The organism is Pseudomonas rhodesiae (assembly GCF_007858255.1).
GTDB lineage: Bacteria > Pseudomonadota > Gammaproteobacteria > Pseudomonadales > Pseudomonadaceae > Aquipseudomonas > Aquipseudomonas rhodesiae.
This window is the reverse complement of the sequence record NZ_VFEU01000002.1, coordinates 114,942-172,612: the sequence shown is the minus strand read 5'-3', so window position 1 is coordinate 172,612 and position 57,671 is coordinate 114,942. Positions and strand designations below refer to the sequence as shown.

The following is a 57,671-nucleotide window of genomic DNA, read 5'->3' as shown; positions in this document are numbered from 1 at the left end:
GTTGTAGTTGCTGATGGTCTCGGCCACCAGGGCCGCCGACTGGATCAGGTTGCCCGCCGCTTCTTCGCGCTGTTGAGCGATCAGCGATACGTTGCGTTTGAGTTCCTCGTTGACCAGGCCCAATTCGGCTTGCAGCTTGGGGTCGACGCTGGCGGCGATGATGCTGTCCAGGCGCTTGGTCGGGTCCTGAGCGTCGTCGATGGCGTCGGTCAACGAGGCCAGGCGACCTTCTTTCTGCCACTGCGCAAACAGCTCCTTGTAGCGCGAGCGCGGCGCCGACAGTGCGCCAATCGCCACGCGGAAACCGGTGGTCTCGTTGCTTTGCTCGGTGCCGTCGGCGGCGAACAATGGGTACTCACGGCGCATGCCGGTGAACAACGTGCCCTCGCCTTCCAGGTAATTACCGCCCTTGACCACAAACCCGCCATAGGTGCCCTGACGGCGGCCGGCGTGGACCAGCTGGAAGGATTCCTGGACCATTTCCGCAGCGTTGCCAATCACATCGAACATGCCGATCGGGTTGGGCAGTTTGGTGCCGATGGGCATCAACCGCGCGGCCTGGCCAGTACCGCCGGCCACTTGGTTGAAGACAGCGTAGTCGCCCAGCGGGCCGTCACTGTCGCTGCCTTCGGTGCGGCGCGGGAACAGCCGCCCTTCCAGGTCCTGACGGCTCACGGCCTGGGCGCCACGGGCGGCGAATTCCCACTCCACTTCGGTGGGTAGGCGTACAAAGCCCACACCGCCATCGTCCTCGGACGAGCCGCGACCACTGACCGGCAGCGCATCCCGGTGATATTTGAGCAGCCAGGCGCTGTACACCGCCGAGAACCGCTCGGCCTCAAACCGCGACAACTTCACCTTGGGCAAACGCGCGGCCATGCCGGTCGGCGCGTCACAGGCCGGGGCCGGCTCGCCGCTGGCCAGGGACTGCGCCTGGGCCATCACCTGGGCGTATTGGCGCGCGGTCACTTCGTACTTACCGATGAAATACAGCATCGGTTTGAGCGGCGTTTTGGCGTCGGTCTTGGGCATCACCGGCGTGATGACTTTGCTCCAGTCCTTGGGCAGGTCTTTGAGGGTGAACTGACCGTTGATGAAGTCGCGACGGTAGCCGGAGATAAACGACTGCTGGTAACCGGCTTCGCCTTCGCTGAAGGGGTAACCGAGGCTGATCTCACGGTCATCGAGAGTGCCCTGGGCCAACACGTAGGCGTAGCGGAACACCATGTTGCCTTCGCAGGGCAGCGGCAGGCTCACGTCATCCGGCAACGGTTTGGGGTTGTCCAGCTTGTCGCTGGCTTCATCGGCCCAGGCCAGGGAGGCCAGGCTCAGCGCCACACAGGCGCCCAATAACTTATACATCTCTGATCCCTTCAGAAGCCTGGATACGCGCCACCCGCCAACCGCCACAGGCCGCCGCCACGGCGCTGACGCCGAGCACGGCCACCAGGGCCAAGCCATAGTGATGCGCCAACAGATGACTGGCGTGTTCGCCCGGCACCTGCACGAATAATTGATTCAACCCTGCCTCGGCCAGGCCGTATAACCCGGCGCTGAACACGGCGGCAAACCCCGCGCTGTACAGCGCCTGCAACACCACAAACAGCAACAGCGCACCGGTGGAAAACCCCAGCAGGCGCAGCACCGACAATTCTCGACGCTTGCGCGCCACCGCGGCCAGGGCACCGGCGAAAATCGCCGCGAACGCTCCGGCCAATGCCAACCCGGCGATGATCCAGAACACAATCGACAGGTTGCGACTCAAGGATTGCACCTGTGCAATGCTCAACGCCTGGGTCGACACCAGCATGTTCTGCCTCGCAAAAAACACTCGTAACGGCTCCACATCGTTGAGGCCGCGCGCATACAAACGAAACGCCGGGTAGACGCGCTGCTCACCCACGCCTGCCGCCTCACCGTCCCACCCCAGCGCCAGCACCGCACGGCCGTCGCGATAGTCTTCCGCCGCTTCGAGCAAGCCCAGCCCGGCGAACAAGCCGTCCCGGGCGAACGCTTCCAGGGGCAATACCGCCAGCACCTGCAACCGCGTATCACGGGCCTCGACACGCCCGGCCACTTGCCGCGCGAAACGGGTCTCCAGCCAGTCACCGGGCCGGGCCGCGAGTTTCTCGGCGGCGGTGTGGCTCAGGACGATCTGCTCCAGCCCCTGAGGCACCGGCAAACCGCCAAGCAGCGGATCGCCCGGCGCGGTCGGCAGCATCTCCAGCACCAACGTGCCCACCTGCGCCGTGGCCGCAATCTGCCGCGTACGCGGGATAGCGAACGCCACGTCCGGCCGTTGACCCAGTTGCTCGATAAACGCGCTGCTGAATCGACCACCGCCCAGCGGAATAATTTCACGGGTGGCGGGGTCCGTCTCCAAACGTTCGGTCAAACTGCTGACCAGTCCAAATTTCAGGCCGAATAACACCAGCAACGGTGCGATCACCGCCACCAACGCCAGCACCGAGCAGGCCGACAGCCACGCGTCGTTGCGGTAGTCCTGCCAGGCGAGCGACGCCACCAGAGGGATGCGCATCAACCGGCCTCCCCCAGCGTCGCCGTGACGCCACCGTCGCTATCGCGTCGGCAATGAATGCGTCGAACCTGCAAGCCACTGGCGCGAGCCAACGGCTCATCGTGGGTGGCGATCACACAGGCGGCCCGATGTTCACGGGCCTGAGCCAGCAAGGCGTGCATGACCCGCTCGGCATTCAACGGATCGAGGGACGCCGTGGGTTCGTCCGCCAATACCAGTTGCGGCGCATGGGCCAAGGCACGGGCACAGCTGACGCGCTGGCGCTGGCCCACCGACAACGCCGAAGGCTTCTTGCCCAACTGATCGCTGATCTCCAATTGGTCGGCCAGGCGCGCCACGCTGCCGTCATCCTTCAGGCCAAGTAGCTGGCGAGACAACGCGATATTGCCGCGCACATCCAGAAACCCCAGTAGCCCGCCGGTTTGCAACACGTAACCCAGGTGCTGACTGCGCAACCGGGCCAAGGTCGATTGCTGATCGGCGCGCCACAGCCCGGCAATGTCCTGTTGATTGAACTCAAAGCGGCCTACCTGATCCGGCGCCAGCACCAGTGCGAGCAGGTCCAGCAAGGTGCTTTTGCCACAGCCGCTGGGCCCGACTATCGCCACTTGCTCGCCCGCACGCAGGTGCAGCGCCGGGATCACCAGGCTGTAGCGCTGGCTACCGGCGCCCCGGCTCTTGTGCACGGCGCTCAGGTTCAGCATCACGGCAGCGTCGACAAGGGCACGCGGTACAACGCGTCGCCCGGCTCGGCATCGCCGAAACGGACCCAGTTGGCCACGTCGTTGTGGAAGGTTTCGTAGAGGCGGATTTTCGAATCCAACTCGTCGATAAAGTCTTCCTGCTCGGCCACGCTCAGCGACAACCACAAATCCTGGGTCATGTTCAGCGACTTGCTGCGGTACGGCAGGCCCTCCAGGTATTCGCCGAGGATGCCGCCGTCGGCCAGGTTGCCGCCCTTGCGCAGGGCCTGCGGGTCGCGGCTCATGTAGGCCGAGGCGCTGGCGATTTCCTGGAAGAAGTCTTTGGGTGAGGTCTGGGTTTTGCGCGCGGCGTCGACGATCAGCTTGAGCGATTGCTGCAAATCGTTGAGCTGCAGCTTGGTCAGCATCACGCACACTTGGAACGCCGGCAGCGCCGGGTTGGTCAGGTCGCGGTCGGCGGTCCAGGCGCTGACCAGTTGCGGCGCCTGGCTCGCAGTTTTGCGACCGAGGAAGTCCATGTGCATCGCATAACCGACCGCTGCGGATTTATCCGCCAGGCTTGGTGCCGAGCTGAGCGTCGGCACCGCTTGCGGTGTGTTGCTGCGCACTTGGTGAACAAGGTTGGCGAACACCGTGCCGATCTCATCCACTCGCTCGCCCAGTTTGCGTACGTCGCCGCCCGGCACCGGCGTGTAGAGGTCGCCGATCTGTGGGTTGGCGTCGGCGGTAAGAATGCGGTATTGGCTTTCGGCGCCGGCGTGGGTTTTCTTGCCGGCGTCGGTGCGCAGGTGCAAGGCGTAGATTTTGATCTGCTTGCCCAACGCAGCCTGGCGCACTTCGGCTTCGTTCATCTGGGTGGCGGCGAACGGGTCGTTCTTGCGCAGCGCGCCGGCATCGGTCACCAACAGGATGATGCGCCCGCCGTAGCCGGACCAGTCCATGCCTTCGACGGCCTGCATTACCCCGGCAAACGCATCTTCGTTGAACGAGTGGCTGGAGACCGTCGAGGCTTTGACCTGGCGCGCCATGTCGAGAAAGCGTTGTGGGTCGCGGCCCTGATCGAGGGTGATCAAGGTTTTGGCCACGTATTCCAGGCCAGGGGTTTTCTTGATGCTGTTACGAAAGCCCACCAACCCGAAGCTCACGCTGTCCAGCTCGCCACGTTCGGCGATGCGGGTTTGCAGTTCGTGTACCACGTCGCGGACCTGGTCGATATACGGCTGCATCGACACAGTGGTGTCCACCACCAACACCACGGCCGTGCGAAACGCATCGGCGTTGGCGTTGAGTACCGGCGTTGCGGGCTTGGCCACGGGGCTGCTGCCGGGGTCGATGGAGGCCACGTTAAGCAACTGCACCGGCTGGCCGTTTTCGTCGAAGCTTTCTTTGGAATCGAAGATCGGCAGCAGATAAAACTGGTTCTGCGGCACCGCGCTGGCGGCCGGTTCCAAGGCCAGCACCTGGCCGTTGTCTTCACTATTTTTCTGCGCCTTGGCCAGCACGTTTTTGGCGGCGGCGGGGTCGGCGAGCAATTTCTCCACTTCGCCGGATTGACGCAGGAACATCACCGGCGCGCGGCCCGAGCGTTCGGTGAACTTGAGCACCAGGCTCTGCTTCCAGTCGCTGACCTGAGTGGCCGGTAACCAACCGTCGCTGCGACCATCGGTGGCGGCGCCGACGCGAACCCACGGTTGGCCACCCACGTCTTTACGCTGGTACACGTACAGCACGGAGAACGCCGGCAGCGCCTTGCCCGGCGCACTGCCGGCGTCGCTGGAGAGTTTCGCGCCGGGCTTGCTCAGCACGCGCTGGAACAAGGTTTTCTTGCCCGCCATCAGCAACGGGCGGCCGCCGCCGTCCGCTTCGGCCACTGCCGGTTTGACCTCTGGCGGCGCAGTCGGCGTTTGTGGTGGTTTCGGCTGGCTGGCGGTAGGCGGCGGCACTGGCGTATCGCTGCGACTCATCCACCAATAACTGGCTCCACCGATGGCCAATGCCACCGCGACCGCCACGGCCGCCAATGCCAATACCGGTCCGCGCCGTTGCTCGCCGTGCTGGGTCGGGGTGACCACCGGCTGACGCGCTGGCGGCGGCGTGGGCTGTGGCTCTGGTTTGCCGGTAGGAATCTCGATGGATTCCGGCGTCATCCCCGCCAGGTCGAAACTGAGCGGCAGAGCCACCGGCCGCACCAGCGTGGCTTCCGGCGAATCCGCCGGCAGTTGGTCCAGCGCCAGCAGCAACGCCGCCGCATCCGGGAAACGGTCGGCGGGATCTTTGGCCAGCAACTTGCGCAACACGCCTTGATAGCGGCCGTGATGCACCGGCAATTCCGGCAACGGTTCGGTCAGGTGGGCCAGGGCGGTGGAAAGCGCATCGGTGCCGTTGTACGGCAGCTCGCCCACCAGAATTTCATACAGCACCACGCCGAGGGCGTAGAGGTCGGCACGCCCGTCGATCTCCTGGCCGCGCGCCTGCTCCGGGCTCATGTAGCTCGGGGTGCCCACGGCGAAACCGGCCTGGGTGAATTGGGTGCGGTCGTCCAGGGACTTGGCGATGCCGAAGTCCGACAGCACCGCCGTGCCATCGGCGCGGAACAGGATGTTCGCCGGTTTGACGTCGCGGTGCACCAGGCCCTGGGCATGGGCGTAACCCAAGGCCGAAGCAATCTGGCGAATCAACGTCACGCCCTGCTCAGGCGTCATGCCAGCGGCGATGCGCTCCTTGAGCGTGCCGTTGGGCAGGTATTCCATGGCCATGTAGTACAGCTCACCGACATTGCCGATGTCATGGATGGTCACGGTGTGGGGGTGGGACAGGCGCGCCAGGGTCTTGCCCTCGCGCAGGAAGCGCTCGCAGAAGCTCGGGTCGGCCGCCAGGGCCGCTGCCATTACCTTCAAGGCCACCTTGCGCTCCAGCGAGCGCTGGGTCGCCAAGTACACGCTGGCCATGGCGCCTTCGCCGATCTCGCCTTCGATGTCATAACCCGGAATCAGGATGTTCATGCCGATACCTTCACGACGATGGCGGTGATGTTGTCCGGCGCGCCGCGGTTGAGGCCCAGGTGCACCAGGCTGCGCACGATTTCATCCGGCGTGTCATGGCCGAGCACTTCGCGGATCTCATGGTCTTCGACGGTCTTGTTCAGGCCATCGCTGCACAGCAGGTAGGTGTCCCCCGGGGCGATCAGCAGGTCGACTGTCGCCAGGTTCAGGTGCGCTTCCACGCCGATGGCGCGGGTGACGATGTTGGCGCGCGGATGCACACGGGCTTCGGCTTCGCTGAGCAGGCCGCTGTCTTGCAGGTCTTGCACGTAGCTGTGGTCGCGGGAGATGCCTTCGAGCACACCATCGCGCAGGCGATACAGGCGACTGTCGCCGGCCCACAGGCATACGCCACGCAGGCCACGAGCGGCGAGGAGCACCACGGTGCTGCCCATCATGGTCACGCCACGGTGGGCGGTCTCTTCGCGCACGGCGGCGTTGATGCGCACCAAATCATTGCGCAGCGCCGCCGTGTATTCATCCAGCGAGCGCCCCAGCGGCACATTGCGCAGGCTGTCGACAATCAGGCTGCTGACATAATCCCCCGCCGCATGCCCGCCCATGCCGTCGGCCACCACCCACAGGCGGTTCTCCGGCAGGTCCAGGCAGGCGTCTTCGTTGACCTGGCGCACCATGCCCACATGGCTTTTGCTCGCGGATTTGTACGTCGACCCCATCTACACCACACCTTCTTGTCCGAGCAAAAACTGCGCAAAATCGCTGGCGGCAGGCAGGCCCTGACACCGCAATAAACCAGGAGAAATCTGTTGCGAGCCTCGGCCCCACCACAGGCTGGCGCCCTCGCAGGCCTGTTCGGCCAGCGCGGCCAGTCGCCCTTGGGGCACGGTCGCGGCGACGCGTTGCAAGCCTGCAAAGCGGCTGTCGAGTGCACGCGGTTCAGTGGTTGGCACGCCCAAGCGGTCGAGGCCCTCGTTGAAGCCTTCGAAGGTTGCGCCGCTGTCCAGGGTGCCGAGCAGCAATTGCTCGGCCTGCTCGAACCAGGCGTCCGGCCCCCCCACCAGCGAGGCGGGGTTGGCGTCGTGATCCAGCAGCGCCACCACTGCCAGCGGGAAATACCGCCCGACCCTGTCAATGCTCGGCATCACCACACCTGCGGCGGCGTCCGGCCCGCACACACCCGGCGCCAGCACAAAGCGCCACAGCGGGCTGACCAGGTAAGCATTGAGCCAGTCACCGCCCAGGCTGTTCTGGCTGGCGAGCAACCCCGCCGCCAGCCAGCTGTCCCACGGGCCGATAAAACTCTGGGGCAAAGCGCGGCTGACGAAATCGCCACGGCTGGCCAATTTGCCGTAGAAACCCAACGTCGTCATAGCCGCTCCGGCAGGCTGAAGCCGCTGAGCACGCGACTCTTGAACGGGTTGAAAGCACTGTTGGCGCGCAGCTCGTACGCGATGCTCGCACCGTCGACCCGCAGGCGCAGGTTGAAACGGTCCGGCGAGTTGCCGGGGGTCAGGTCCGACTGTTCCAGCAGGCGGAACCACGCCCACGGGCCGTCGAGGGTCACGCCCGAACGGCCACTGGCCGATGGCGGCATGATGGAAATACGCACCACGCCAATGCTGCCCGGGTTCGGCCATTGCATCGCCACCGGGCGGCTCGGGCCATGGTCGTAGCTCAGTTGCTGTCCGTCGAGGTCGAGCAGGAACTGGGTGATGCTCGGGTCCATCGACACCGGTTTAAGCTCGAACCGCACAATCGGTTGGGTGCCGCCAGAGCGGAAGAACGCATCGCGAATCGTCGCGGCACGCTGGAAGGTTTGCAGCACGCCCGGCGCGATCCCCAGTTTCTGCGCCGCGCCCGGCTGCCAGCGCCAGGTCTGCGCGGAGGTGTCCACGTAGGGTTGCAGGTATTTGCGGAAGTAGTTGTCCATCACCCCGCCCACGCCGAAGAACTGGCCGAAGTCATCCAGGGTGGCGTCCCGTGCGCTGCCCGGCGACATCGGGTAACGCCCGGCCAGCGACTGGCGGTACACGTTGACCACTTCGCTGACCCACGCCGCGTTCAGTTGGTTACGCACCCCGCCCATCATGCTGTTGGTGGTGGAATTGACCACCGACTTGACCATGCCCTGCACCAGCGGCGGCTGGCGCTCGGCATTCAGGCTGACCCGTGTGGCCGCAGCCGCCGCCTGGTTCTTCGCCTCGCCGAGCAACGCATCGCCGCTGGCGCCGACCATGGCGCTGACCTGCACATACAGCGCATTCATGTCCGCCAGCAGGCCGTCGATGGCCGCCGGTTCGCCTTCATTCTTGCTGACGATGCTGTTGAGTTCGGCAAAGTGCGCAGTGACTGGATCGTCTGTCGCCGCCGGCGCGTTGGCCGTAGCTTGCTCCTGCCCCAGCAGACTGCCGAGGCGCTCCTTGAGCTTGTCGACGCCGCCTTCGACCGGCACGCCTTTGGCGGCCAGTTGGCGTTCTTCGGCTTGCAGATCGGTTTCCTTGGCCACCGCCACCAGCAGTTTTTTCAGTGGCGACGTCGGGCCGGAGATCACCCGCAGCACGTCGGCGGCCTGGGCCACGCTGGTGATCGGCACAAAGTCGATGTCCGCCAGCAAGGCGTCCCATTGGCGCTGGTAGTCCTGGAAATACAGGCGCCGCACATCGGCGGCCAGGCTCACCACGTTCTGTTGATCGGCCTGTTCGTGGCCCAGCACCCACTGTTCTTCGGCGAGGGTGCCGGTCTGGTTCAGGCTGCTCAGCAGGAAGGCCTGACGATAACCCTTGGCGGTAAAGAACCCACTCAACGGCTCGCCCAGAGGCTTGCCGCTCTTGCGGCTGAACACCAGCGCGGCATCACGCCCGGCGGCTTCGTTGATGCGAAAGTCCGGGATACCGTCGGGCAGTTTCTGGCGCTTGACCCGGTCATATACGCGCTGTGCTACCGGCAGTTGTTGCAGTTGCCGACGCAGGTCGTCGATCAGGCGCGGGTCCAGGCGTGCGTTCGGCGGATGGCGTTCGAACAGGGCCTGCAAGTGCCCGGTCAGCGCCTGGCGCTGATCGGCCGGCAGGTCCCGTGGCAGGTTGCGGTCCCAGTCCAGGGCGATCCACGCCTTGATGAAGTCCGGGTCGTAGTGCTCGCTGTCGGCGAGCATCAGGTAGGCCTTGAGGCCTTCGTAGAGGTAGTCGGAATTGCCGCCGCCGTGCAGTTGTTCCTCGATGCGCGTCACCAGTCGCGGGGCGAATACGGCAATCAACAATTTGCGGTAGACGCTGGCGGACTCGGCTTCGAGCATGTCGCCCTGATACAGCCCCAGGCCCTCGGACCAACTCGGCGAATCCCCCGCCAGGTTCTTCACCGCATTGAGCAGCGGCAGCACCGCAAGCACGTCGCGCTGTGCCGGGCTGAGGTTTTGCACGGTCTGGCCCAGGGGCGCGACCTTCTGGTCGACCTGAGCGATATAAGCCTGGTTGGCGCGATAACTGACCCACCACAGGCCGCTGACCACCACCACCAGGGCCACGGTGGCCGCGAGGACACCGCGCGCGATCCACTTGCGACGCCGCTCGACCTTGGGATTGACGCCCACCAGGCCACGTTCGGCAAAGGCGACGGCGGTGAACAGTTTTTCGATGAAGTAGCTGCGCCCGGTGCCACTCTGGCGCGCCAAGTGCTGGCGGTCCAGGTTCATGCTCTGGGCCATGGCGCCGATCAGGCGGTCGATAGGGCTGCCTTCCTGGGTGCCGCTGGTGAAATACACGCCGCGCAGCAACACACGCTCTTCAAACGCGTTGGGTTTGAACACGCCTTCGAGGAAGCTTTGCAGGCAATCCTTCAAGGCCCCGAATTGCTGCGGGAAGCCGTAGATCAGGTCGCGCCGCGACGGGTCGCGCTCCTGTTGCAGGCGTTCCACCAAGCGTTCGTTGAGGCGCTGTTCCAGGCCGGCGAACTCGCTTTGCAGATGCGCCAGCGGGCTGTCGGTGCTTTTGCCGTCGTCCAGGGCAAAGGTCATGCCCCACACCTGGGCGCGCTCTTCCTTGCTCAGGTTGTCGAAAAACTCCATGAAGCCGGGGACCAAATCGAGTTTGGTCAACATCAGGTAGATCGGGAACCGCACGCCCAATTGCGTGTACAGCTCCTGGATCCGCAGGCGAATCGCCGCCGCGTGGGCGGCGCGCTCGGCGTCGGTGCCGAGCAGCAAATCCGAAAGGCTGATCGCAATGAATGCGCCGTCAATGGGGCGGCGCGAGCGTTGTTTTTTCAGCAGGTCGAGAAAGCCCAGCCACGCGGCTTTATCCACCGCCGAGTTGCTGTCCTGGGTGGTGTAGCGGCCGGCGGTGTCGAGCAATACGGCCTGGTCGGTGAACCACCAGTCGCAGTTACGCGTACCGCCGACGCCACGCACCGCCCCGGCGCCCAACTGCGCGGCCAGCGGGAAGTGCAGGCCGGAGTTGACCAGTGCGGTGGTCTTGCCCGAACCCGGCGGGCCGATGATCACGTACCACGGCAGTTCGTAGAGGTTGCGCCGCTCGTCGCCGCCAAGTTTGGCTTTCTTGAGCAGCGCCAGGGCCTCGTCCATGCGCTGGCGCAGGGTGGCGAGTTCTTCGGCGGTGGCCACGCTGTTGGGGTCCACCGGGGCGTCCGCCGCCAGGCTGCGCATCACTTCGGCGGCCTGGCGGCGCGCCTGGATAATGCGGAACACGCGATAGGCGATCCACACCGCGAACATCAGGACGATCAACGCCCAGCGGCGCCCTTGCGGCACCAGCACGTCGAGCAACGGCCCGACAAACCAGATGATCAGGCTCAAGGCGATCAGGCCCAGTACCGGGATCACCCAGCGAATCATAAAACTGAAAAACGCCTTCACTCGACGCCCTCCGCCAATACGGTGATTTCAACCCGACGATTGCGGGCACGGCCTTCGGCGGTGGCGTTGGTGGCCACCGGCTCAGTGTCGCTGCGGCCCTCGGCGCTGAAGCGCTCGCCCTGGCCGGTCTTGGCGGCGAGGATCTCCAGTACCGACTTGGCCCGCGCTTCAGACAGCGCCCAGTTGGATGGGAAGCGCAGCGTGGCAATCGGGCGGTTATCGCTGTGCCCGGTCACGCGCACCTGGCCCTTGACCTTGCGGATGGCGTCGGCGATGCGCAGCATCAACGGCTGGTAGTCATCGACGATGCTGGAGCTGGCGGACGCAAAGAGTTCGTCGCCACGGATCGTCACCACCGAGCGGTCAACGGCATCTTCCACCGCCACCCGGCCAGCCTTGATGTCGTCCACCAGGAAGCCGGCCAGGCGCGGGCGTTCGATGACCTTCGGCTGCGCCACAGGGCGGTCGATGCTCTGCACCGGGATCTCGCCCAGGGCATGGATATTCTTGAACACCGGTTCGGCCTGCCCCGCCAGTAGCATGCGCAAGACGAACAGCAGCGCCAGCAGCAGCGCCAGGCCGATGGCCACGGCGATCCACGGCGGCATAAATTGCGCCAGGCGATCTCGCGCCACGGTCACGCCGCGCCAATGCGGCGACAACTCGCGCTCGTGCTCGCCACGGGCGCTGCGAATCGCCGCAGCGGTGCGCTCGCGCAAGGCTTCCAACTGGCTGCGGCCGTCGTTCATCACGCGGTAGCGACCTTCGAAACCCAGGCACATGCACAGGTACAACAGCTCCAACAGGTACAAGCGCTCCCGTGGGCTTTGCAGGCAATGGTCGAGCAACTGGAAGACTTTTTCGCCGCCCCAGGCTTCGTTATGCACGGTGATCAATAGGCTCTGCTTGCCCCACTCGCTGGTGCTGCCCCACGGCGTGCTCAGCACCGCCTCATCCAGGGCGGTACACAGCGCATAGCGCGCCAGCAGCACTTCGTTGCGCGCCACGCCGGCGGCCTCGGCACGCTCTTCGAACTGGCGCAGGTAGGCCAACAGTTGCGCGCGCAGACTGGCCGGCGCCGGGTGGGCGATGGTGTTGCGCAGCCGCGTCAGCAATGCCAGCAGCGGGCCGGCGGCGCTTTCCAGCGGGTTGAGGCCCTGGCTCTTGCCGGTGAGCATCGGCGCGGCGGGCACTGACAAAGGCGCGGGCTCTGCACGCGCGGGTTCCGGCGCACGGCCACCCGGGCGCGGCATGAACTGGGTGCGGTCGTCATCATTGGGATGCATCGCGGATTATCCTCGGATCGCCCAGAAGGCCAGGTTCAAGCCCGGGAATTGCCCGGCGATATGGAAAGCAAAACCACCGGAATTGCTCAGTTGCTGCCAGTGCTCGCTGCCCCGGTCCAGTTCGTAATAGGTCGAGCCCGCGTGGTACGGCAGTTGGCGCGGCGCCACCGGCAACGGCACCAGGCCGATGCCCGGCAGTTGCAGGTTGACCATGTCGCGGATGTGCTCCACCGAACCCACTTTGCTCTGCTGGCCGAAGCGCGCGCGCAGGGTTTCGCCAGGCACATCGGCACGTACCACCAGGATGAAACTGGCGTTGTCGAGCAGGGTCTTGTCGGCCAGCATCGCCACGTGGATGCCGTAGGCTTTTTCCACAATCGGGATCGGCGTGGCTTTGCTGTCGATCAGCATCGACAACGCCTCGCGCAACGCCGCCATCACCGGGGCGAAGCTCACGGCCAGGTCGTCGTGCTGGTACTGCGGGTATTCCTGAGGACGCCGGCCCGAGGTGGAGAACGTGGAAAACTCCCCAGCCAGGCTTACCAGTTCACTGAAGAAACGCTCCGGGTGCAGCGGGCTCAACTGGCTGAAATGCTGGATCAGCGGCTGGGCGCGGTTGACCAGTTGCAGCAGCATGAAGTCGGCGATTTCCGACGCGCCGCCAGCGCCCGAGGCCACCACGCGGCCGGCCAGAGCTTCGCCACGCTGGTGCAACAGGCCCAGCAGTTCGCTGCGAAATGCGGTCAGCGGTTTGCTTGCGGCCACGTCCAGCACGGGTGGGATGTAGCTGTCGTCGAGCACCAGCGCGCGGTCGGCACGTTTTTCCTTGATGCGTACCACGCCGATGGCCGCGTAATCGCTGATGCCATCCTGGGCGGTCAACAGGCGCAGAGCGCGAGAGCCTACGGCCACCGGCGCGCGGTTTTCGAACGGCGCGTTGTCGTCGCGCACTTCACGCACTTGGCTCACGTAACGTGCGGCTTCCAGGGCCTCGCCTTCGTCGACGGTGTCGCGCACGCCGGCACGCTTGAGCGGCAGGGCCAGGTACACCAGGCCGTCACGCAGGCTGTCATCGATGTTCAGCGGGCTCGGCGCCAGGTCGTCCTGAGGGATATTGAACGGCGTGCCGTCAGGCAACAGGCCCCGCGCCGTGACGATGGCCAGCTTGCCCTGGGCCAACAGGCCCTGGTCGATCAGCAACTCGGAAAAGCCCCAGGCACCGGCGGACAACGGGCGGCTGCGGGCGTCGATCAGGTTTTCCAGGTAACGGTCATGCTGCTGGAAGTGCTGCGTTCCGATGAACATGCCTTCCGACCAGACCACGCGATTGTTCCAGGACATGGGGGCTCCGATTGCTTATTGGGCAGGGCTGGATGGGGTAACCACGACGTCGGCGCGCACCGCACGCACATCGAGGCTGATCTGGTATTCGGTGTACTGACGCGCCGGCACGTTGATCACCGTGCGCCACTGCGCGCGGTCGAGTTCGCGGTAGCCCACCAGCAAACCGATCTGGCGCGTAGACGGGTCGAGGTCGCGCTGAATGCTCAATTGCTGGCCGGGCTGGACCGTCACTTCGTCCTGGTCCAGCAGGTCCAGGCCCAGGGTCGATTGCGCGCGGTCGGCCAGGGAGAAATAGTCGGAACGGGCAAAGGTGGCGGCGTTCTTCAGTTCGAAAATCCGCACCCGTACCGGCGCGGCCTGGCCATTGGCGCCGGGGTTGAGCCCGGCAATCGCATGGAAGTGCAGCTCGACCGCCGCGGTATCGGCGTCAGCCTCGGCGGCGGTGTCGGGTTTGGCGGCATCTTTGGCACACGCCGTCAGCAGCAGCGCGGTGGCGACTGCGAGTAAAAACCTGGGAATCATCCTGCGTCCTCAATGACGTACTTAGCTATCCGTTAATCCGTGTGTGGCGGTCAACGCCGCTGTCGGGCGCTGTGTTCTTCGTAGGCCCGGCTGAATTCGCGGCCGAACAGGTCCTGGAAATCCTCCTGGGCCTCACGGGAAATATTGCTGTAAAGCTCGGTGAACTGCTGCCAGTACTGGGCCTGGCGCGAACCGCTGAAAATACCCGAGAGCCCGCCGGGCTTGCCCATGCGCTCTTCGAGTTGCGCCGGTTCGAAGCGCTTGAGCAGGTGTTTGATCGCCGCTTCTACACCCGCCATCACCGCCAACTGGTGGGCGCGCAGGTCGTCGAAACTTTCCCGCACGGCGACATCCGGCGCCATAAACGCTTGGTTGCCGTGACGCAGCAACAGCAGTAACGCTTCATCGGCATTCGGTGCGAATTTCAACGGATTGTTTTCAGCCGGCTGGATCATGGTCTGCTGCATGCGGAACTCGCCCTTGAGGCTGGCCCGGGCGCGCAGGACATCGATCAGACCTTCGACCATCAGCCGGTAGCTGCGGCCGATGCTTTCCATCTGCGCGCAAGCGTCGGCCTTGTCCAGGCGCAGCTGGTCCAGGCCAGCGCCACGAAGGAAGGCTTGCAGCAAGTCCGGCTGCCCGGCGCTGGCCACCGGCGGTGCTACGTCGGGCGCAGGGGCGGACGGAGTCAGCGGCGGTGACGGCGGTGGCGGTGATGGCATCGGTGCCGGTGCCGGCGCGCTGATAATCGGCGGCGGCGCGTCGCTGAGCAGGTCCCAGTCTTCGGGGATCACCGAAGCGGACACCAGCGGCGGTTCTGCCATCGGCACACTGACCGGCGTCGGCGGGCGGAAATCGTGTTGTTCGCTGGGGACGTGGTCGGCCACGGTGGGCGGCGGCACGGCGGTGGGGCTGAGGAAGTCAAACAGGTCCGGCAGCGTGTCCATCGACGAGGCGCCCTGGAACTGCGGCGCGATCACCGGCGTCGGCATGGGCGCGGGCACCGAGGGGCTGGCAACGGCCCCCATCAGCGCTTCGAAGCTGTTCGGCGACTCACCGGCAAAGGGTTGGCTTTCAACCGCTTGCACGCTGAAATCAATGCGTGCCTGGATTTCGTAGTCGCCGATGCGGATCAGCTCGCCGTCCTGCAGAGGTTCGCTATTGCCACGGCGCATACGAATACCGGCGTTAACCAACTCCACACCGTTTGTACTGTTATCGGTTAAATAATAACGGCCGTCTTTGTATTGAATAACGCAATGTTGGGAAGACACGAGGCGCTCGGGATCAGGCAATACCCAGTCATTATCCGAGCTGCGGCCGATCGCCATCGAGCCCTGATTCATGGACTTTTCGGGACATTGCCCGGGGGTAATCTTGTGATAACTAGTGATAGTCAAACACAGCGACATCTTGCCTCCTTGCTGATACTTCGCGCGCGGTCGATTCCCGGGCCGAACATTGCCGGGAAATCCCCATCAGGTCGTGCAATCGACCCTTCACAACCCGCAGTTGCCAGCATGATCGCTGATCTTAACTGGGCCGCATGACAAAAATCCTGCCTCGGTACGTGCTTCGACCCATCAGTCGTACAGGTTGTTAAGCACCGCACATCTGTCACAGAGGGCGAATAGCTTACCTTGACAAGGCATAAGTACTACACCAAAAATGCACAACTTCTTGAACACCAGTGATGGCACATTAATAGCAGTGTGCTTATATGACCAAGAAAACATGCAAAGTTCCTCGCGCAACTAATGCATGAATTGCCCGGCATTTAACGGGCCGATAGGGAGATCGATTTCAGTGGATGTGCCTTTGCTGCTCGCCGCCGTTTCCGCGAACTCGCCATGTGGCGAAGACATGGAATATGACGCGGATTTTCTCCAGCTAGAGCGTGATGCCAAGGGCCAACCCGAGCGCAGCATGGGCGATGCCATCCTGCCCGCCGAACCGCCGGAATGGCGCAGCATCCAGCAGCAGAGCCTCGACTTGCTGCAGCGCAGCAAAGACCTGCGCATCACCCATTTTCTATTGCAAAGTTCCCTGGCCCTGCAGGGCGTGGCCGGTCTGGCCGAAGTCCTCACGCTGATCGACGCACTGCTGCGCGAATACTGGGCCGACTTGCACCCGCGCCTGGACGCCGACGACGATAACGACCCCACCGTGCGCATCAATGCACTGGCCGGCCTGACCAGCGACGCGACCATTCGCTTGCTGCGCGAAAGCATCCTCACGCGCTCGCGCACCTTCGGCCCCGTGAGCCTGCGCGCCGCGCTCAATGCCAGCGGCCTGATGCACTTTCCGGATGAACAACTGGGCGCCCAGCAGCTCAACGCGGCGTTCCTCGACAGCGAACCCGACCACCTGCAAGCCACCCGCGACGCCTTGAGCACCGCACGAGCGGCCTGCGAAGCCATTGAACAACAGGTCAACGAACAAGTCGGTTCCGCCCAGGGCGTGGACCTGAGCGCATTGAAGCAGCCACTCAAGCAAGCGCTGCAAGTCCTCAATCAGGCGGTACCCGGTACCGACAGCAGCAGCGAACCCGAGGCCGTCAGTGAAGACAATGCCCCCTCGGTCGACTTCGCCCCTGCCCCAGCGGCGCCACGCCCGGTTGGCGATATCGCCAGCCGCGACGACGTGCTGCGCAGCCTCGACAAAATCCTTGCGTATTACACCCGGCACGAGCCTTCGAGCCCGCTGCCGGTGTTGTTGAACCGGGCCAAAAATCTGGTCCATGCCGATTTCGAAGCGATCGTGCGCAACCTGATCCCCGACGGCATGTCCCAATTTGAAAACCTGCGCGGCCCGGACGGCGAGTAAGCCGCCCGGCTGTGCAGTAACAACACCGTCGCTCAAGCGACCAGGAGCAGCAACGTGGCGAAGCAAAGTTCTCAGAAATTCATCGCGCGCAACCGCGCGCCTCGAGTGCAGATCGAGTACGACGTCGAGCTCTACGGCGCCGAGAAAAAGGTCCAGCTGCCCTTCGTGATGGGTGTGATGGCCGACCTCGCCGGCAAGCCTGCCGAGCCGCTGGCGCCCGTGGCCGACCGCAAGTTCCTTGAAGTGGATGTCGACAACTTCGACTCGCGCCTCAAGGCCATGCAACCGCGCGTAGCATTCCATGTGCCGAACGAACTGACCGGCGAAGGCAACCTGAGCCTGGACATGACCTTCGAAAGCATGGACGACTTCAGCCCGGCCGCCGTGGCCCGCAAGGTCGACGCGCTGAACCAGTTGCTCGAAGCCCGCACCCAGCTGGCCAATCTGCTGACCTACATGGACGGCAAGACCGGCGCTGAAGAAATCATCATGAAGGCAATCAAGGACCCGGCACTGCTTCAGGCACTTGCCAGCGCGCCGAAGCCTGCAGGGGATCAGTAATCATGACCGACAACACCGCACGCGAAGGCGTCCAGAGCCTGGGCGCCACTGAAGAAACCAGCGAATTCGCATCCTTGCTGATGCAGGAATTCAAGCCCAAGACCGAACGTGCCCGCGAAGCCGTGGAAACCGCCGTGCGCACCTTGGCCGAACAAGCCCTGGCGCAGACCGATCTGGTGTCCAACGACGCGATCAAGTCGATCGAATCGATCATCGCTGCCATCGACGCCAAGTTGACCGCCCAGGTCAACCAGATCATCCACCACCCGGACTTCCAGCAGCTGGAAAGCGCCTGGCGTGGCCTGCACTACTTGGTCAACAACACCGAGACCGATGAGCAGCTCAAGATCCGTGTGCTCAATATCTCCAAGCCGGACCTGCACAAGACCCTGAAGAAATTCAAGGGCACCGCGTGGGACCAGAGCCCGATCTTCAAGAAGATGTACGAAGAAGAATACGGCCAGTTCGGCGGCGAGCCGTACGGCTGCCTGGTGGGCGACTACTACTTCGACCAGTCGCCACCGGACGTCGAGCTGCTGGGCGAGTTGTCGAAAGTCTGCGCCGCCATGCACTCGCCATTCATCGCTGCGGCATCGCCGACCGTGATGGGCATGGGCTCGTGGCAGGAACTGTCGAACCCGCGCGACCTGACCAAGATCTTCACCACCCCGGAATACGCCGGCTGGCGTTCGTTGCGTGAATCGGAAGACTCGCGCTACATCGGCCTGACCATGCCGCGCTTCCTGGCGCGCCTGCCGTATGGCGCCAAGACCGATCCGGTGGAAGCCTTCGCGTTCGAAGAAAACACCGACGGTGCCGACAGCTCCAAGTACACCTGGGCCAACGCCGCTTACGCGATGGCGGTGAACATCAACCGTTCGTTCAAACACTACGGCTGGTGCTCGCGCATCCGTGGCGTGGAGTCCGGCGGTGAAGTGGAAAACCTGCCGGCCCACACGTTCCCTACCGACGATGGTGGCGTGGACATGAAGTGCCCGACCGAGATCGCTATCAGCGACCGTCGCGAAGCGGAGCTGGCGAAGAACGGTTTCATGCCGCTGCTGCACAAGAAAAACACCGATTTCGCCGCCTTCATCGGCGCGCAATCGTTGCAGAAACCCGCCGAATACGACGATCCGGACGCCACCGCCAACGCCAACCTGGCCGCGCGTCTGCCGTACCTGTTCGCCACCTGCCGTTTCGCCCACTACTTGAAGTGCATCGTGCGCGACAAGATCGGTTCCTTCAAAGAGAAGGACGAGATGCAGCGCTGGTTGCAGGACTGGATCCTCAACTACGTGGACGGCGATCCGGCGCACTCCACCGAAACCACCAAAGCCCAGCACCCGTTGGCGGCCGCCGAGGTGATCGTGGAAGAAGTGGAAGGCAACCCGGGTTACTACAACTCCAAGTTCTACCTGCGCCCGCACTACCAGCTCGAAGGGCTGACCGTGTCGTTGCGTCTGGTGTCGAAGCTGCCTTCGGCGAAAAGCGCCTAACCCACAGATGAGCCGGCTCTTGTGTAGGAGGGGGTGTGCCCCCCTCCCACACAAAAGCACTGCCCATTTGGAGTGACTCAAATATCAGTGGCAAGCGCCACACAGGGAGAAAACATGGCTGTTGATATTTTCATCAAGATCGGCGACATCAAGGGCGAGTCCATGGACAAAGCCCACAAAGACGAAATCGACGTGCTGAACTGGAGCTGGGGCATGTCCCAGTCCGGCAACATGCACGTTGGCGGTGGCGGCGGTGCGGGTAAGGTGAACATCCAGGACCTGTCGCTGACCAAGTACGTCGACAAAGCGTCGCCTAACCTGATGATGCTGTGCGCCAGCGGCAAGCACATCGACAAGGTCAAGCTGACCGTGCGCAAAGCCGGTGGTGAAAGCCAGGTCGAGTACATGGTGATCAACCTGGAAGAAGTATTGGTGACGTCGCTGAGCACCGGCGGTTCGGGTACCGATGACCGTCTGACCGAGAACGTCACCCTGAACTTCGCCCAAGTGATGGTGGACTACCAGCCGCAGAAAGCCGACGGCACCAAAGACGGCGGCGCGGTCAAGTTTGGCTGGAACATCCGTTCCAACACCAAGCGCTGATAGCCCTGGTGCCGTGGCCCTGCGCCACGGCACTACGGTCTCAAGCGCAGCCTCTTGTTCCTCTCGCAATCCGTCCGTGGAGCTGCTTTGGTGGTAACTGAAATCGCTTCCCGCGACCGTCTGCAACCGTCCCTGTTGGACCGGTTGACCGACGAAGACCCAACCAATCCCAAGGAAAGCGCCGACAAACGCGTGCTGTCCCTGACCCAATTGAAAGCCTCGGTGCTGCGTGACCTGGCGTGGCTGCTCAATACCACGTCGTTGCTCGATGCCGATGCGACGCTGCACACCCCGGCCGGTACGTCGGTGATCAATTACGGCCTGCCGGCGCTGGCGGGCAACAGCGTGTCCAGCGTGGACATCAAAGCGCTGGAGGCCCTGATCTATCAGGCCATCGCCACCTTCGAGCCGCGCATCCTGCGCCACACCCTGCGCGTCAAAGCCCGGGTCGGCCACGGCGAGATGAACCACAACGCCTTGAGCTTCGAGATCGAAGGCGACCTGTGGGCACAGCCGGTGCCGTTGCGCCTGCTGCTGCAAACCGACCTGGACCTGGAATCCGGCCATGTGCGCGTGGTCAACGCTGACCAACGGAGGCGCTTATGAACCCGCGCCTGCTGGAGCTGTACAACCAGGAACTGCACCACGTGCGCGAAAGCGCCGCCGAGTTCGCCAAGGAATACCCGAAGATCGCCAGTCGGCTGACCCTGTCCGGTATGGACTGCGCCGACCCGTACGTCGAACGCCTGCTCGAAGGCTTTGCCTACCTGACCGCCCGCGTGCAGCTCAAGCTCGACGCCGAGTACCCGACCTTCACCCACAATTTGCTGGAAATCGCCTACCCGCATTACCTGGCGCCGACCCCGTCGATGACCGTGGTGCAATTGCAGACCGACCCCGACGAAGGTTCGCTGGTCGGCGGTTTCCCGTTGCCGCGCGACACCGTCCTGCGCGCCGCCCTCGGCCGCGAGACCCAAACCTGCTGCGAGTACCGCACCGCGCACCCGGTGACGCTGTGGCCGCTGCAGGTGAGCAATGCCGAGTACTTCGGCAACCCGGCCACCGTACTCGGGCGCCTGGCCGCCAGCGAACCGAAGGCCAAGGCCGGCCTGCGTCTGACCCTGCGCACCGGCGCCGAGCTGCCATTCAACAGCCTCGATCTTGACAGCCTGCCGCTGTACCTCAGCGGCGCCGACGAGCAACCGTTCCGCCTTTACGAGCAACTGCTGGGCAACGTCTGCGCGGTGTTCGCGCGCAAGCCCGGTGGCGATTGGGTCGAGCGCCTACCGCAAGACGCACTGCGTTCACGCGGGTTCGACGACGCGGACGCGGCCATGCCGGTAGTGGCGCGGGCGTTCCAGGGTTATCGGTTGTTGCAGGAGTACTTCGCCCTGCCCCAGCGGTTCCTGTTCGTGGAGTTCGCCGAGCTGAGCCGGGCGGTCAAGCGCTGCGACGGCCAGGAGCTGGAATTGATCGTGCTGTTCGACCGTCACGAGCCGAGCCTGGAAGGCAGTGTCGGCGCGGCGCAGTTCCTGCCGTTCTGCACCCCGGCGATCAACCTGTTCCCCAAACGCCTGGACCGTATTCACCTGTCCGACCGCGTCAATGAACACCATGTGATCGCCGACCGCACCCGGCCGATGGATTTCGAGGTGCATTCCCTCACCGGCCTGACCGGCCATGGCACCGGACCGGAGCAGCCGTTTCTGCCGTTCTACGCGGTGCGCGACCCGTCGCGCTACGGGCGGGACAAGGCCTACTACACGGTGCGCCGCGAGCCTCGCGTGCTGTCCAGCGACCAACGCCGCAACGGCCCGCGTTCCACCTACGTGGGCAGCGAAACCTTTGTGAGCCTGGTGGACAGCCAGCAAGCGCCGTACCGTCACGACCTGCGCCAACTCGGCGTAACCGCCCTGTGCACCAACCGCGATCTGCCGCTGTTCATGAGCGTGGGCAATGGCAAGACCGACTTCACCCTGGCCGACAGCGCCCCGGTGCTGGCCGTGCGCTGCGTAGCCGGCCCGAGCCGCCCGCGCGCCAGCCATGCCCATGACGCCAAGGCTTGGCGCCTGATCAGCCAGCTGTCGCTCAATTACCTGTCCCTGAGCGAACAGGGCCAGGGCGCCGGCGCTTTGCGCGAGCTGCTGCGGCTGTATGGCGACAGCAACGACGCCGCGCTGCAATTGCAGATCGAGGGTTTGCGCGAAGTCAGCAGTAAAGCCGTGACCCGGCGCCTGCCGATGCCCGGCCCGATCGTGTTTGGCCGGGGCCTGGAAATCACCCTGGAATTCGATGAAAACGCGTTTCGCGGCACCGGCGTGTTCCTGCTCGGTGCGGTGTTGGAACGCTTCCTGGCACGCTACGTGTCGATCAACAGCTTTACCGAGACGGTGATCCGTACCACCGAACGCGGCGAGATCATGCGATGGAAAGCCAAGCCCGGACGTCGTCCGACCCTGTGAGTACCCTGGAAGCGATGCACCAGGAGCCCTGGGAATACGATTTCTTCCAGGCCCTGCGGCGCATCGAATGCGAGTCGCCGCAGCTGCCGCGCCTGGGCCATTCCCTGCGCCTGGCGGACGACCCGTTGCGCCTCGGGCAACAGGCCGACTGCACGTTCGCCCCGGCCACCCTGGCGTCGCTGGAGCCTGGCGGTGACGGCCGGCCGGCGCGGCTGGAGCAGTTCTTCTTCGGCCTGGGCGGCCCCAACGGCCCGCTGCCGTTGCACATCACCGAATACGTGCGCGAGCGTCAACGCAACAACGCCGACAGCACCAGCAAACAGTTTCTGGACGTGTTCCACCACCGTCTGCTCAGCCTGTTCTACCGAGCCTGGGCCGAGGCGCGGCCGACGGTCAGCCACGACCGACCCGACGATGACTACTGGTCCGCGCGCCTCGCCGCGTTGAGCGGTCGCGGCATGCCGAGCCTGCTCAACCAGGGGCTGATTCCCGACACGGCCAAGCTGCATTACAGCGGCCACCTGTCGGCACAGACCCGCTATCCGGACGGTCTCAAAGCCATCCTCAGCGAGTACTTCGGCCTGCCGGTAGAGATCGAGGAATACGTCGGCCAATGGCTCGAACTGCCCGAACGCAGCCGCGTGGGCGTCAACGCCAACCGGCTGGGCGTGGACCTGTGCCTGGGCAGCCATGTGTGGGACCGCCAGCATAAATTCCGTATCCGCCTGGGCCCGCTCACGCTCGATGACTACATGGGCATGCTGCCCGGCCACCAGCCGTTCAACGAACTGGTGGCGTGGGTAGCCGAGTACCTGGGCCACGAATTGGACTGGGACTTGAACCTGGTCCTGCAACAACCCGAAGTACCGGCGCTGCGGCTTAACGGCCAGTTTCGCCTGGGCTTCAACACGTGGCTCGGCCAACCTGCGCACGACGCCAACGACCTAATCCTGGCCCGGCATTACGCCGATCAAGCCACCACCTCAAGGAATCCAGAGCATGGGTGAAATCAGTCGCGCCGCACTGTTCGGCAAACTCAACAGCGTGGCCTACAAAGCCATCGAAGCCGCCACCGTGTTCTGCAAGTTGCGGGGCAATCCTTACGTGGAACTGGCCCACTGGTTCCACCAGTTGCTGCAACTGCAGGACTCGGACCTGCACCGCATCATCCGCCAGTTCAACGTCGAGCCGGCGCGCCTGGCCCGCGACCTGACCGAAGCCTTGGACCGTCTGCCGCGCGGCTCGACTTCCATCACCGACCTGTCGTCCCACGTAGAAGAAGCAGTGGAACGTGGCTGGGTCTACGGCAGCCTGATGTTCGGCGAAAGCCAAGTGCGCACCGGTTACCTGGTGCTGGGCATTCTCAAGACCCCGAGCCTGCGCCATGCGTTGCTGGGCTTGTCCGGCGAGTTCGACAAGATCAAGGCCGAGGCCCTGAGCGAGCGTTTTGACGAATACGTCGGCGACTCGCCGGAAAACGCCCTGACCGCCAGCGACGGTTTCAACGCCGGCGCCGTTCCGGGCGAAGCCAGCGGCGCCATGGCGCCCAGCGCGATGGGCAAGCAGGAAGCCCTCAAGCGCTTCACTGTGGACCTGACCGAACAGGCGCGCAGCGGCAAGCTCGACCCGATCGTGGGGCGTGACGAAGAGATCCGCCAGTTGGTCGATATCCTCATGCGTCGGCGCCAGAACAACCCAATCCTCACCGGTGAAGCCGGGGTGGGTAAAACCGCTGTGGTCGAGGGGTTTGCCCTGCGCATCGTCGCCGGCGATGTGCCGCCGTCGCTCAAGGATGTGGAACTGCGCAGCCTGGATGTGGGCTTGCTGCAAGCCGGCGCCAGCATGAAAGGCGAGTTCGAACAGCGCCTGCGCCAGGTGATTGAAGACGTGCAGGCTTCGCCCAAGCCGATCATCCTGTTTATCGACGAAGCCCATACGCTGGTGGGCGCTGGTGGCGCCGCCGGCACCGGCGATGCGGCCAACCTGCTCAAGCCTGCGCTGGCCCGCGGCACCCTGCGCACCGTGGCCGCCACTACCTGGGCCGAGTACAAGAAGCACATCGAGAAAGACCCGGCCCTGACCCGCCGCTTCCAAGTGGTGCAAGTGGCCGAGCCCTCCGAAGACAAAGCCCTGCTGATGATGCGCGGCGTGGCCTCGACCATGGAACAGCACCACCAGGTGCAGATCCTTGACGAAGCCCTGGAAGCCTCAGTGAAGCTGTCGCACCGCTACATTCCGGCGCGTCAGTTGCCGGACAAATCCGTGAGTCTGCTGGACACCGCCTGCGCCCGCGTGGCCATCAGCCTGCACGCGGTGCCGGCCGAAGTGGACGACAGCCGCCGTCGCATCGAGGCCCTGGAAACCGAGCTGCAGATCATTGCCCGCGAGCATGCCATTGGCATCGACACCGGAGCGCGCCAGAGCAACAGCGAAGCCCTGTTGGCCGCCGAACGCGAGCGCCTGGCCACCCTCGAAAGCCGTTGGGCCGAAGAGAAAGCCCTGGTGGACGAGTTGCTCGCAACCCGTGCCACCCTGCGCGAAAAGGCCGGGGTGGTGGACAGTGGCAACGACGAATTGCGCGCTCAATTGGTCGACCTGCAACAACGCCTCACCGCGCTGCAAGGCGAAACCCCGCTGATCCTGCCGACCGTGGATTACCAGGCCGTGGCCTCGGTGGTCGCCGACTGGACCGGCATCCCGGTGGGCCGCATGGCCCGCAACGAATTGGAAACCGTGCTGAACCTGGATCAGCACCTGAAAAAACGCATCATCGGCCAGGACCATGCCTTGCAGATGATCGCCAAGCGCATCCAGACCTCTCGCGCCGGCCTCGACAACCCGAGCAAGCCGATCGGTGTATTCATGCTGGCCGGCACCTCCGGCGTGGGCAAGACCGAAACCGCCCTGGCCCTGGCCGAAGCCATGTATGGCGGTGAGCAGAACGTCATCACCATCAACATGAGCGAGTTCCAGGAAGCCCACACCGTGTCGACCCTCAAGGGCGCGCCACCAGGCTACATCGGCTACGGCGAGGGCGGTGTGCTGACCGAAGCGGTACGTCGCAAGCCCTACAGCGTGGTGTTGCTGGACGAGGTAGAAAAAGCCCACCCGGACGTGCACGAGATTTTCTTCCAAGTGTTCGACAAAGGCGTAATGGAAGACGGCGAAGGCCGGGTGATCGACTTCAAGAACACCTTGATCCTGCTGACCACCAACGCCGGCACCGAGCTGATTTCCCAGGTCTGCAAAGACCCGGCGAACATCCCCGAGCCCGAGGAGATTGCCAAGGCCCTGCGCCAGCCGCTGCTGGAGATCTTCCCACCGGCCCTGCTCGGCCGCTTGGTAACGATCCCTTACTACCCGCTGAGCGACGAGATGCTCAAGGCGATCACTCGCTTGCAGCTCAACCGCATCAAAAAACGTGTGGAGAACACCCACAAGGTCACCTTCGACTACGACGACGCGGTGGTCGACCTGATCGTCTCGCGCTGCACCGAAACCGAAAGCGGCGGACGCATGATCGACACCATCCTTACCAACAGCCTGCTGCCGGACATGAGCCGTGAATTCCTCACGCGCATGCTTGAGGGCAAGGCGCTGGCGGGTGTGCGGATCAGCAGTCGGGATAATGAGCTGCACTACGACTTCAACGACGCCGAATAACGACTGTTGAAATAAGGTTTAAATGTGGGAGGGGGCTTGCCCCCGATAGCGGTGAATCAGTCACTGCATGCATCAACTGACACACTGCTATCGGGGGCAAGCCCCCTCCCACATTTGGACTGGGTTCCTTCAGTTATTAGGGTACTTCGATGCTATTCAACCAAGCCTCACGCCTGGCCAAGATCACCAGCCCCCTCGGGCCGGATGTGCTGCTGCTCAATGAAATGGGCGGTGGTGAAGAGCTGGGGCGCCTGTTCAATTACGAGCTGCAACTGACGTCCCTGGACGCCAACATCGACCTCAACCAGTTGCTCGGCAAACCCATGAGCGTCGGCCTGCAATTGGCGGACGGCGGCGAGCGGCACTTCCACGGCATCGTCGCGCGGTGCAGCCAGAACATTGATCAAGGCCAGTTCGCCAGTTACCAAGTGACGCTGCGCCCGTGGTTCTGGCTGCTGACTCGGACCTCGGACTGCCGGATTTTCCAGAACCTGAGCATCCCGCAGATCATCAAGCAGGTGTTCCGCGACCTGGGCTTTTCCGACTTCGAAGACGCCCTGAGCCGGCCGTATCGCGAGTGGGAATACTGCGTGCAGTACCGCGAAACCAGCTTCGATTTCGTCAGCCGTTTGATGGAACAGGAAGGCATCTACTACTTCTTCCGCCATGAGCAGGACCGCCATGTGCTGGTACTGGCCGATGCCTATGGCGCCCACACCACCGTGCCGGGCTACGCGTCGGTGCCGTACTACCCCAAGGATGAGCAACAGCGCGAACGCGACCATATGCACAACTGGCATTTGGCGCAGGAGGTGCAGCCGGGCTCCCTGGAACTCAACGACTACGACTTCCAGCGCCCCAGCGCCAGCATCGACGTGCGCTCGGCCATGCCGCGCCCACATACCGCCGGCGACTACCCGCTCTACGACTACCCCGGCACCTATGTGCAAAGCGAAGACGGCGAGCACTACGCGCGTACCCGCATCGAAGCGCTGCAAACCCTGCACGAACAGATCGAGTTTGCCGGCAATGCACGCGGCCTGGGTTCGGGCCATCTGTTCAGCCTCACCGGCTTCAGCCGCCAGGACCAGAATCGCGAATACCTGATCGTTGGCATCCGCTACTACATCGTCCAGGAAAACCTCGAAAGCGGCGGCGGTTCGGCCTCGGCGCAGTTCGAAAGCAGCCTGACCTGCATCGACGCCCAGCAAAGCTTCCGCCCGTTGGCCACCACTCACCGGCCCATCGTCAAAGGCCCGCAGACCGCACTGGTGGTCGGCCCCAAAGGCGAGGAAATCTGGACCGACCAGTACGGCCGCGTAAAGGTGCATTTCTATTGGGACCGTCACGACCAATCCAACGAAAACAGCTCGTGCTGGATTCGTGTGTCGCAGTCCTGGGCCGGCAAGAACTGGGGCTCGATGCAGATTCCGCGGATCGGCCAGGAAGTGATTGTGAGCTTTTTGGAAGGCGACCCGGACCGACCGATCATCACCGGGCGGGTGTACAACGCCGAGCAGACCGTGCCCTACGACCTGCCCGAGAACGCAACCCAGAGCGGCATGAAAAGTCGCTCCAGCAAGGGCGGCACGCCGGCCAACTTCAATGAAATCCGCATGGAGGACAAGAAGGGCCTGGAGCAGTTGTATATCCATGCCGAGCGCAATCAGGACATCGTGGTGGAGGTGGATGAGAGCCACGCCGTCGGGCACGACCGCAACAAGAGCATTGGCCACAACGAGACGGTCACCATCGGCAACAACCGCCTGCGCATCGTCAAGCAGGAAGACATCCTCTCGGTGGGCCAGCGCAAGACCGACAGCATCAGCCAGAGCTATGTGATCGAGGTGGGCGAAAACCTGCGCCTGGTCTGCGGCGAAAGCATCCTGGAGTTGAATGCCAGCGGGCAGATCAACCTCACCGGCGTAAACATCAGCTTCTATGCCAGCGGCGATGCCGAGATCAATACCAAAGGCGTGCTGCACCTCAATAACGGCGGCGGCCCTGGCGCCACGCCCGATGGACAGGGCCAGAAAACCAGCATCGACGCCAATATCAAAGCCGCGTTCCCCGCGCCGAAAAGCTCCTGACGAGACCCGTTTGCCATGACGTACCGAATCAACGAATTCCAGTTCCAACTGCCGGCGAGCGAGCTGCAGGATGCGACGATCAACATCCTCAAATTCCCTGAGCTGGGCACATCCCTGATCGTCAGCCGCAGCCAGCTGGCCGACGGCGAAACCCTGCACAGCAACTTCAACGACCAGCTCCAGCGCCTGGAAAAACAGGTGCAGGAGCTGCGCTATCAACCGGGCGTGGACGTGCGCTTGGGCGCCGCGCAGGAAGTGGAAGGCATTGAGCTGCGCAGCCAGTTCAACAAGGGCAACGACAAGGTGTTCCAATACCAGCTGGCGCTGGTGATACCGGGCACGCGCAAGATGCTCGCCTTGAGTTATGTGAAGGCCGAGAAGCTTGGGGAGGCCGAAGCGGCGCATTGGGCGCTGATCAAGAACTCGCTGTCGTTCGACGCCATTTCCTGATGAGCTGCCTGCATGTCTGACGCGCTTTGGGCGGCCCGCATGGGCGATGCGCTCTCCCACACTTCGATGATGGCCGATATCCTCGGCGGTGTGCTGGAAGTGGCGGCCAACATCGCGATCACGGCGGTGGCGACGGCGGCGGTGGTTGCCGCCACCGGGATTACCGTGGCCACCGGCGGGCTGGGTTGTTTCCTGCTGGGCGCCGTGGTGGGCACGGTTGTCGGCCTGGCCATGAGCAAGACCGGCGCGGACAAAGGCTTATCGAATTTATGCGAGAGCTTCAGCAACGCCCTGTTTCCGCCCACGGTGCAGGCGAACATCCTCACCGGTTCCACCAACACCCTGACCAATAATATTCCGGCCGCTCGCGCCGCGGGGGCGATCACCTCTCACGTCGCACCCGCCGGCACTGAGCTGGAAGAGCCCGCACCCGAGCCAGAAGCCAGCTTCCTGGACATGGCCGAGAGTTTCTTCTCGCAGATGTGGCGCCCCACGGTGGCCACGCCTGCCCCAGGCGCCGAACCCAAGCCGCTGGATCAGGTGACGTGCACAAAACATCCGCCGATGCCGCCGCAGTTTCTGGCCGAGGGTTCGGAAAAAGTCACCATCAATGGCCAACCGGCAGTGCGCAGCGGTGACCGCAGCACCTGCGATGCAACGGTGGTGTCGTCGGGGCTGATCTCCTCCAATGTGACCATTGGCGGCGGCTCAGTGGTGGTCCGCGAGATCCGCAGCGGCAAGACACCGGGCGTCGGGCTGGCGGTGACGGCGTTGCTGATGCTCAAGGGCGGCAAGGGCAAGTTTTTCAGCAAGTTGCCCTGCATGTTGATCGGCGGCGCGGCCTCGATGGCCGTCAGCAGTGCGATGGGGGCGATGGCCAACGCGGCGATGGGCTCGTCGAACCCGGTGCACGCGGCCACCGGCGCCAAGGTGCTGGGCGGTGACGAAGAGCTGGATTTCGTCCTGCCCGGCATCCTGCCGATTGATTGGCAGCGGTTCTACAACAGCCGTGACGAACGCACGGGCAGCCTGTTCGGCCCAGGCTGGAGCGTGCCGTATGAAGTCTGCGTCGCCATCCAGCCTCACCCCGACGGCGGTGAAACGCTGATCTACACCGATGAACAGGGCCGGCCTATCGACATGGGCAGCATCCCCCTGGGCGGCGCGGTGTTCAGCGCCGGTGAAGGGCTGGCCGTGCGCCGACATCTTAACGGGCAGTTGCTGATCGAGAGCGATGACGGCCTGTATCGTTTGTTCGAACCCTCCGCCAATCCGGCATTGCTGCGCCTCAGCCAGCTCGGCGACCGTAACGAAAACCGCATCTATGTCGATTATGACGACGCTGGGCGCCTGGTCCGACTGCGCGATACCTTCGATCTGGTGCAAGTGGAGTTGATCCGTGATCAAGGTCACGTGGTGCGGCTCGAACGGCTGTACCCCGACCAACGCCGCGAAGTGCTGGTCAGCTATGGCTACGACGCTATCGGCAACCTGGCAGAGGTCCGCGATGCCACTGGCCAAGTGCAGCGGCGCTTCAGCTACGATGCTGGCCGGCGCATGGTGGAGCACCAGCTACCGACCGGGTTGCGCTGTTTCTATGAGTGGGCCTTGGTTGAAAACGCGGAATGGCGCGTGGTCCGGCACTGGACCGACGAAGGCGACGCCTACCAGTTCGACTATGACTTGCAGGCCGGTATCACGCGGATTACCGACGGCTTGCAACGCGTCAGTACCCGCCACTGGAACACCCAGCACCAGATCGTTCGGTACAGCGACAACCTCGGGCAAACCTGGCTGTTCGAGTGGAACGACGAACGCCAATTGCTCAGCGCCACCGATCCGCTGGGCGGGCGCTATACGTACAGCTACGACGATGCCGGCAACCTGATCGGCGAGACTGACCCGCTGGGCCGCAGCGACTCGACCTTGTGGCTTGAGCATTGGGCACTGCCGCTGGTGGAGACCGACGCCGCCGACAATAGCTGGGCGTATCGCTACGATCAGCGCGGCAATTGCATCGCCGAAACCGACCCGCTGGGCTATGTCACTCGCTATCGCTATGACGATCACGGCCAGCCCGTAGAAATTATCGACGCCACCGGCAAAAGCAAGAAGCTGCGCTGGAACCCGTTCGGGCAGTTGGTCGAGCACGTGGATTGCTCCGGCTACCCCACCCGCTTCAGCTACGACGAACGCGGCAATTTGCAGGTCATCACCGACGCCCTTGGCGAGCGCACCCTGTTCAGCTATGACGCCCAGGGGCGCCTGCTCAGCAGCCAATTGCCGGACGGGCGCACCGAGCAATACCAACGCAACACCAGCGGCCAACTGGTGGGTTACACCGACCCGGCCGGGCATACCACCCTGTACCAGCACAACCGTCGCGGCCAGGTGCGCCAGCGCATCGACGCCCATGGTCGGCAGGTGCAGTTCGGCTATGACAGCTATGGACGCCTGCAAGCGCTGATCAACGAAAACGGTGAGCGTTATCGGTTTGCCTGGGACGCCGGCGATCGGTTGACCGAGCAGCAGGACCTGGATGGCAGCGCCAAGCGCTACCGCTACGATCCGCTGGACAATGTGATTGCGGTGAGCGCTGTACCGGCCCCGTACGGCAGTGGTTTGGCGGTCGTCCCCGAGACAGCGCCCGCGCCCATCGTCCATCGATTGGAGCGCGACGCTGTTGGCCGCCTGATCGCCAAGACCACCGACGATGGCCGCACGGACTACAGCTACGACGCCGTGGATCAGCTTACGGCGGTGACGTTCACCGACTTGCACGGCAACACCCAGGCCCTGAGCTTCGCCTACGACGCCCTTGGCCAGTTACTCACCGAACAGAGCTCAGCGGGCAGCCTGCACCACCACTACGACGAACTCGGCAACCTGATCCAGACCCAACTGCCCGACGGCCGCTGGCTCAACCGCCTGTACTACGGCAGCGGCCACCTGCATCAGATCAACCTCGACGGTCAGGTAATCAGCGACTTCGAACGCGACCGCCTGCACCGCGAAGTGCTGCGCACCCAAGGCCAACTCAGCACCCGCAGCGAATACGACCGCAGCGGCCGTCTGCGCGCACGTCAACGTCGCCTGGCGAGCCAACCGTCGCTGCTACCGGCAGCCGCACAGAAACAATTCGAATACGACCCCGCCGACAACCTGATCGGCAAACTCGACCAGCAGCCCGCCACACAACACCGCCAACTGCTGCACTACGACGCCACCGGCCGCATCATCGCCAGCCAGGACAACCTGCACGGCCAACGCGAAACCTTCGCCTACGACGCCGCCGCCAACCTGCTGGACGGCCCGCAGGCGGGTGCCGGGCTGGTGGTGCACAACAAGCTGCTGACCTACCAAGACAAGCGTTATCGCTATGACGCCTTTGGCCGCACAATCGAAAAACGCAGCACCGCGCGCGGCCTGCAACGCTTTGCCTACGACGCCGAAAGCCGTCTGATCGAAGTACGCAATGAAAACGGCAGCGTGGTCAGAATGACCTACGACCCGCTGGGCCGACGCATCGCGAAAACCGAGCACGGCGGTGACGGGTATCCGCTGGGGGAAACCCGGTTTATGTGGGATGGCCTGCGGTTGTTGCAGGAGCATAGACACAGTCAGACCAGTCTTTACATCTACCAAGACGAAGGCTACGAGCCTATTGCCCGCATTGACGGCAGCGGGCCTCTGCAAAAAATCCGCTACTACCACAACGACCTGAACGGCTTGCCGGAACAACTCACCGAAGCGGATGGGCACACAGTTTGGCAGGCGACGTATCGGGTGTGGGGCAACACACTGGAAGAGGTGCGCGAGCCTTATTACATTGAAGAGCAGAACCTGAGGTTTCAGGGGCAGTATCTGGATCGGGAGACGGGGCTGCACTACAACACGTTCCGGTTTTATGATCCGGATGTGGGGCGGTTTACTACGCCGGATCCGATTGGGTTGCACGGCGGTTTGAATTTCTACGTCTACGCGAAAAACCCATTTGGGTGGGTCGACCCATTGGGGCTATCTTGCCGCCTGAATTCTGTGGGCAGAACACCAGGCAAAAACAGCCGCACGGGGAAAGCGGTAATCGCACGGATGAGAGCCGAGGGCAAAATCATCGGTACAGGCAAAAATATGAGATTCCAGAGCACCGATAAAAAATGGTACTCGATTAAAGACGCTGATATGGCCCATAAGACCGATGCCGTCAAATACTGGAACAGCAAGGGCGGTTTTCACGGCGCCAAATCAAAAGAGGTCAGAGGATGGATGCGCGACTCTGACAACTATGAGCTGGAATATTATTCTCACAACCGATCAAAAGGCGCTTTACTTACGGATCGATATAAAGATCCCGCCGACTTTATCGGGCCGGCTGAGCAGCCTAAATATTAGTAAGGATTATTGTATGAAAGACTTGGCAGATGAGAATCCCGACCTCGCAGAAAAGATCATGAACATTATGGCGTCAGGTAATGATCTCGATGACCAGAACAAAAAATCTGAAGCCGAGGCTATGTATCAGCAGGCATGGAATTTACTTCCTGAGCCAAAGCTTGAGTGGACCCCTCTGTCATCATGGGTCACAGGTTCTTTTTTCAATCTTTACTTTGACAGCGGTGATTTCACGGCAGCTGAACAGTGGGCGCAGAAAACGTTGGATGGGCGCGAGTCCGATATTGATACGGGTCCATTGATCAATTTGGGAATGGCATTTCTAGAGTTAGAAAGAAAGGCCGATGCATTTAAGTGCTTTGATGAAGCTTATAGCTTTGGTAAAGCACGAGCTTTTCAAGACCGCCCCAAAAAATATCTGAATTTCTATTTGGATGAGAAAAAGAAGGGCCATTGATTTAACCCCACAAAAAATGGGCACCCAACCCCGTCGGCGTGCCCACTTTTCCTATCACCCCGCCTCCCTTCGGACGGTACTGCGCTTACGGGTTGACGCTGTCTTTGAGCGACTTGCCCGGCTTGAACGCAACGGTATTGCTGGCCTTGATCTTCACAGGCTCGCCGGTTTGCGGGTTTTTGCCGGTGCGGGCGCCGCGGTGGCGTTGCAGGAAGGTGCCGAAACCCACCAGGGTGACGCTGTCCTTGCGGTGCAGGGCGCCGGTGATTTCTTCGAGAATGGCGTTGAGGACGCGGTTGGCCTGCTCTTTGGTGAGATCCGCTTTTTCAGCGATGGCGGCTGCGAGTTCGGGTTTACGCATAAGTGAAGCCTCTTTGACGGTTTTTTGTTGTTATGTCCGTGCCGCTCTCTGACGGAGCGGCGCCCAAAGCGCCGCAGGCTCTACTCTGCGGCAGACGGGAGTGAGGATGGCATGCCCTCGCACGCTCCGCCAGTCTCGCGGCGACCTTTCTAGAGGGAAAAATGTGCTTATTCCGACAGAACGACCGGTATTTACGCCAGCAACGGCGGAAGTTCTTTGTTGAGCGCGAGTTTTTCCATCACGGCGGTGCCCGTCAACGCATAGCCCAGCAGGAGGCCACTGGCGTCGCGGCACAGCGCCTTGATATCGCCACCCTGCCCTTCGACATTCCACACCCCTTCGGTGCCGCGTGGCGGTGGGGAGACCACCAACGGGCACACCGGTGTTTTTACGGTGACCGGCATCGGGCCATAGCTGACGGCGGTGGCGTTGCCGGCCAGCGTCTGGGCCAGGGCGCGCGCGCAGGTCATCAGAGGCATGACGTACAACAGATTGAGGCCGTCCACCTCGGCGCAGTCGCCCAGGGCGTAGATGTTGGCGTGGGAGGTCTTGAGGTGGCGGTCCACCATGATTCCACGGTTGACCTGCAGGCCCGCCGCGGCTGCCAGGTCGATGCGCGGGCGCAGACCGATGGCCGAGACCACCAGGTCGCAACGGATCACTTCACCGTCCGACAGATGCGCTTCCAGGCCGTCGGCCGTGCGTTGCAGGCGGTTGAGCACCGGCCCCAGGTGGAAGCGTGCGCCAAGGCTTTCCAGGCCGGCTTGCACCGCCGCAGCCGCAGCCGGGTGCAGCAGAGTGGGCATGACTTGCTCGCACGGTGCGACCAGATCGATCTCATAACCACCCAGGATCAGGTCATTGGCGAATTCGCAGCCGATCAGGCCGGCGCCGAGCAGCAGTACGCGACGCTTGCCGGCGGCGGCAGCGCGAAAACGTGCATAGTCTTCCAGGTCATTGATCGGGAAGATCAGCTCGGCAGCGTCGCCCTCGACCGGTACGCGCACGGTTTCGGCGCCCCAGGCCAGGATCAGGTCACGGTAAGCCACCGCTTCCTCGCCGATCCACAGGCGCTTGTGGCCAGGGTCGATGCCGCTGACGCGGGTGTGGGTGCGCACCTCGGCCTTGAGTTGCTCGGCCATGGCGCCCGGTTCAGCCATGCTCAGGCCATCGGCTTCCTTGTTCTTGCCAAAGCCGGTGGAGAGCATGGGCTTGGAGTAGGAGCGCCCGTCATCTGCGGTGATCAGCAGCAATGGGGTTTCGCTGTCGAGCTTGCGAAACTCCCGGGCCACGTTGTAGCCGGCCAATCCTGTGCCGATGATCACGACAGGTGCGTTCATTCCTTTCTCCTTGTAGTACGTTTCTTAAATTTCAGATCAGCCGATTTGGATCATTTCGAAATCCGATTTACCCACGCCGCAATCCGGGCACAACCAGTCTTGCGGGACGTCCTCCCAACGCGTGCCCGGCGCGATGCCATCATCAGGCCAGCCGTCTGCTTCGTTGTAGATAAGGCCGCAGACGATACATTGCCACTTCTTCATTACTTACTTCCTCAGGGTCCAGGCAAATTGGCCGGCGGTCGATGGATCCAGCTTTGCCACTCGGCTCAGGGCGTTTTGTACTGACCGGGGCGTGCAGATGCAAGCGTCATCGACTCAACGGGCCGGTTGAGCCCGGCAAAAGACCGGGACGCCATGGTAAGCTCGCCGCCTCTTTTACTGCCCATACCGACTCGCCGTGCCGCACTCACTCGCCCGCCCCGCTGCTTGCCAATGGCTGCCCCAGAGCCTTCTGAACCCGGCGCCCGCGCCGTTGACCCTCGACTGGTTGTTCGACGAAGGCTCACTGACGCGGCGACTGACCGAGCTGTCCAACGAGGGCTTTAGCGTCACGCCGCTGTTCGAAGGCTGGCAGCCGCTACGCGAGGATGAGTGTGTTGCGCTGCAGCTGGCGCCGGCCAGTATCGGCTGGGTACGCGAGGTGTATTTGCGCGGGCACGGCCAACCCTGGGTGTTTGCCCGCAGCGTGGCGGCGCGCAGCGCCTTGCAGGGCGATGGGCTGCAGATGGACGAATTGGGCAGCCGTTCGCTGGGTGAGTTGCTGTTCTGCGACCGCGCGTTCACCCGCCAGGCCATTGAAGTGTGCCGCTACCCCCGGCACTGGCTGCCCACGGCGGATCAGGCCGATGGGTTGTGGGCCCGCCGCTCACGTTTCGACCGCGGCGCATTGAGCGTGCTGGTGGCGGAAATCTTCCTGCCGAGCTTCTGGCATGCGCTGCATGATCCTTCGGAGAACCGCTGATGTATCAACGCCTGCTCCAATCCTTCAACCGCCTTAATCCCAGGGCCTGGGACTTCATTCAATTAACCCGCATGGACAAGCCCATCGGCATTTACCTGCTGCTGTGGCCGACGCTATGGGCGCTGTGGATTGCCGGCGAGGGCTCGCCGTCCTTGGCCAATATCGTGATTTTCGTGCTGGGCGTGACGCTGACGCGCGCTGCCGGCTGCGTGATCAATGACTGGGCCGACCGCAAGGTTGACGGGCACGTGAAACGCACCGCGCAACGCCCGTTGGCCAGCGGCAAAATCAGTTCCAAAGAAGCGCTGGTGTTCTTTGCAGTCCTGATGCTGATCAGTTTCCTGCTGGTATTGCTGACCAATGCCACGACCATCTGGCTGTCCCTGGGCGGCCTGGCGCTAGCGGTCAGCTATCCCTTTATGAAGCGTTACACCTATTACCCGCAGGTGGTGCTGGGGGCCGCGTTTTCCTGGGGCATGCCGATGGCATTCACCGCCGAAACCGGCCATCTGCCCGCCACGGCTTGGCTGCTGTATATCGCCAACCTGCTGTGGACGGTGGCCTATGACACTTATTACGCCATGACTGACCGCGATGACGATCTGAAAATCGGCGTTAAATCCACCGCGATTCTGTTTGGCGATGCCGACCGCGTGATCATCCTGACCTTGCAAGGTCTTTCACTGGCGTGCCTGCTGCTGGCCGGCGCGCGCTTCGAATTGGGTGGCTGGTTCCACTTGGGGCTGCTGGCGGCTGCGGGGTGTTTTGCCTGGGAGTTCTGGTACACCCGCGATCGCGATCGCCTCAAATGCTTCAAGGCGTTTTTGCACAACCACTGGGCGGGGTTGGCGATTTTTGTCGGGATTGTGGCGGATTACGGGTTTCGCTGAGTTTTGCGGTGTTTGGCAGGGACTCATCGGGGGCAAGCCCCCTCCCACATTTGACTGTATTCACACATCAAGAGGTGGGAGGGGGCTTGCCCCCGATGGCTTGAGCAGCGCCCAACGATCAGGGCTTGATCACATGCCACGCGCCACCCTTGCCATCGCCGGTCTTGTCACCGGCCTTTTTGTCATCCTTGTAGGTGTACACCGGCTTGCCTTTGTAGGCCCACTGGCTGGTCTGGTCGTCACGGGTGATGACCTTCCAATCGCCCGTCGCCGTGTCGGTGGACTCAGCCTTCAGCGGTGGCCAATTGGTCGCGCACTTGTCATTGCACACTGATTTGCCGTCGGCGTCCTTGTCGAAGGTATAGAGAGTCATGCCCTTGTGATCCACCAACATCCCACCTTGGGTCATCGCCGGCTCCGCCGCGAATGCTAGGCCGGGCAGGGTCAACGCCGCCGCTACCAACAGGGCTTTCCAGGAAACAGTGCTGTGAGTCATCGGAACCTTCCTTTTGTGGTTGTCAGGATTCGGACTCAAAGGGTAGTCCAGAGTGCCGTGAATTGCCCAAGCGACTAAATTACTGTCACACGACTGCAATAATTCCGTTATCTAATGCGGCGCAAGACAGTTAAATGACAAGAGGATTTTTGAGCATGGTTGGCAGGAGCATTCTGATTGTTGACGACGAAGCGCCCATTCGCGAAATGATCGCCGTTGCGTTGGAAATGGCCGGCTATGACTGCCTGGAGGCCGAGAACTCCCAGCAGGCCCATGCCATTATCGTCGACCGCAAGCCGGACCTGATCCTGCTCGACTGGATGCTACCCGGCACCTCCGGCATCGAGCTGGCCCGCCGCCTCAAGCGCGATGAGCTGACCGGGGATATCCCGATCATCATGCTCACCGCCAAGGGCGAAGAGGACAACAAGATCCAGGGCCTGGAAGTCGGTGCCGATGACTACATCACTAAACCCTTTTCCCCACGGGAGCTGGTCGCGCGGCTCAAGGCTGTGTTGCGCCGTGCCGGCCCTACCGACGGCGAAGCGCCTATTGAAGTCGGTGGCCTGCTGCTGGACCCGATCAGCCACCGCGTGACCATCGATGGCAAACCGGCCGAGATGGGCCCCACCGAATACCGTCTGCTGCAATTTTTCATGACTCACCAAGAGCGCGCCTACACCCGTGGCCAACTGCTGGACCAAGTGTGGGGCGGCAACGTATACGTGGAGGAGCGCACCGTGGACGTGCATATCCGCCGCCTGCGCAAAGCCTTGGGCGATGCTTACGAGAATCTGGTACAAACCGTGCGCGGTACCGGCTATCGGTTTTCAACCAAGGGTTGAACCGCAAGCGGTCAGCTACAAGCGGCAAGAGATGCCGCATCGCTCTAACTTGAAGCTTGCAGCTTGAAACTTGAAGCTGCCCCCCAAGGACGTATTTTCAAGTGAATTCGAATTGGCATGGCACCTTGATCCGCCACATGCTCCTGTTGGTCACCGGCTGCCTGTTGGTGGGCCTGATCAGTGGCTATTACGGCTGGAGCCTGGCCATCGGCATCGGCTTGTACTTGGGCTGGACCCTCAAACAACTCCTTCGCCTGCATGAATGGCTGCGCCAGCACAAACCCGACGAAGCGCCACCCGACGGCTATGGCCTGTGGGGCGAGGTGTTCGACAGCATCTACCATCTGCAACGCCGCGACCAGCGGGTGCGCGGGCGCCTGCAAGCGGTGATCGACCGCGTGCAGGAGTCCACCGCCGCGTTGAAAGACGCGGTAATCATGCTCGACAGCGATGGCAACCTGGAATGGTGGAACCGCGCCGCCGAAACCCTGCTGGGCCTCAAGACGCCCCAGGACAGCGGCCAGCCGGTGACCAACCTGGTGCGCCACCCGCGCTTCAAGGAATATTTCGAGCAGGACAATTACGACGAAGCGCTGGAAATCCCTTCGCCCACCAACGACCGGGTGCGCATCCAGCTGTACCTGACGCGCTATGGCAACAACGAGCACCTGATGCTGGTACGCGATGTCACGCGCATCCATCAGTTGGAACAGATGCGCAAAGACTTCGTCGCCAACGTCTCCCACGAGTTGCGCACACCATTGACGGTGATCTGCGGATACCTGGAGACGCTGTTGGACAACGTCGACGAGATCAACCCGCGCTGGGGCCGCGCCCTGCAGCAGATGCAGCAACAGGGCTCACGCATGCAGACCCTGCTCAACGACCTGCTGCTGCTGGCCAAGTTGGAAGCCACCGATTACCCCTCGGACAACCAGCCCGTGGCGGTCCCGAGCCTGTTGAAAACCATCAAGAATGACGCTCTGGCCCTGTCGGGCGAGCGCGGGCAGCAGATCAGCCTGGAGGCCGACCCGGCGGTGCTGCTCAAGGGCAGCGAGGGCGAGTTGCGCAGCGCGTTTTCCAACCTGGTGTTCAACGCGGTGAAATACACCCAGGACCAGGGCACCATCCGCATTCGCTGGTGGGCCGATGAGCAAGGCGCGCACCTGAGCGTGCAGGACTCCGGCATCGGCATCGACGCCAAGCACCTGCCGCGCCTGACCGAACGTTTCTACCGTGTCGACTCCAGCCGAAACTCCAATACCGGCGGCACCGGGCTCGGCCTGGCGATCGTCAAACACGTTCTGCTGCGCCACCGCGCGCGCCTGGAGATCAGCAGCGTGCTGGGGCATGGCAGTACGTTCACCTGCCACTTTCCACCCGCTCAGATGACCCGCTCGCGGGCCATCGGCCTAGATGAATAACCCAAAAACGCCATAAGACTAATGTGGGAGGGGGCTTGCCCCCGATGACGGGAAGACAGTCAACTTATCCATAACTGATCCACCGCCATCGGGGGCAAGCCCCCTCCCACAATGGATCTTCAGTGCCTTGGAAAGTAGATTCCACGCCCCGCCCGGCACCGGGCACTAGGCAAGCGCCCCGTCAGCCGCTACATTGGCCGACTTGCGCCTGCCTTTCAGGCCCGCCTGACACCCCTTACTGAACACACGGAACCTGCACAACTCCATCATGGACCCTTCCCCTGGTATTACCCTCGCGACACTCTTCGCCGATTTCGGCATGATCCTCTTTGCACTGATCCTGGTACTGCTCAACGGTTTCTTCGTTGCGGCCGAGTTCGCCATGGTCAAACTGCGGGCCACCCGGGTCGAGGCCATCGCCCACACCAACGGCTGGCGCGGGCAGATTCTGCGCACCGTACACAGCCAGCTCGACGCGTACCTGTCGGCCTGCCAGTTGGGTATCACCCTCGCCTCCCTGGGCCTGGGCTGGGTCGGTGAGCCGGCGTTTGCGCACATCCTGGAGCCGTTGTTGGGCGCGGTGGGCGTTGAGTCGCCGGAAGTGATCAAGGGCGTGTCGTTCTTTGCGGCATTTTTCGTGATTTCCTACCTGCACATCGTGGTCGGCGAGCTGGCGCCCAAGTCTTGGGCCATTCGCAAGCCCGAGTTGCTCTCGCTGTGGACGGCCGTGCCGCTGTACCTGTTCTACTGGGCCATGTACCCGGCCATCTACCTGCTCAACGCCAGCGCCAACGCTATCCTGCGTATCGCCGGCCAAGGCGAGCCTGGCCCGCATCACGAACACCATTACAGCCGCGAAGAACTCAAGCTGATCCTGCACTCCAGCCGTGGTCAGGACCCGAGCGACCAAGGCATGCGAGTGCTGGCCTCGGCCGTGGAAATGGGCGAGCTGGAAGTGGTGGACTGGGCCAATTCCCGCGAAGACCTGGTGACTCTGGACTTCAACGCGCCGCTCAAGGAAATCCTCGCGCAGTTCCGCCGCCACAAATTCAGCCGTTACCCGGTGTATGACGCCGAGCGCAATGAATTCGTCGGCCTGCTGCACATCAAGGATCTGCTGCTGGAGCTGGCGGCGCTGGACCATATCCCTGAATCCTTCAACCTGGCCGAGCTGACCCGCCCGCTGGAACGCGTATCGCGGCACATGCCGCTGTCGCAGTTGCTGGAGCAGTTCCGCAAAGGCGGCGCACACTTTGCGCTGGTGGAAGAAGCCGACGGCAAGGTCATTGGCTACCTGACCATGGAAGACGTGCTGGAAGTGCTGGTCGGCGATATCCAAGACGAACACCGCAAGGCCGAACGCGGCATCCTCGCGTATCAGCCGGGCAAGCTGCTGGTACGCGGCGATACCCCGCTGTTCAAGGTGGAACGCCTGCTGGGCGTGGACCTGGACCACATCGAAGCCGAGACCCTGGCCGGGCTGATCTACGACACGCTCAAGCGCGTGCCGGAGGAAGAGGAAGTGCTGGAGGTCGAAGGGCTGCGGATCATCATCAAGAAGATGAAAGGTCCGAAGATCGTACTGGCCAAGGTGCTGCTGCTGGATTGACCGTCAGTTGCCCAACGCAAAGTTGGGCAACGCGCCCACCGGCTGGTTGAACTCATACGGGATCGACACCAACCCCGCTTCGGTGGCGCGTTGAACCACAAAATGCAGATGAGGCCCGCTGCTGTTGCCGGTATTGCCGGACAACCCCAGCGGGCTGCCAACCACCACACGCTGACCCACCTTCACACTGACCGAACCCTGCCGCAGATGCAGATAGACCCCCTGGGTACCGTCGTCGTGCTGCACGCGCACGAAATTGCCCGACGCATCGCCGCCCCGCCCCGCCTGCTGATTTTCGGTCTTCACCACCACACCGCCCCGCGCGGCAATGATCGGCGTGCCCTCGGGCATGGCGATGTCCATGGCGTAGCGGCTCCTGGGGTCGGTATGGCTGAAGCTGCCGTTAGGTCCCTGGGTCAAACGGAACGGCCCGCCACGCCACGGCAACGGGTAGCGATAAGCATGCGGGGTGTCACGAGGTATGGGCGCCTGCGGTAGCGGCCTGTGTACGCGCTCAACGCTGCGCTGCTGAATCACGAACGCCTGGGCGCCGGGGGTATGCCAGTCGCTGTAAATCACCACGCCATTGGCATCGATGGACTTATACAGCGTCATGGCCAGGGTCGACGGCGCGGCCGTTACCAGCGCGCCGCACAACAGCAGGCGAATGAACATGGCGTGCACCTGTCGGGATGACTGAACGGCAGGCTAACAAGGGTTCATGACAATCTTGTAGCCCGCTTACGACAGGTATTGCGCTGGTCCTACGGGTTACGCACCCGGCACAAAGTGCTTCTGCGCCGTGCCCCGTGCGATCAGGCGTGAGATGTAATCCATCTTCTGCGCGTCCTGATCGATGAAGCGGAAGGTCAGTTGCAGCCAGTCGCTGTCCGGCCTCGGCTCGAAGGCGACGACGGCGTGCAGGTAGCCGTTAAGGCGCGCCACTTCGGCGTTGTCGCCTTGCTCCAGGTCCAGCACCGCGCTTTCCAGTACTTGCGGCAGGATTTCACCACGGCGCACCACCAACAGCGCTTCCTTGATGCTCAGCGCCTTGATGACGCATTGCTGGGTGCCGCTGGACAGCCGCAGTTGGCCCTGGCCACGGCCCGCTTGGGCAGATGCAGATGCAGCCGGGGCTTTTACCGGCTGCGTATTGAGCAGGCCGCGATTGGGCGCAGCAGCGGCCGCGGGGGCAGCCTTGATGGCTTCGGGCTTGCCGCCGGTCAGGGCGCTGAGGGAGTCGTTGCCGAAAGCCGAATTCATCTTGGTTGGCGCACTGGCGACCAACGCATCGAGGCGACCGACTTTGTGCAGGGCCTGCTTGACCTTGTTCAGCAACTGTTCGTTGGTGAACGGTTTGCTGACGTACCCGGACACACCGGCCTGGATCGCCTGGACCACGTTTTCCTTATCGCCACGGCTGGTCACCATCACGAACGGCATGGCTTTGAGATGGGTCTGTTCGCGGCACCAGGTCAGCAGCTCAAGGCCGGACATTTCCGGCATTTCCCAGTCGCACAGCACCAGGTCGAAGGTCTCGCGCATCAGAATGGCCTGGGCCTTTTTGCCGTTCACCGCATCTTCAATCTTGATCCCAGGGAAGTAGTTGCGCAGGCACTTCTTCACCAGGTCGCGAATAAACGAGGCGTCATCCACCACCAATACACTGACTTTACTCATCGACCCTTTATCCTATAAAAACCGCGGCACGCAGAACGCCTAACTGATGGCATTTTGCCAAAACTCTGTAGTCACGTCGGGACTTTCTTTCACCCGCCGCGCAAATAATTCAGTTGCCACAAACAAAAACGCCCGACCAAAGGCCGGGCGTTAATTTCTCGGGCAACCTTACTTATCGTCAGTTTCTCCCGGAACATTAGGTATTTGATCGGTTGAGCCTTCAACTTCGGCTTTCATGCGTTTGAGCCCCATGTGCCGCACGTCGGTACCGCGCACCAGGTAAATCACCAGCTCCGAGATGTTGCGCGCGTGGTCGCCGATGCGCTCCAGCGAACGCAGCACCCAGATAATGCTCAAGACCCGCGAGATAGAGCGCGGGTCTTCCATCATGTAGGTGGCCAGCTCACGCAGGGCAGTCTTGTACTCGCGGTCGATGACTTTGTCGTATTGGGCCACGGACAGCGCCAGCTCGGCGTCAAAACGGGCAAATGCATCGAGCGCATCGCGCACCATGTTGCGCACTTGGTCGCCGATGTGGCGAACTTCCACGTAACCGCGCGGCGCTTCGCCTTCTTCGCAGAGTTGGATGGCACGGCGCGCGATCTTGGTGGCTTCGTCGCCGATCCGCTCAAGATCGATCACGGATTTGGAAATGCTGATGATCAATCGCAGGTCGGATGCCGCCGGCTGTCGACGGGCCAGAATGCGCAGGCATTCTTCGTCGATGTTGCGCTCCATCTGGTTGATCTGGTCGTCGATTTCACGCACTTGCTGGGCCAGGCCCGAGTCGGCCTCGATCAGGGCGGTGACGGCGTCGTTGACTTGCTTCTCCACCAGCCCGCCCATCGCCAGGAGGTGGCTGCGCACTTCCTCAAGCTCGGCGTTGAACTGCGCAGAGATGTGATGGGTAAGGCCTTCTTTGCTAATCATGCGTTTGCTCCGCAAAAGCTGTAAGCCGCAAGCTACAAGCCGCAAGCTGATGTGTGTCGTTCCGTTGAACTGCTTTTACTTGCCGCTTGAAACTGGCGGCTTGCAGCTACCCCAACTAGCCATAGCGACCGGTGATGTAGTCTTCGGTCTGTTTCTTTGCCGGATTGGTGAACAGGGTATCGGTGTCGCCGAACTCCACCAGCTTGCCCATGTACATGAACGCGGTGTAGTCGGAAACCCGCGCCGCCTGCTGCATGTTGTGGGTCACGATGACAATGGTGAACTTGGATTTAAGCTCGTAGATCAGTTCTTCCACTTTCAGCGTCGAGATCGGGTCCAGCGCCGAGCAGGGTTCGTCGAGCAACAACACTTCCGGCTCCACGGCGATGGTCCGCGCGATCACCAGACGTTGTTGCTGGCCGCCGGACAAACCGAGCGCCGAATCGTGCAGGCGGTCCTTGACCTCATCCCACAGCGCCGCGCCCTTGAGTGCCCACTCGACCGCTTCGTCGAGGATGCGCTTCTTGTTGATGCCCTGGATGCGCAGGCCGTAGACCACGTTTTCGTAGATGGTCTTGGGGAACGGGTTGGGCTTCTGGAATACCATGCCCACCCGACGACGCAGCTCGGCCACGTCCTCGCCCTTGCGGTAGATGTTGCTGCCATAGAGGTTGATGGCACCTTCCACACGGCAGCCGTCCACCAGGTCGTTCATGCGGTTGAAGGTGCGCAGCAGCGTGGACTTGCCGCAGCCCGACGGGCCGATGAAGGCGGTCACGCGCTGCTTGGGAATGTTCATGCTGACGTCGAACAGCGCCTGCTTTTCACCGTAGTACAGGCTCAGGCCCGGCACTTCGATGGCCACGGTTTCTTGAGCCAGGCTCAGGCTCTGCTTGTCGCGACCCAAGGCAGACATGTTGATGCCGTGGGAATGGGTTTCATGTTGCATGGTCTCACTCCGTTCGAAGCTGCAAGCTTTTAGCTGCAAGCTGCAAGATTTGAGCAAAAGCGGCTTGTAGCTTGCCGCTTGTGGCTAATAGATTCAGCTGTCCAACGCCTTGTACTTCTCGCGCAGGTGGTTACGAATCCACACCGCCGACAGGTTGAGCGTGGCGATCACCAGCACCAGCAACAGCGCGGTGGCGTACACCAGCGGTCGCGCGGCTTCGACGTTGGGGCTCTGGAAGCCGACGTCATAAATATGGAAGCCCAGGTGCATGATCTTTTGATCCAGGTGCAAGTACGGGTAATTGCCGTCCAGCGGCAGCGACGGCGCCAGTTTCACCACACCTACCAGCATCAGCGGCGCCACTTCACCGGCGGCACGGGCCACAGCGAGGATCATGCCGGTCATCATGGCCGGGCTGGCCATCGGCAGTACGATTTTCCACAGCGTTTCCGCCTTGGTCGCGCCCAGGGCCAGGGACCCTTCGCGCACCGTCCGCGGGATCCGCGCCAGGCCTTCCTCGGTGGCTACGATCACCACCGGCACCGCCAGCAGCGCCAGGGTCAGCGAGGCCCACAACAAACCCGGGGTGCCGAAGGTCGGCGCCGGCAGGGCTTCGGCGAAGAACAGCCGGTCAACCGACCCCCCCAATACATACACGAAGAAGCCCAGGCCGAACACGCCGTAGACGATGGCTGGTACACCGGCCAGGTTGTTCACGGCGATCCGGATAATGCGGGTCAGGGTGTTCTGCTTGGCGTACTCGCGCAGGTACACCGCCGCCAGCACACCGAACGGGGTCACGATCATCGCCATAATCAGCGTCATCATCACGGTGCCGAAGATAGCCGGGAAGATCCCGCCTTCGGTGTTGGCTTCCCGTGGGTCATCGCTGAGGAACTCCCAGACCTTGCTGAAGTAGAAGCCGATCTTGGTCATGGTGCCCATGGCGTTCGGCTGGTAAGCGTGCACCACTTTGCCAATGCCGATTTCCACTTCCTTGCCGTTGGCGTCACGGGCCGTCAGCGCATCGCGGTTGAACTGGGCGTGCAGGTCGGCCAGGCGTGCTTCGATGTCTTGGTAGCGCGCATTCAGCTCGGCGCGGTCGGCGTCCATGTCGGCCTGGGCGGCGGCGTCGAGCTTGCCTTCCAGTTCCAGTTTGCGGCCGTGCAGACGGATACGTTCCAGGCCGGCGTTGATCGCGCCGATGTCGGTTTTTTCCAGGCTCTTGAGCTGAGCGGCCAGCTTGTTGACGCGGTCGACCCGGGCCTGCAGCTCCGGCCACGCAGCCTCGCCTTCAGCGATGACCTTGCCGTCCTGCTTGACGTTGACCAGGGTGCCGTAGAAGTTGCCCCACTCACGACGCTCAATCGCCATCAGCTCTTTAGGTTTGGTCTGGTCCTTCAACCACTCGCCGACGATCCAGGTGAAGTCGTTGCCGTTCAGGTCGCGGTTACCGACCTTGATCAGCTCGCGGGTCATGAATTCCGGGCCTGCGTCGGGCACCGGCAGACCGGCGCTTTTAAGGCGCTCGCGCGGCACTTCTTCTTTCTGCACCACTTCGCCGATGACGATGTGGTTGGCCTGGCCAGGCACGCTGTAGTTGGCCTGGATCAGGTCGGCCGGCCAGAAGTGGCCCAGGCCCCGCACCGCGATCACGGCCAATAGGCCAATGGTCATGATGACCGCGATGGACACCGCGCCACCGCTGATCCAGACGCCAGGGGCGCCGCTCTTGAACCATCCATTCAGGGAGTTCTGTTTCACAGACTTCTACCTTTCTTAAAGCGACGAGTATTTCTTGCGCAGACGCTGACGAATCAGCTCCGCGAGGGTGTTCATGATGAAGGTGAACAGCAGCAGTACCAGCGCCGAGAGGAACAGCACACGGTAGTGACTGCCGCCCACTTCCGACTCGGGCATTTCCACCGCGACGTTGGCCGCCAGGGTGCGCAGGCCTTCGAACAGGTTCATCTCCATCACCGGGGTGTTGCCGGTTGCCATCAGCACGATCATGGTCTCGCCGACGGCGCGGCCCATGCCGATCATCAGCGCCGAGAAGATGCCCGGGCTGGCGGTGAGGATCACCACGCGAGTCATGGTCTGCCACGGCGTGGCGCCCAGGGCCAGGGAGCCCAGGGTCAGCCCGCGCGGCACGCTGAACACGGCGTCTTCGGCGATGGAGTAGATGTTCGGAATCACCGCAAAACCCATGGCCAAGCCCACCACCAGAGCGTTGCGCTGGTCGTAGGTGATGCCCAGGTCGTGGGAGATCCACATGCGCATGTCGCCGCCGAAGAACCAGGTTTCCAGATACGGGCTCATGTACAGCGACAGCCAGCCCACGAACAGGATCACCGGGATCAGGATCGCGCTTTCCCAACCGTCGGGTACACGCAGACGCAGGGATTCAGGCAGGCGACTGAAGATAAAACCGGCCACCAGGATGCCAATCGGCAACAACATCAGCAGGCTGAAGATCCCCGGTAGATGCCCTTCGACATACGGCGCCAGGAACAGACCGGCGAAGAAGCCCAGGATCACCGTCGGCATCGCTTCCATCAGCTCGATCACCGGCTTGACCTTGCGACGCAGGCTCGGCGCCATGAAGTAGGCGGTGTAGATCGCCGCCGCAACGGCCAGCGGCGCGGCCAGCAGCATGGCGTAGAACGCAGCCTTGAGCGTGCCGAAAGTCAGCGGCGCCAAGCTCATCTTGGGTTCGAAATCGGTGTTGGCGGCGGTCGATTGCCAGACGTACTTAGGCTCGTCGTAGTTCTCGTACCAGACCTTGCTCCACAACGCGCTCCAGGAGACTTCCGGGTGCGGGTTATCCAGCAGTAGCGGTTGCAGCTTGCCGCCGGCTTCCACGATCACGCGGTTGGCCCGTGGCGACATACCGAACAGGCCTTGGCCGTCGACTACCGGGTCCACCAGCAGGGTGCGGTGCGCGGTGCTGTGGAACACACCGAACTTGCCGGAAGCATCCAGGGCGGTGAAGCCTTTGCGACGTTCTTCGGCGGTGATTTCCACAATCGGCGCGCTGCCCATCTGGAAGGTACGGATCTGCTTGAAGCGCTGCTCGCCGTCCGGGTCGCGGGCCATGAACCACTGGGCCAGGCCGCCCTTGGAGTTACCGAAGATCAGCGAGATGCCACCCACCAACTGCGTGCTGGCGGTGATTTCGGCGTTGCCATCTTCCAACAATTTGTATCGACCGTTGAGGCTCTTGTCGCGCAGGCTGAACACGTCGGCCAGGGCGCGGCCGTTGATCACGTACAACCACTGCTGGCGTGGGTCGATAAAGATCGCCTTCACCGGCTCGGTCATTTGCGGCAGCTCGATACGCTTCTGCTCGCTGGTGACTTCACCGGTCATCATGTTTTCTTCGCGGCTCAGGGTCAGCACGTTCAAGTACGAACCGGACGAACCAGCGGCCACCAGCGAGGAGTCGGTGGCGTTGAGCGCGACATGCTCCAGTGGGCGACCGGCCTCGTCCAGCACGATCGGAGTTTCACCGTAGGGGTATTCGATTGCGGGGGTGATGGTCTTCTTACCGTCCGGGTAGGACACCTTATAGGTGTGGCGGAACACCATGGCTTGGCCATTGGACAAACCGAGGATCACCAACGGGCTGCCCGGTTGATCCTTACCAATGGACGCCACGCTCACACCGGCCGGCAGCGGCAGGTCGATGCGCTTGAGTTCGGCACCGGTGTCCACTTCAAAGAACAACGCCTGGCCTTTGTCGGAAACCCGCATGGCGACTTGATTCTGTTCTTCCAGAGAGATCAGCAACGGCTTGCCAGCGTCTTGCATCCACGCGGGCGTGAGCGCGTCTTCCTTGGTCAGCGAAGCACCTTGGAACAACGGCGCTACCACGTAGGCCAGGAAGAAGAAGATCAGGGTAATGGCGGCCAGCACGGCAAGGCCGCCGACCAGCACATACCAGCGAGTGAAGCGATCTTTGAGCGCGCGGATGCGGCGCTTGCGTTGCAGCTCAGGCGTATTGAAATCAATGCGCTTGGGAGGAGAAGTCGTCGTCATGGTGGAATTGGCCAGATCATTCATGCGCACACCCTAGCGATCCTGTATGACAGAAAGATGACAATGCAGTGACGCAGGAAATCCGCCGCGTAGCAGGGCTGGCAGCGGACTAGAAATTAGGAGGCGAGGTCCAGCTCCTTCGGACCTGCCCGGGCCTTGAACCCAGCCAAGCGGCAGGTTCAAGGCGATTTGACCGGTGGCTTACTTGCCGCCTTCTTTCAGACCCAGATCAGCCAGTGCCTTGGCGGCAACTTTGGCTGGCAGTGGGATGTAACCGTCTTTGACCACCACTTCCTGGCCCTGCTTGGACAGCACCAGCTTCACGAACTCAGCTTCCAGCGGAGCCAGAGGCTTGTTCGGGGCCTTGTTGACGTAGACGTAGAGGAAGCGCGACAGCGGGTATTTGCCATTCAGGGCGTTTTCTTCGCTGTCTTCGATGAACTCAGTGCTGCCTTTTTTGGCCAGCGGTACGGTTTTCACGCTGGCGGTCTTGTAGCCGATGCCCGAGTAACCGATGCCGTTCAGCGAGGAACTGATCGACTGCACAACCGACGCCGAGCCTGGTTGCTCGTTCACGTTAGGCTTGTAGTCGCCTTTGCACAGGGCTTCTTCTTTGAAGTAGCCGTAGGTACCGGATACCGAGTTACGACCGAACAGCTGCACCGGCTTGTTGGCCAGGTCGCCGGTCACACCCAGGTCGCCCCAGGTTTTCACGTCGGCTTTAGCACCGCACAGGCGAGTCGAGGAGAAGATCGCGTCGACTTGTTCCATGGTCAGGTGCTGGATCGGGTTGTCCTTGTGTACGAACACGGCCAGGGCGTCCACGGCCACCGGGATAGCGGTTGGCTTGTAGCCGTACTTCTGCTCGAAGGCCGCCAGTTCGGTGTCCTTCATCTTGCGGCTCATCGGGCCCAGGTTGGAGGTGCCTTCAGTCAGCGCAGGTGGCGCAGTGGCGGAACCGGCAGCTTGAATCTGGATGTTGACGTTCGGGTATTCCTTTTTGTAACCCTCAGCCCACAGGGTCATCAGGTTGGCCAGGGTGTCAGACCCGACGCTGGACAAGTTGCCCGACACACCAGTGGTCTTCACATACGCCGGAATTGCCGGGTCAACACCAGCGGCCACCGCGTTGGCGGTCGCAACGCCAGCAGCGACAAACGTCATTGCCGCCATCAAACGTTTCAGTTTCATGCCTTGCTCCTAGCAGATAGGGATAGTTGGATCGGGGCCAAGTATCGGTAGGCCGTGTGAACACTCTATGTCTGGAATGTGACAATTAGATGAAAGGCCAGTATGGAACGAGGAGATCGAGCGCGGCGTGCAGGCCCCCTGAATACGGGGAATGTAAGGCGAGGGGTTAAGCGAGCGGACGGTTTTGAAATACCCTGTAATCGTTGTAACAATCAAACCCTGTGGCGAGCGTGCTCCCTCGCCACAGGTTATCGGTGCATATCAGCAGGGATCAGCGCCCACGCTTCCACAGATACCCGCCCACCAAGATCCCCATCACACACAGCACGGCCACGTAGTACGCCGGGCCCATCGGGCTTTCCTTCATCAGCAGCGACACCACCAACGGCGTCAGCCCGCCGAACACTGCGTAGGCCACGTTGTAGGAGAACGACAGGCCGCTGAAGCGCACCACCGGTGGGAAAGCTTTGACCATCACGTAAGGCACCACGCCGATGGTGCCGACGAACAGGCCGGTCAGGGCGTATAGCGGGAACAGCCAGTCGGGGTGGTCGAGAAGGCTGTGGTAGAGCGTCCAGGAGGTCGCCAGCAGCAACGCGCAACCGGCGGTCAGCACGCGCCCGGCGCCGAAGCGGTCGGCCAGGGCGCCGGAGGCGATGCAGCCCAGGCTCAGGGTCACGATGGCCAGGCTGTTGGCTTGCAGCGCCACGGTGGGGCTGAAGTGATATATGGTCTGCAGCACGGTCGGCGTCATCAGGATGACCACCACCACGCCGGCCGATAGCAGCCAGGTCAGCAGCATCGACAGCACGATGGCGCCACGGTGATCGCGCAGCACCGCGCGCAACGGCAACTCGGCGGCCAGGGTCTTGCGTTGCTGCATCTCGGCAAAAATCGGCGTTTCATGCAACCAGCGACGCAGGTACACCGACAACAGGCCGAACACACCGCCGAGCAGGAACGGGATACGCCAGGCGTAATCCGACACCTGTTCCGGGCTATACAGCGTGTTGATGGCAGTGGCCACCAGCGACCCCAGCAGAATACCGGCGGTCAGGCCGCTGGTCAGGGTGCCGCAGGCATAGCCGATATGCCGTGGCGGCACGTGCTCGGACACAAATACCCATGCTCCCGGCACCTCCCCGCCGATTGCCGCGCCTTGGATGATGCGCATCAGCAGCAACAACAGCGGCGCCCACAAGCCGATCTGCGCGTAGGTCGGCAGCAAGCCCATGATCAAGGTCGGCACGGCCATCATGAAGATGCTCAAGGTGAACATCTTCTTGCGCCCCAGCAGGTCGCCGAAGTGCGCCATGATGATGCCCCCCAGCGGACGCGCCAGGTAGCCGGCGGCGAAGATGCCGAAGGTTTGCATCATGCGCAGCCATTCGGGCATGTCGACCGGAAAGAAGAGTTTTCCGACCACGGTGGCGAAAAACACAAAAATGATGAAGTCGTAGAACTCCAGCGCCCCGCCCAAGGCGGACAGCGACAGGGTTTTGTAGTCGTTGCGGGTCAGCGGGCGCGAGGGTTGCGCACTGCTTGCGGGCACGGAGGACATGGCAAGGCTTCTCTTATTAGTCAGAACGGCAGATCCCAGGTGCTGGCTGCGCCAGGACGGGTTCGGCAAGATAGCAAATCGCCTGGAAAAGCACACCAGAAGCACAGTTGACGGAAAAAGCCGCATTACAGCCGCTAAATGCCGACCAAATGAGCGCCGGGAGGTCGTCGCGGCGCATGGGTGTCGATATACTCGGCCCTTGCACGCGCCAGACCCGCAGTCTTGAGGGCTGCTGTGCCAAAACGACGTTGGCGCCACCCAGCCGCTTTGGCAGAGTTTCCCTTTAGTACGCCTTACGAGAAACGCATCAGGCGGGGTATGGTGCTGAAACGTTTTTCCAGAAGACGGCTATCCACTTGAAATACCCATGAAGCGTCACGGGTCAGAGGCACCCTCGGCATGATCGAACTCGAACAAGAAGATCCTATCCCGCAAGGCGATCTCGCCCTGCAAATCACTGCGCTTCCGCGTGAAACCAACGGCTTTGGCGACATCTTCGGCGGCTGGCTGGTCGCGCAGATGGACCTGGCCGGCACCGCCATGGCCAGCAAGGTCGCTGGCGGGCGTGTGGCCACGGTAGCCATCGATCGTATGGCGTTCCTGGTGCCGGTGGCGGTGGGCGCGCAATTGTCCTTTTACACCCAGGCCCTGGAAATCGGCCGCAGCTCGATCCAGATGATGGTCGAAGTGTGGAGCGACGACCCCCTGTCCAGCGAATGGCGCAAGGTGACCGAGGCGGTCTTCGTGTTCGTCGCCATCGACGGCAGCGGCCGCACGCGTTCGGTACCGTCGCGCGCGCGTTAAACCTCATCGGGTTTTGACGGTCAATTGCCCCATTACCTGCCATTGAGAGTGCTTCGTATGCCTACGCCCCACGTTGAAACCGTGACAATCGACGAGCTGGACTGCTGGCGCATCCGCCACAACGGCGCCGAGCTGCAGGTGGCCCGGCAGGGTGCGCATATCTTCAGCTACCAGCGCGATGGTGAGCAGCCGTTGATCTGGCCGAACCCCGAAGCGGTATTCAAGCAGGGCAAAGGCATTCGTACCGGCGTGCCGGTGTGTTGGCCATGGTTTGGCGTTTTCGACCGCAACCCCGAGAGCGTCAAAGCGATGCGCCAGAGTGACCAACCGGCCGGCGCTCACGGGTTTGCGCGCACCGCACGCTGGGAATTGGCCGGAACCGAGCTTGAAGGCGACGCCTTGCGCATCGACCTGGGGCTACCGGTACCTGCGGGCGGCTTCCCCGGCTGGCCCCATCAGGTCGATCTCACCCTGAGCCTGCTGCTGGACGAGCAACTGCACATCCGCCTGACCAGCCACAACCGCGGCACCGACACCGTGACTCTGAGCCAGGCGCTGCATACCTACTTCGCCGTCAGCGATGTGCGCCAGGTTCAGGTCGAAGGCCTGGACGGCACGACATATATCGACACCGCCGACGGCTGGACCAGTAAGACCCAGTCCGGCCCGCTGCGCTTCAACGCCGAGACCGACCGCATCTACCTCGATACGCCCGCGCAGGTGAGCATCGTCGACAAAGACTGGCAGCGCCGCATCCAGCTCACGGCCCAGGGCTCTAAATCGACAGTGATCTGGAACCCCTGGACCGAGCGGGCCAAAGCCTTCGACGATATGGCCGATGACGGCTGGCAAAACATGCTGTGCATCGAGACGGCGAACGTGCTGGACGATGTGGTAACGCTGGCGCCGAACGAACGCCATACCCTGGGCGTAAGCATCACCGGCATCGCGCTGTAGATAAAGAACCCAATGTGGGAAGGGGCAACCCCCCTCCCACATTGATGGTATTGCGGCTTAGAGATCGGATTCCTTGACTACTCGCACCTTGCCCGCATCCAGCGCATAGGCCGCGTCGGCCAAATCGTTATTCACCGTCTCCACCTTCAACGTGCCGGTCACCCACAGCGGCGTGTAGATATCGTCCAGCTTCAACCCCTTGGGATAACGCACCAGCACCAGTTGGTTGGGCGGCGGTGGCGGTACGTGAATGCAGGCCCCTGGGTACGGCACCAGAAAGAACAGCGTGCTGCGGCCCTTGGCGTCGGTTTCCAGCGGAACCGGGTAACCGCCGATGCGGATATTCTTGCCGTTCATGGCGGCCACGGTCTTGGTGGAATACATCACCGCCGGCAAGCCTTTGCTCTGCTTCAAGCCGCCTTTGTCGGTAAAGGTGCCCTGGGCTTCGGGGGAGTTGTGATCGATCTCGGGCATGGCCTCAAGGGCCTTTTGGTCCGACAGCGGCATCAGGTCGAGCCAGTCGGTTTCCGGCAGTTCGCCGGCGTGTGCCAGGCCAGTGCCCAGCAGGAGAAAAATCAATAGAAAACGGCGCATGGAGAGGCTCGGCAAGTACAAGTGCCGAGCATTCTAGCCCTCTGCGCCTGCGCAGCGCAGAGGACTTTGTCGGCTGATTACTTCTTTTTGATCAGGCCGTAGATCACCAGCAAGACGATTGCGCCGACCAGCGCACCGATGAAGCCAGCACCTTGACCTGCCTGATAGATACCCAGCGCCTGGCCACCGTAAGTCGCGGCCAGGGAGCCGGCGATACCGAGCAGGATGGTCATGATCCAGCCCATGCTGTCGTCGCCAGGCTTGAGGAAACGCGCGAGCAGACCGACGATCAGGCCGATAAAAATGGTTCCGATGATACCCATGGCATTTCCCTCTGAATGAATGTGTGTCATGGCAAAGCCTAGCCAGGCTTTACCACCCTGCATTCAGAGAGACGGCGGGGCCCAATGGTTCCCGCCGTGCCGAGGCTTATTGCTCGGCGATCAGCGCTTCGACCTTGAGGATCTGCGCCTGCAGCGTCGCGCGGTCCTGGCAACGCAGGTTGGCGTGGCCGACCTTGCGCCCGGCCTTGAAGGCCTTGCCGTAGTGGTGCAGGTGGCAGTCGTCGATCGCAATCACGCGCTCTACCGGCGGGACCACGCCGATGAAATTGAGCATCGCGCTCTCGCCCACCTTGGCCGTGGAGCCCAGCGGCAAGCCTGCTACCGCCCGCAGGTGGTTCTCGAACTGGCTGCACTCGGCGCCTTCGGTGGTCCAGTGCCCGGAGTTGTGAACGCGTGGGGCGATCTCGTTGGCCTTGAGGCCACCGTCGACCTCAAAGAACTCGAACGCCATCACGCCGACGTAATCCAGTTGCTTGAGCACACGGCTGGAATAGTCTTCGGCCAGGGCCTGCAATGGGTGATCGGTGCTGGCTACCGACAGCTTGAGGATGCCGCTGTCGTGGGTGTTGTGCACCAGCGGGTAAAAACGGGTTTCGCCATCGCGGGCGCGCACGGCGATCAGTGAGACCTCGCCGGTGAAGGGCACAAAGCCTTCCAGCAGGCAGGCAACGCTGCCCAGTTCAGCGAAGGTGCCAATCACATCCGCTTCGGTGCGCAGCACTTTCTGGCCCTTGCCGTCGTAACCCAGGGTGCGGGTTTTCAGCACGGCCGGCAGGCCGATGCGGGCGACGGCGGCTTCCAGGTCCGCTTGGGACTGGATATCGGCGAAGTCCGGGGTCGGGATGCCCAGGTCCTTAAACATGCTTTTCTCGAACCAACGGTCGCGGGCGATGCGCAAGGCTTCGGCGCTCGGGTACACGGGCACGAATTGCGACAGGAAGGCCACGGTTTCAGCCGGGACGCTTTCGAACTCGAAGGTCACCAGGTCCACTTCGTCGGCCAGTTGGCGCAGGTGATCCGGGTCGCTGTAGTCAGCGCGCAGATGCTCACCCAAGGCCGCGGCGCAGGCGTCCGGCGCCGGGTCCAGGAAAGCGAAGTTCATCCCCAGCGGGGTGCCCGCCAGGGCGAGCATGCGGCCCAGCTGGCCGCCACCGATTACACCGATCTTCATGGTCTACAACCTCAGGCGATGCGTGGGTCTGGATTGTCCAGCACGCTGTCTGTCTGTTCAGCACGGAATTTTTTCAGCACCGCGTGGAACTGCGGGTGCTTGGCGCCCAGGATGCTGGCAGACAGCAACGCGGCGTTGATCGCGCCGGCCTTGCCGATCGCCAGGGTCGCCACCGGGATGCCGGCCGGCATCTGCACGATGGACAACAGCGAATCCACGCCCGAGAGCATCGACGATTGCACCGGCACGCCGAGCACCGGCAGGTGGGTCTTGGCCGCACACATGCCGGGAAGGTGCGCTGCGCCGCCGGCGCCAGCGATGATCACCTCGATGCCTCGGGATTCTGCTTCATCGGCATACTGGAACAGCAGGTCCGGGGTGCGGTGGGCAGAGACCACCTTCACTTCGTACGGAATGCCGAGTTTTTCCAGCATATCGGCGGTGTGGCTAAGGGTGGACCAATCGGACTTGGAGCCCATGATCACGCCAACCAATGCACTCATCGTCGTGCCTCTTCTCTCTGGGCGCCCGCAGGCGCGTCAAAAAACAACAAGCCACGCGGGAAATCCGGCGTGGCTTGTTGTACGAATGGTGGCCGGTTGGACCGGCCGAAGGCCGCGCAGTATACCGTAATAATTCAGATAAACAGCCCCTGGAACGATCATCTGTCCAGTGGCGCAAACCGGCGGTTTTATTGACTTTCAGGTCAGCGAAAACACTACAAAACCTGTGGGAGCCGGCTTGCCTGCGATGGCGGAAGGTCAGTGCCTGAAATGTCGGCTGATACACCACTATCGCAGGCAAGCCAGCTCCCACGTTTGATCTGTGTTGGCTCAAGTATTCTGCGCCGCCCCACCTTCCAACTTACGCCACAACAACCGCACATTCGCCTTACGCACCAACGCACAGCGGTACAGACGAATTTCCAGCGGCACATGCCATTGCGGCCCGCCGCAGACCACCAACTCGCCGCGGGCCAGTTCGGCACGCACGCTCAGTTGCGGCACCCACGCAATACCCAAGCCTTCCAGCGCCATGCTTTTGAGGCTGTCGGCCATGGCGGTTTCGTACACAGTGGTAAAGCGCAAGGCGCGCTGGCGCAGCAGCAAATGCACCGAGCGGCCCAGGAAGGCACCGGCGCTGTAGGCCAGCAACGGCACGCTGCCCTCGCCTTCCAGATCGAACAGCGGCTTGCCGTTGGCATCGGCGGCGCACACCGGCAGCATTTCGGTGTTGCCCAGGTGCAGGGACGGGAAGATTTCGGCGTCCATCTGCATTGCTGCGTCCGGGTCGTAGAACGCTAGCATCAAATCACAGCCACCTTCACGCAGGGCATGCACGGCATCGCCGACGTTGGTGGCCACCAGCCGCGTGGCGATGTTCAGGCCTTCGTTGCGCAGTTGCGCGATCCAGCGTGGGAAGAACCCCAGCGCCAGGGAGTGGGCGGCCGCCACCTGCATGACTTCGCCCTGCCCGCCTTCCAAATGATGCAAATGGCGCAGCACTTCGCCCAGTTGCTCGACCACGGTGCGCGCGGTGACCAGGAACAACTGCCCCGCCGCCGTCAGTTCCACGGGAGTGCGCGAGCGGTTGACCAGGGTCAGGCCCAACGCGGCTTCCAAGCTGCGGATGCGTCGGCTGAACGCCGGCTGGGTGACGAAGCGCCGCTCCGCCGCCTGGGAAAAGCTGCGGGTCGCCGCCAGGGCACTGAAGTCTTCCAGCCATTTGCTCTCAAGGTTCATCACTTCCTCCCACGGATATGCACCATTTTGGCACACACGCCCGCCACGTTAGCCGGGTCACACGCCCATTATGCCGTTTGTGCATAGGATAGTGTTTAACAGCATTGGCCCTGAAACGTCCAGAAGCCTAGGATTCACAGCGTTCCGGCTTAGCCCGGGTCCATATCGAGATGATTTCCGTCATGTCCTCCGCTGCATCATTCCGCACAGAAAAAGACCTGCTTGGCGTACTCGAAGTACCCGCTCAAGCGTATTACGGCATCCAAACCCTGCGAGCGGTGAACAACTTCCGCCTCTCGGGCGTTCCGATTTCGCATTACCCGAAATTGGTGGTCGGCCTGGCAATGGTCAAGCAAGCCGCCGCTGATGCCAACCGCGAGTTGGGCCAGCTCAGCGAAGCCAAGCACGCTGCCATCAGCGAAGCCTGTGCCCGTCTGATCCGCGGCGATTTCCACGAAGAATTCGTGGTGGACATGATTCAAGGCGGCGCCGGCACTTCAACCAACATGAA

Annotated in this window: 48 protein-coding genes (2 of these 48 cut by a window edge); 20 read left to right on the top strand and 28 right to left on the bottom strand. The window is 62.6% G+C overall.

Annotated elements, in window-relative coordinates; translation table 11 throughout:
- The 11 genes in view from FIV35_RS03005 to tagH are tightly spaced (at most 50 nt apart) and all read right to left on the bottom strand, a layout consistent with a single transcriptional unit that may run on beyond the window.
- Positions 1 to 1,362, bottom strand: the 5' portion of a protein-coding gene (locus FIV35_RS03005) for a formylglycine-generating enzyme family protein (RefSeq protein ID WP_034139825.1). The gene continues 351 nt to the left of window position 1, outside the view; 1,362 of the gene's 1,713 nt are visible here — the first part of the coding sequence; its start codon is at positions 1,360 to 1,362; its stop codon lies off the left edge, out of view.
- Positions 1,355 to 2,539: an ABC transporter permease family protein gene (locus tag FIV35_RS03000; protein WP_034139826.1), complete on the bottom strand. Its 1,185-nt coding sequence runs from the start codon at positions 2,537 to 2,539 to the stop codon at positions 1,355 to 1,357. The genes FIV35_RS03005 and FIV35_RS03000 overlap by 8 nt, the downstream gene beginning before the upstream one ends.
- Positions 2,539 to 3,243 carry an ABC transporter ATP-binding protein gene (locus FIV35_RS02995; protein WP_034139827.1) on the bottom strand — a complete coding sequence of 235 codons (705 nt, stop codon included), beginning with the start codon at positions 3,241 to 3,243 and terminating at the stop codon, positions 2,539 to 2,541. Before FIV35_RS02995 ends, FIV35_RS03000 begins: the two co-directional genes overlap by 1 nt.
- A complete protein-coding gene (locus FIV35_RS02990) occupies positions 3,243 to 6,245 on the bottom strand; it encodes a serine/threonine-protein kinase (protein ID WP_034139828.1) in 3,003 nt (1,000 codons plus the stop codon). The genes FIV35_RS02995 and FIV35_RS02990 overlap by 1 nt, the downstream gene beginning before the upstream one ends.
- Entirely contained in the window at positions 6,242 to 6,961 is a 720-nt protein-coding gene (locus tag FIV35_RS02985) for a PP2C family protein-serine/threonine phosphatase (protein WP_034115462.1), read from the bottom strand. The genes FIV35_RS02990 and FIV35_RS02985 overlap by 4 nt, the downstream gene beginning before the upstream one ends.
- A complete protein-coding gene (tagF, locus tag FIV35_RS02980) occupies positions 6,962 to 7,615 on the bottom strand; it encodes a type VI secretion system-associated protein TagF (protein WP_034139829.1) in 654 nt (217 codons plus the stop codon).
- Positions 7,612 to 11,112 carry a type VI secretion system membrane subunit TssM gene (gene tssM / locus FIV35_RS02975; protein ID WP_034139830.1) on the bottom strand — a complete coding sequence of 1,167 codons (3,501 nt, stop codon included), beginning with the start codon at positions 11,110 to 11,112 and terminating at the stop codon, positions 7,612 to 7,614. The genes tagF and tssM overlap by 4 nt, the downstream gene beginning before the upstream one ends.
- On the bottom strand, positions 11,109 to 12,398 hold the full coding sequence (locus tag FIV35_RS02970; RefSeq protein WP_034101501.1) for a DotU family type VI secretion system protein: 1,290 nt from the start codon (positions 12,396 to 12,398) through the stop codon (positions 11,109 to 11,111). Before FIV35_RS02970 ends, tssM begins: the two co-directional genes overlap by 4 nt.
- Positions 12,399 to 12,404: 6 nt before the next feature.
- Positions 12,405 to 13,739, bottom strand: coding sequence for a type VI secretion system baseplate subunit TssK (gene tssK, locus FIV35_RS02965; RefSeq protein ID WP_034101502.1), 1,335 nt, complete (start codon positions 13,737 to 13,739; stop codon positions 12,405 to 12,407).
- 15 nt (positions 13,740 to 13,754) lie between these two features.
- Positions 13,755 to 14,264, bottom strand: a complete 510-nt coding sequence (gene tssJ / locus FIV35_RS02960) for a type VI secretion system lipoprotein TssJ (protein ID WP_034139831.1) — start codon at positions 14,262 to 14,264, stop codon at positions 13,755 to 13,757.
- 50 nt (positions 14,265 to 14,314) lie between these two features.
- A complete protein-coding gene (gene tagH, locus FIV35_RS02955) occupies positions 14,315 to 15,676 on the bottom strand; it encodes a type VI secretion system-associated FHA domain protein TagH (protein ID WP_034139832.1) in 1,362 nt (453 codons plus the stop codon).
- A gap of 394 nt (positions 15,677 to 16,070) precedes the next feature.
- On the opposite strand from tagH, the gene tssA reads away from it, so the two are divergent.
- The 12 genes from tssA (at position 16,071) to FIV35_RS02895 (ending at position 33,267) form a co-directional block, all read left to right on the top strand.
- On the top strand, positions 16,071 to 17,090 hold the full coding sequence (tssA, locus tag FIV35_RS02950; protein ID WP_034139833.1) for a type VI secretion system protein TssA: 1,020 nt from the start codon (positions 16,071 to 16,073) through the stop codon (positions 17,088 to 17,090).
- 54 nt (positions 17,091 to 17,144) lie between these two features.
- A complete protein-coding gene (gene tssB, locus FIV35_RS02945; protein WP_034101506.1) occupies positions 17,145 to 17,651 on the top strand; it encodes a type VI secretion system contractile sheath small subunit in 507 nt (168 codons plus the stop codon).
- Between the two features lie 2 nt (positions 17,652 to 17,653).
- Complete coding sequence (gene tssC, locus FIV35_RS02940; protein WP_034101507.1) at positions 17,654 to 19,150, top strand: type VI secretion system contractile sheath large subunit; 1,497 nt, start codon at positions 17,654 to 17,656, stop codon at positions 19,148 to 19,150.
- Positions 19,151 to 19,264: 114 nt separating this feature from the next.
- On the top strand, positions 19,265 to 19,753 hold the full coding sequence (locus FIV35_RS02935) for an Hcp family type VI secretion system effector (protein WP_017526783.1): 489 nt from the start codon (positions 19,265 to 19,267) through the stop codon (positions 19,751 to 19,753).
- A gap of 90 nt (positions 19,754 to 19,843) precedes the next feature.
- Complete coding sequence (gene tssE / locus FIV35_RS02930) at positions 19,844 to 20,359, top strand: type VI secretion system baseplate subunit TssE (protein ID WP_034101768.1); 516 nt, start codon at positions 19,844 to 19,846, stop codon at positions 20,357 to 20,359.
- On the top strand, positions 20,356 to 22,215 hold the full coding sequence (gene tssF, locus FIV35_RS02925) for a type VI secretion system baseplate subunit TssF (RefSeq protein WP_034139834.1): 1,860 nt from the start codon (positions 20,356 to 20,358) through the stop codon (positions 22,213 to 22,215). The genes tssE and tssF overlap by 4 nt, the downstream gene beginning before the upstream one ends.
- Positions 22,179 to 23,222: a type VI secretion system baseplate subunit TssG gene (gene tssG / locus FIV35_RS02920; protein WP_034101509.1), complete on the top strand. Its 1,044-nt coding sequence runs from the start codon at positions 22,179 to 22,181 to the stop codon at positions 23,220 to 23,222. Before tssF ends, tssG begins: the two co-directional genes overlap by 37 nt.
- Complete coding sequence (tssH, locus tag FIV35_RS02915) at positions 23,215 to 25,878, top strand: type VI secretion system ATPase TssH (RefSeq protein WP_034139835.1); 2,664 nt, start codon at positions 23,215 to 23,217, stop codon at positions 25,876 to 25,878. The genes tssG and tssH overlap by 8 nt, the downstream gene beginning before the upstream one ends.
- Positions 25,879 to 26,027: 149 nt before the next feature.
- Complete coding sequence (locus FIV35_RS02910) at positions 26,028 to 27,968, top strand: type VI secretion system Vgr family protein (protein ID WP_034139836.1); 1,941 nt, start codon at positions 26,028 to 26,030, stop codon at positions 27,966 to 27,968.
- Positions 27,969 to 27,983: 15 nt separating this feature from the next.
- Positions 27,984 to 28,418, top strand: a complete 435-nt coding sequence (locus FIV35_RS02905; protein ID WP_034139837.1) for a DcrB-related protein — start codon at positions 27,984 to 27,986, stop codon at positions 28,416 to 28,418.
- A gap of 12 nt (positions 28,419 to 28,430) precedes the next feature.
- Complete coding sequence (locus FIV35_RS02900; RefSeq protein ID WP_080761499.1) at positions 28,431 to 32,810, top strand: RHS repeat-associated core domain-containing protein; 4,380 nt, start codon at positions 28,431 to 28,433, stop codon at positions 32,808 to 32,810.
- 13 nt (positions 32,811 to 32,823) lie between these two features.
- Positions 32,824 to 33,267 carry a hypothetical protein gene (locus tag FIV35_RS02895; RefSeq protein ID WP_034139838.1) on the top strand — a complete coding sequence of 148 codons (444 nt, stop codon included), beginning with the start codon at positions 32,824 to 32,826 and terminating at the stop codon, positions 33,265 to 33,267.
- Between the two features lie 85 nt (positions 33,268 to 33,352).
- On the opposite strand, the gene FIV35_RS02890 is transcribed toward FIV35_RS02895, so the two are convergent.
- The 3 genes from FIV35_RS02890 to FIV35_RS02880 form a co-directional block, all read right to left on the bottom strand.
- Positions 33,353 to 33,628, bottom strand: coding sequence for an HU family DNA-binding protein (locus FIV35_RS02890; protein WP_011064269.1), 276 nt, complete (start codon positions 33,626 to 33,628; stop codon positions 33,353 to 33,355).
- A gap of 191 nt (positions 33,629 to 33,819) precedes the next feature.
- Complete coding sequence (locus FIV35_RS02885; protein WP_034139839.1) at positions 33,820 to 34,968, bottom strand: NAD(P)/FAD-dependent oxidoreductase; 1,149 nt, start codon at positions 34,966 to 34,968, stop codon at positions 33,820 to 33,822.
- 36 nt (positions 34,969 to 35,004) lie between these two features.
- Positions 35,005 to 35,172, bottom strand: coding sequence for a rubredoxin (locus FIV35_RS02880; protein WP_034139840.1), 168 nt, complete (start codon positions 35,170 to 35,172; stop codon positions 35,005 to 35,007).
- A 196-nt stretch (positions 35,173 to 35,368) separates the two neighbouring features.
- On the opposite strand from FIV35_RS02880, the gene FIV35_RS02875 reads away from it, so the two are divergent.
- Positions 35,369 to 35,932 (top strand): chorismate--pyruvate lyase family protein, encoded by a 564-nt coding sequence (locus FIV35_RS02875; protein ID WP_034139841.1) that lies wholly within the window; start codon positions 35,369 to 35,371, stop codon positions 35,930 to 35,932.
- Positions 35,932 to 36,822, top strand: coding sequence for a 4-hydroxybenzoate octaprenyltransferase (gene ubiA / locus FIV35_RS02870; protein ID WP_034139842.1), 891 nt, complete (start codon positions 35,932 to 35,934; stop codon positions 36,820 to 36,822). Before FIV35_RS02875 ends, ubiA begins: the two co-directional genes overlap by 1 nt.
- Before the next feature lie 118 nt (positions 36,823 to 36,940).
- Here the strand turns inward: ubiA and FIV35_RS02865 are convergent, their stop codons facing one another.
- Entirely contained in the window at positions 36,941 to 37,318 is a 378-nt protein-coding gene (locus FIV35_RS02865; RefSeq protein WP_034139843.1) for a COG4315 family predicted lipoprotein, read from the bottom strand.
- Positions 37,319 to 37,473: 155 nt separating this feature from the next.
- On the opposite strand from FIV35_RS02865, the gene phoB reads away from it, so the two are divergent.
- The 3 genes from phoB (at position 37,474) to FIV35_RS02850 (ending at position 41,196) form a co-directional block, all read left to right on the top strand.
- Positions 37,474 to 38,163 carry a phosphate regulon transcriptional regulator PhoB gene (gene phoB, locus FIV35_RS02860; RefSeq protein WP_003176964.1) on the top strand — a complete coding sequence of 230 codons (690 nt, stop codon included), beginning with the start codon at positions 37,474 to 37,476 and terminating at the stop codon, positions 38,161 to 38,163.
- Between the two features lie 137 nt (positions 38,164 to 38,300).
- Positions 38,301 to 39,587, top strand: a complete 1,287-nt coding sequence (gene phoR, locus FIV35_RS02855) for a phosphate regulon sensor histidine kinase PhoR (protein ID WP_187696792.1) — start codon at positions 38,301 to 38,303, stop codon at positions 39,585 to 39,587.
- 268 nt (positions 39,588 to 39,855) lie between these two features.
- Entirely contained in the window at positions 39,856 to 41,196 is a 1,341-nt protein-coding gene (locus FIV35_RS02850; protein ID WP_034101519.1) for a hemolysin family protein, read from the top strand.
- A 3-nt stretch (positions 41,197 to 41,199) separates the two neighbouring features.
- On the opposite strand, the gene FIV35_RS02845 is transcribed toward FIV35_RS02850, so the two are convergent.
- From FIV35_RS02845 to FIV35_RS02810, 8 genes are all read right to left on the bottom strand, one after another.
- Positions 41,200 to 41,871 (bottom strand): peptidoglycan DD-metalloendopeptidase family protein, encoded by a 672-nt coding sequence (locus tag FIV35_RS02845; protein WP_034139844.1) that lies wholly within the window; start codon positions 41,869 to 41,871, stop codon positions 41,200 to 41,202.
- Between the two features lie 96 nt (positions 41,872 to 41,967).
- On the bottom strand, positions 41,968 to 42,876 hold the full coding sequence (locus FIV35_RS02840; protein ID WP_034139845.1) for a response regulator: 909 nt from the start codon (positions 42,874 to 42,876) through the stop codon (positions 41,968 to 41,970).
- A gap of 168 nt (positions 42,877 to 43,044) precedes the next feature.
- Positions 43,045 to 43,806 carry a phosphate signaling complex protein PhoU gene (gene phoU / locus FIV35_RS02835; protein ID WP_034115469.1) on the bottom strand — a complete coding sequence of 254 codons (762 nt, stop codon included), beginning with the start codon at positions 43,804 to 43,806 and terminating at the stop codon, positions 43,045 to 43,047.
- 115 nt (positions 43,807 to 43,921) lie between these two features.
- Positions 43,922 to 44,755: a phosphate ABC transporter ATP-binding protein PstB gene (gene pstB / locus FIV35_RS02830; protein WP_016971675.1), complete on the bottom strand. Its 834-nt coding sequence runs from the start codon at positions 44,753 to 44,755 to the stop codon at positions 43,922 to 43,924.
- 93 nt (positions 44,756 to 44,848) lie between these two features.
- A complete protein-coding gene (gene pstA, locus FIV35_RS02825) occupies positions 44,849 to 46,519 on the bottom strand; it encodes a phosphate ABC transporter permease PstA (RefSeq protein ID WP_034139846.1) in 1,671 nt (556 codons plus the stop codon).
- A 15-nt stretch (positions 46,520 to 46,534) separates the two neighbouring features.
- Complete coding sequence (locus FIV35_RS02820; protein ID WP_169867694.1) at positions 46,535 to 48,568, bottom strand: ABC transporter permease subunit; 2,034 nt, start codon at positions 48,566 to 48,568, stop codon at positions 46,535 to 46,537.
- Positions 48,569 to 48,997: 429 nt separating this feature from the next.
- Positions 48,998 to 49,987, bottom strand: a complete 990-nt coding sequence (locus tag FIV35_RS02815; RefSeq protein WP_034101525.1) for a phosphate ABC transporter substrate-binding protein PstS — start codon at positions 49,985 to 49,987, stop codon at positions 48,998 to 49,000.
- A gap of 271 nt (positions 49,988 to 50,258) precedes the next feature.
- On the bottom strand, positions 50,259 to 51,548 hold the full coding sequence (locus tag FIV35_RS02810) for an MFS transporter (protein WP_034115470.1): 1,290 nt from the start codon (positions 51,546 to 51,548) through the stop codon (positions 50,259 to 50,261).
- A 399-nt stretch (positions 51,549 to 51,947) separates the two neighbouring features.
- Here FIV35_RS02810 and FIV35_RS02805 point away from each other — a divergent pair, with 399 nt between their 5' ends.
- Both FIV35_RS02805 and FIV35_RS02800 read left to right on the top strand, forming a co-directional pair.
- The gene (locus FIV35_RS02805; protein WP_003176975.1) at positions 51,948 to 52,352 is read left to right on the top strand and encodes an acyl-CoA thioesterase; all 405 of its coding nucleotides are present in this window, start codon (positions 51,948 to 51,950) and stop codon (positions 52,350 to 52,352) included.
- A gap of 57 nt (positions 52,353 to 52,409) precedes the next feature.
- Positions 52,410 to 53,309, top strand: a complete 900-nt coding sequence (locus FIV35_RS02800) for a D-hexose-6-phosphate mutarotase (RefSeq protein WP_034139847.1) — start codon at positions 52,410 to 52,412, stop codon at positions 53,307 to 53,309.
- A 57-nt stretch (positions 53,310 to 53,366) separates the two neighbouring features.
- Here the strand turns inward: FIV35_RS02800 and FIV35_RS02795 are convergent, their stop codons facing one another.
- The 5 genes from FIV35_RS02795 to FIV35_RS02775 form a co-directional block, all read right to left on the bottom strand.
- A complete protein-coding gene (locus FIV35_RS02795) occupies positions 53,367 to 53,903 on the bottom strand; it encodes a DUF3299 domain-containing protein (RefSeq protein ID WP_034101528.1) in 537 nt (178 codons plus the stop codon).
- 77 nt (positions 53,904 to 53,980) lie between these two features.
- Positions 53,981 to 54,226 carry a GlsB/YeaQ/YmgE family stress response membrane protein gene (locus FIV35_RS02790; RefSeq protein WP_005792540.1) on the bottom strand — a complete coding sequence of 82 codons (246 nt, stop codon included), beginning with the start codon at positions 54,224 to 54,226 and terminating at the stop codon, positions 53,981 to 53,983.
- A gap of 106 nt (positions 54,227 to 54,332) precedes the next feature.
- Positions 54,333 to 55,418: a 5-(carboxyamino)imidazole ribonucleotide synthase gene (locus FIV35_RS02785; RefSeq protein ID WP_034139848.1), complete on the bottom strand. Its 1,086-nt coding sequence runs from the start codon at positions 55,416 to 55,418 to the stop codon at positions 54,333 to 54,335.
- An 11-nt stretch (positions 55,419 to 55,429) separates the two neighbouring features.
- The gene (gene purE, locus FIV35_RS02780) at positions 55,430 to 55,921 is read right to left on the bottom strand and encodes a 5-(carboxyamino)imidazole ribonucleotide mutase (protein ID WP_003195648.1); all 492 of its coding nucleotides are present in this window, start codon (positions 55,919 to 55,921) and stop codon (positions 55,430 to 55,432) included.
- 330 nt (positions 55,922 to 56,251) lie between these two features.
- Positions 56,252 to 57,160 (bottom strand): LysR substrate-binding domain-containing protein, encoded by a 909-nt coding sequence (locus FIV35_RS02775; protein ID WP_034139849.1) that lies wholly within the window; start codon positions 57,158 to 57,160, stop codon positions 56,252 to 56,254.
- A gap of 182 nt (positions 57,161 to 57,342) precedes the next feature.
- On the opposite strand from FIV35_RS02775, the gene aspA reads away from it, so the two are divergent.
- Positions 57,343 to 57,671: the 5' end (the start) of an aspartate ammonia-lyase gene (aspA, locus tag FIV35_RS02770; protein ID WP_034101530.1), read on the top strand. 1,096 nt of this gene lie beyond the right edge of the window; 329 of the gene's 1,425 nt are visible here — the first part of the coding sequence; it begins with the start codon at positions 57,343 to 57,345; the stop codon falls past the right edge of the window.

Coding starts and splice junctions, on each gene's coding strand:
- FIV35_RS03000 (WP_034139826.1), bottom strand. CDS start 2,539: ATGCGCATCCCTCTGGTGGCGTCGCTCGCCTGGCAGGACTACCGCAAC.
- FIV35_RS02995 (WP_034139827.1), bottom strand. CDS start 3,243: ATGCTGAACCTGAGCGCCGTGCACAAGAGCCGGGGCGCCGGTAGCCAG.
- FIV35_RS02990 (WP_034139828.1), bottom strand. CDS start 6,245: ATGAACATCCTGATTCCGGGTTATGACATCGAAGGCGAGATCGGCGAA.
- FIV35_RS02985 (WP_034115462.1), bottom strand. CDS start 6,961: ATGGGGTCGACGTACAAATCCGCGAGCAAAAGCCATGTGGGCATGGTG.
- tagF (WP_034139829.1), bottom strand. CDS start 7,615: ATGACGACGTTGGGTTTCTACGGCAAATTGGCCAGCCGTGGCGATTTC.
- FIV35_RS02970 (WP_034101501.1), bottom strand. CDS start 12,398: ATGCATCCCAATGATGACGACCGCACCCAGTTCATGCCGCGCCCGGGT.
- tssK (WP_034101502.1), bottom strand. CDS start 13,739: ATGTCCTGGAACAATCGCGTGGTCTGGTCGGAAGGCATGTTCATCGGA.
- tssJ (WP_034139831.1), bottom strand. CDS start 14,264: ATGATTCCCAGGTTTTTACTCGCAGTCGCCACCGCGCTGCTGCTGACG.
- tagH (WP_034139832.1), bottom strand. CDS start 15,676: ATGTCGCTGTGTTTGACTATCACTAGTTATCACAAGATTACCCCCGGG.
- tssC (WP_034101507.1), top strand. CDS start 17,654: ATGACCGACAACACCGCACGCGAAGGCGTCCAGAGCCTGGGCGCCACT.
- FIV35_RS02935 (WP_017526783.1), top strand. CDS start 19,265: ATGGCTGTTGATATTTTCATCAAGATCGGCGACATCAAGGGCGAGTCC.
- tssF (WP_034139834.1), top strand. CDS start 20,356: ATGAACCCGCGCCTGCTGGAGCTGTACAACCAGGAACTGCACCACGTG.
- tssG (WP_034101509.1), top strand. CDS start 22,179: ATGGAAAGCCAAGCCCGGACGTCGTCCGACCCTGTGAGTACCCTGGAA.
- tssH (WP_034139835.1), top strand. CDS start 23,215: ATGGGTGAAATCAGTCGCGCCGCACTGTTCGGCAAACTCAACAGCGTG.
- FIV35_RS02910 (WP_034139836.1), top strand. CDS start 26,028: ATGCTATTCAACCAAGCCTCACGCCTGGCCAAGATCACCAGCCCCCTC.
- FIV35_RS02905 (WP_034139837.1), top strand. CDS start 27,984: ATGACGTACCGAATCAACGAATTCCAGTTCCAACTGCCGGCGAGCGAG.
- FIV35_RS02900 (WP_080761499.1), top strand. CDS start 28,431: ATGTCTGACGCGCTTTGGGCGGCCCGCATGGGCGATGCGCTCTCCCAC.
- FIV35_RS02895 (WP_034139838.1), top strand. CDS start 32,824: ATGAAAGACTTGGCAGATGAGAATCCCGACCTCGCAGAAAAGATCATG.
- FIV35_RS02890 (WP_011064269.1), bottom strand. CDS start 33,628: ATGCGTAAACCCGAACTCGCAGCCGCCATCGCTGAAAAAGCGGATCTC.
- FIV35_RS02885 (WP_034139839.1), bottom strand. CDS start 34,968: ATGAACGCACCTGTCGTGATCATCGGCACAGGATTGGCCGGCTACAAC.
- FIV35_RS02880 (WP_034139840.1), bottom strand. CDS start 35,172: ATGAAGAAGTGGCAATGTATCGTCTGCGGCCTTATCTACAACGAAGCA.
- ubiA (WP_034139842.1), top strand. CDS start 35,932: ATGTATCAACGCCTGCTCCAATCCTTCAACCGCCTTAATCCCAGGGCC.
- FIV35_RS02865 (WP_034139843.1), bottom strand. CDS start 37,318: ATGACTCACAGCACTGTTTCCTGGAAAGCCCTGTTGGTAGCGGCGGCG.
- phoB (WP_003176964.1), top strand. CDS start 37,474: ATGGTTGGCAGGAGCATTCTGATTGTTGACGACGAAGCGCCCATTCGC.
- phoR (WP_187696792.1), top strand. CDS start 38,301: ATGCTCCTGTTGGTCACCGGCTGCCTGTTGGTGGGCCTGATCAGTGGC.
- FIV35_RS02850 (WP_034101519.1), top strand. CDS start 39,856: ATGGACCCTTCCCCTGGTATTACCCTCGCGACACTCTTCGCCGATTTC.
- FIV35_RS02845 (WP_034139844.1), bottom strand. CDS start 41,871: ATGTTCATTCGCCTGCTGTTGTGCGGCGCGCTGGTAACGGCCGCGCCG.
- FIV35_RS02840 (WP_034139845.1), bottom strand. CDS start 42,876: ATGAGTAAAGTCAGTGTATTGGTGGTGGATGACGCCTCGTTTATTCGC.
- phoU (WP_034115469.1), bottom strand. CDS start 43,806: ATGATTAGCAAAGAAGGCCTTACCCATCACATCTCTGCGCAGTTCAAC.
- pstB (WP_016971675.1), bottom strand. CDS start 44,755: ATGCAACATGAAACCCATTCCCACGGCATCAACATGTCTGCCTTGGGT.
- FIV35_RS02820 (WP_169867694.1), bottom strand. CDS start 48,568: ATGCAAGACGCTGGCAAGCCGTTGCTGATCTCTCTGGAAGAACAGAAT.
- FIV35_RS02815 (WP_034101525.1), bottom strand. CDS start 49,987: ATGAAACTGAAACGTTTGATGGCGGCAATGACGTTTGTCGCTGCTGGC.
- FIV35_RS02810 (WP_034115470.1), bottom strand. CDS start 51,548: ATGTCCTCCGTGCCCGCAAGCAGTGCGCAACCCTCGCGCCCGCTGACC.
- FIV35_RS02805 (WP_003176975.1), top strand. CDS start 51,948: ATGATCGAACTCGAACAAGAAGATCCTATCCCGCAAGGCGATCTCGCC.
- FIV35_RS02800 (WP_034139847.1), top strand. CDS start 52,410: ATGCCTACGCCCCACGTTGAAACCGTGACAATCGACGAGCTGGACTGC.
- FIV35_RS02795 (WP_034101528.1), bottom strand. CDS start 53,903: ATGCGCCGTTTTCTATTGATTTTTCTCCTGCTGGGCACTGGCCTGGCA.
- FIV35_RS02790 (WP_005792540.1), bottom strand. CDS start 54,226: ATGGGTATCATCGGAACCATTTTTATCGGCCTGATCGTCGGTCTGCTC.
- FIV35_RS02785 (WP_034139848.1), bottom strand. CDS start 55,418: ATGAAGATCGGTGTAATCGGTGGCGGCCAGCTGGGCCGCATGCTCGCC.
- purE (WP_003195648.1), bottom strand. CDS start 55,921: ATGAGTGCATTGGTTGGCGTGATCATGGGCTCCAAGTCCGATTGGTCC.
- FIV35_RS02775 (WP_034139849.1), bottom strand. CDS start 57,160: ATGAACCTTGAGAGCAAATGGCTGGAAGACTTCAGTGCCCTGGCGGCG.